General features: G+C 59.5%; 52 protein-coding genes and 2 pseudogenes (1 of these 54 cut by a window edge). 24 read left to right on the top strand and 30 right to left on the bottom strand.

Annotation, left to right across the window (positions count from 1 at the left end):
- The 3 genes and pseudogenes from TU74_RS14860 to hutC form a co-directional block, all read right to left on the bottom strand.
- A pseudogene (locus tag TU74_RS14860) lies at positions 1-265 on the bottom strand (urocanate hydratase); the annotation flags it as partial.
- A 273-nt stretch (positions 266-538) separates the two neighbouring features.
- On the bottom strand, positions 539-1,117 hold the full coding sequence (locus TU74_RS14865) for a HutD/Ves family protein (protein WP_047291226.1): 579 nt from the start codon (positions 1,115-1,117) through the stop codon (positions 539-541).
- The gene (hutC, locus tag TU74_RS14870) at positions 1,114-1,869 is read right to left on the bottom strand and encodes a histidine utilization repressor (RefSeq protein WP_175441907.1); all 756 of its coding nucleotides are present in this window, start codon (positions 1,867-1,869) and stop codon (positions 1,114-1,116) included. The genes TU74_RS14865 and hutC overlap by 4 nt, the downstream gene beginning before the upstream one ends.
- Positions 1,870-1,970: 101 nt before the next feature.
- Between hutC and TU74_RS14875 the strand changes: the two genes are divergently transcribed.
- Complete coding sequence (locus TU74_RS14875; protein WP_048376952.1) at positions 1,971-3,335, top strand: formimidoylglutamate deiminase; 1,365 nt, start codon at positions 1,971-1,973, stop codon at positions 3,333-3,335.
- Between the two features lie 120 nt (positions 3,336-3,455).
- Positions 3,456-4,586: a hypothetical protein gene (locus TU74_RS14880; protein ID WP_048376953.1), complete on the top strand. Its 1,131-nt coding sequence runs from the start codon at positions 3,456-3,458 to the stop codon at positions 4,584-4,586.
- 63 nt (positions 4,587-4,649) lie between these two features.
- Here TU74_RS14880 and TU74_RS14885 read toward each other — a convergent pair whose 3' ends face one another.
- From TU74_RS14885 to TU74_RS14890, 3 genes and pseudogenes are all read right to left on the bottom strand, one after another.
- Entirely contained in the window at positions 4,650-6,587 is a 1,938-nt protein-coding gene (locus tag TU74_RS14885; RefSeq protein WP_048376954.1) for a RecQ family ATP-dependent DNA helicase, read from the bottom strand.
- A 107-nt stretch (positions 6,588-6,694) separates the two neighbouring features.
- The gene (locus TU74_RS24190; protein WP_139145740.1) at positions 6,695-7,069 is read right to left on the bottom strand and encodes a hypothetical protein; all 375 of its coding nucleotides are present in this window, start codon (positions 7,067-7,069) and stop codon (positions 6,695-6,697) included.
- Positions 7,066-7,562 (bottom strand): annotated as a pseudogene (locus tag TU74_RS14890) (Hcp family type VI secretion system effector). The gene TU74_RS24190 and the pseudogene TU74_RS14890 overlap by 4 nt, the downstream one beginning before the upstream one ends.
- Positions 7,563-7,874: 312 nt before the next feature.
- Between TU74_RS14890 and TU74_RS14895 the strand changes: the two are divergent.
- Positions 7,875-8,225, top strand: coding sequence for a DUF1493 family protein (locus tag TU74_RS14895; protein WP_047291218.1), 351 nt, complete (start codon positions 7,875-7,877; stop codon positions 8,223-8,225).
- Positions 8,226-8,290: 65 nt separating this feature from the next.
- Here TU74_RS14895 and TU74_RS14900 read toward each other — a convergent pair whose 3' ends face one another.
- Positions 8,291-9,832 (bottom strand): phosphoenolpyruvate carboxykinase, encoded by a 1,542-nt coding sequence (locus TU74_RS14900; RefSeq protein ID WP_047291216.1) that lies wholly within the window; start codon positions 9,830-9,832, stop codon positions 8,291-8,293.
- A gap of 179 nt (positions 9,833-10,011) precedes the next feature.
- Positions 10,012-10,914: an Hsp33 family molecular chaperone HslO gene (gene hslO, locus TU74_RS14905; protein ID WP_047291215.1), complete on the bottom strand. Its 903-nt coding sequence runs from the start codon at positions 10,912-10,914 to the stop codon at positions 10,012-10,014.
- Positions 10,915-11,015: 101 nt separating this feature from the next.
- Between hslO and TU74_RS14910 the strand changes: the two genes are divergently transcribed.
- Positions 11,016-11,813, top strand: coding sequence for a phosphatase PAP2 family protein (locus TU74_RS14910; protein ID WP_047291213.1), 798 nt, complete (start codon positions 11,016-11,018; stop codon positions 11,811-11,813).
- Between the two features lie 34 nt (positions 11,814-11,847).
- Here the strand turns inward: TU74_RS14910 and TU74_RS14915 are convergent, their stop codons facing one another.
- On the bottom strand, positions 11,848-12,255 hold the full coding sequence (locus TU74_RS14915) for an RNA-binding S4 domain-containing protein (protein WP_047291211.1): 408 nt from the start codon (positions 12,253-12,255) through the stop codon (positions 11,848-11,850).
- A 116-nt stretch (positions 12,256-12,371) separates the two neighbouring features.
- Here TU74_RS14915 and rimA point away from each other — a divergent pair, with 116 nt between their 5' ends.
- From rimA to rimK, 3 genes are read left to right on the top strand one after another with little or no spacing between them, the layout of a single operon-like run.
- Positions 12,372-13,151, top strand: a complete 780-nt coding sequence (gene rimA / locus TU74_RS14920) for a S6 modification regulatory phosphodiesterase RimA (RefSeq protein ID WP_047272931.1) — start codon at positions 12,372-12,374, stop codon at positions 13,149-13,151.
- Positions 13,152-13,166: 15 nt separating this feature from the next.
- Positions 13,167-13,649, top strand: a complete 483-nt coding sequence (gene rimB / locus TU74_RS14925) for a retropepsin-like aspartic endopeptidase RimB (protein WP_047272930.1) — start codon at positions 13,167-13,169, stop codon at positions 13,647-13,649.
- On the top strand, positions 13,646-14,551 hold the full coding sequence (rimK, locus tag TU74_RS14930) for a 30S ribosomal protein S6--L-glutamate ligase (protein ID WP_047272929.1): 906 nt from the start codon (positions 13,646-13,648) through the stop codon (positions 14,549-14,551). The genes rimB and rimK overlap by 4 nt, the downstream gene beginning before the upstream one ends.
- Positions 14,552-14,624: 73 nt before the next feature.
- Here the strand turns inward: rimK and TU74_RS14935 are convergent, their stop codons facing one another.
- Positions 14,625-15,938: an ATP-binding protein gene (locus TU74_RS14935; protein ID WP_047272928.1), complete on the bottom strand. Its 1,314-nt coding sequence runs from the start codon at positions 15,936-15,938 to the stop codon at positions 14,625-14,627.
- Between the two features lie 111 nt (positions 15,939-16,049).
- On the bottom strand, positions 16,050-16,790 hold the full coding sequence (ompR, locus tag TU74_RS14940; RefSeq protein ID WP_047291208.1) for an osmolarity response regulator transcription factor OmpR: 741 nt from the start codon (positions 16,788-16,790) through the stop codon (positions 16,050-16,052).
- A 359-nt stretch (positions 16,791-17,149) separates the two neighbouring features.
- Here ompR and TU74_RS14945 point away from each other — a divergent pair, with 359 nt between their 5' ends.
- From TU74_RS14945 to TU74_RS14960, 4 genes are all read left to right on the top strand, one after another.
- Positions 17,150-19,471, top strand: a complete 2,322-nt coding sequence (locus tag TU74_RS14945) for a Tex family protein (protein WP_048376997.1) — start codon at positions 17,150-17,152, stop codon at positions 19,469-19,471.
- Positions 19,471-19,854 (top strand): PaaI family thioesterase, encoded by a 384-nt coding sequence (locus TU74_RS14950; protein WP_047281748.1) that lies wholly within the window; start codon positions 19,471-19,473, stop codon positions 19,852-19,854. The genes TU74_RS14945 and TU74_RS14950 overlap by 1 nt, the downstream gene beginning before the upstream one ends.
- A 198-nt stretch (positions 19,855-20,052) precedes the next feature.
- Entirely contained in the window at positions 20,053-21,636 is a 1,584-nt protein-coding gene (gene gshA, locus TU74_RS14955; RefSeq protein ID WP_047291204.1) for a glutamate--cysteine ligase, read from the top strand.
- A gap of 391 nt (positions 21,637-22,027) precedes the next feature.
- Positions 22,028-22,291, top strand: a complete 264-nt coding sequence (locus tag TU74_RS14960; RefSeq protein ID WP_048376955.1) for a DUF3077 domain-containing protein — start codon at positions 22,028-22,030, stop codon at positions 22,289-22,291.
- Positions 22,292-22,359: 68 nt separating this feature from the next.
- Here TU74_RS14960 and argA read toward each other — a convergent pair whose 3' ends face one another.
- Positions 22,360-23,658 (bottom strand): amino-acid N-acetyltransferase, encoded by a 1,299-nt coding sequence (gene argA / locus TU74_RS14965; RefSeq protein WP_047291200.1) that lies wholly within the window; start codon positions 23,656-23,658, stop codon positions 22,360-22,362.
- A 136-nt stretch (positions 23,659-23,794) separates the two neighbouring features.
- Positions 23,795-24,946, bottom strand: coding sequence for an acetylornithine deacetylase (argE, locus tag TU74_RS14970; protein ID WP_047291198.1), 1,152 nt, complete (start codon positions 24,944-24,946; stop codon positions 23,795-23,797).
- 157 nt (positions 24,947-25,103) lie between these two features.
- Between argE and TU74_RS14975 the strand changes: the two genes are divergently transcribed.
- On the top strand, positions 25,104-26,492 hold the full coding sequence (locus tag TU74_RS14975; protein ID WP_048376956.1) for a CYTH domain-containing protein: 1,389 nt from the start codon (positions 25,104-25,106) through the stop codon (positions 26,490-26,492).
- Positions 26,493-26,538: 46 nt separating this feature from the next.
- On the opposite strand, the gene TU74_RS14980 is transcribed toward TU74_RS14975, so the two are convergent.
- From TU74_RS14980 to TU74_RS14995, 4 genes are all read right to left on the bottom strand, one after another.
- Positions 26,539-27,108, bottom strand: coding sequence for a lipocalin family protein (locus TU74_RS14980; RefSeq protein ID WP_048376957.1), 570 nt, complete (start codon positions 27,106-27,108; stop codon positions 26,539-26,541).
- 21 nt (positions 27,109-27,129) lie between these two features.
- On the bottom strand, positions 27,130-27,384 hold the full coding sequence (locus TU74_RS14985; protein WP_047272919.1) for a lipoprotein: 255 nt from the start codon (positions 27,382-27,384) through the stop codon (positions 27,130-27,132).
- 214 nt (positions 27,385-27,598) lie between these two features.
- Complete coding sequence (locus tag TU74_RS14990; RefSeq protein ID WP_047272918.1) at positions 27,599-28,609, bottom strand: class 1 fructose-bisphosphatase; 1,011 nt, start codon at positions 28,607-28,609, stop codon at positions 27,599-27,601.
- 200 nt (positions 28,610-28,809) lie between these two features.
- Positions 28,810-31,257 (bottom strand): glycogen/starch/alpha-glucan phosphorylase, encoded by a 2,448-nt coding sequence (locus TU74_RS14995; RefSeq protein ID WP_048376958.1) that lies wholly within the window; start codon positions 31,255-31,257, stop codon positions 28,810-28,812.
- 252 nt (positions 31,258-31,509) lie between these two features.
- On the opposite strand from TU74_RS14995, the gene TU74_RS15000 reads away from it, so the two are divergent.
- Positions 31,510-31,947 (top strand): YkgJ family cysteine cluster protein, encoded by a 438-nt coding sequence (locus TU74_RS15000; protein WP_047281788.1) that lies wholly within the window; start codon positions 31,510-31,512, stop codon positions 31,945-31,947.
- 141 nt (positions 31,948-32,088) lie between these two features.
- Here the strand turns inward: TU74_RS15000 and typA are convergent, their stop codons facing one another.
- Together typA and thiI are read right to left on the bottom strand one after the other, a co-directional pair.
- On the bottom strand, positions 32,089-33,909 hold the full coding sequence (gene typA, locus TU74_RS15005) for a translational GTPase TypA (protein WP_047291195.1): 1,821 nt from the start codon (positions 33,907-33,909) through the stop codon (positions 32,089-32,091).
- A gap of 139 nt (positions 33,910-34,048) precedes the next feature.
- Complete coding sequence (gene thiI / locus TU74_RS15010) at positions 34,049-35,503, bottom strand: tRNA uracil 4-sulfurtransferase ThiI (RefSeq protein WP_047279755.1); 1,455 nt, start codon at positions 35,501-35,503, stop codon at positions 34,049-34,051.
- A gap of 336 nt (positions 35,504-35,839) precedes the next feature.
- Here thiI and glnA point away from each other — a divergent pair, with 336 nt between their 5' ends.
- The 5 genes from glnA (at position 35,840) to ntrC (ending at position 41,168) form a co-directional block, all read left to right on the top strand.
- A complete protein-coding gene (gene glnA / locus TU74_RS15015; protein WP_047272914.1) occupies positions 35,840-37,246 on the top strand; it encodes a glutamate--ammonia ligase in 1,407 nt (468 codons plus the stop codon).
- Between the two features lie 187 nt (positions 37,247-37,433).
- Positions 37,434-37,856 carry a cupin domain-containing protein gene (locus tag TU74_RS15020; protein ID WP_186348182.1) on the top strand — a complete coding sequence of 141 codons (423 nt, stop codon included), beginning with the start codon at positions 37,434-37,436 and terminating at the stop codon, positions 37,854-37,856.
- 7 nt (positions 37,857-37,863) lie between these two features.
- A complete protein-coding gene (locus tag TU74_RS15025; protein WP_048376959.1) occupies positions 37,864-38,385 on the top strand; it encodes a DUF4124 domain-containing protein in 522 nt (173 codons plus the stop codon).
- A 267-nt stretch (positions 38,386-38,652) separates the two neighbouring features.
- Positions 38,653-39,738, top strand: a complete 1,086-nt coding sequence (gene glnL / locus TU74_RS15030; protein WP_047272912.1) for a nitrogen regulation protein NR(II) — start codon at positions 38,653-38,655, stop codon at positions 39,736-39,738.
- Positions 39,735-41,168: a nitrogen regulation protein NR(I) gene (gene ntrC, locus TU74_RS15035; protein ID WP_047272911.1), complete on the top strand. Its 1,434-nt coding sequence runs from the start codon at positions 39,735-39,737 to the stop codon at positions 41,166-41,168. Before glnL ends, ntrC begins: the two co-directional genes overlap by 4 nt.
- Before the next feature lie 338 nt (positions 41,169-41,506).
- Here the strand turns inward: ntrC and TU74_RS15040 are convergent, their stop codons facing one another.
- The gene (locus TU74_RS15040; RefSeq protein ID WP_047272910.1) at positions 41,507-41,947 is read right to left on the bottom strand and encodes a hypothetical protein; all 441 of its coding nucleotides are present in this window, start codon (positions 41,945-41,947) and stop codon (positions 41,507-41,509) included.
- On the opposite strand from TU74_RS15040, the gene trmL reads away from it, so the two are divergent.
- On the top strand, positions 41,946-42,401 hold the full coding sequence (trmL, locus tag TU74_RS15045; protein ID WP_019824836.1) for a tRNA (uridine(34)/cytosine(34)/5-carboxymethylaminomethyluridine(34)-2'-O)-methyltransferase TrmL: 456 nt from the start codon (positions 41,946-41,948) through the stop codon (positions 42,399-42,401). The two genes, TU74_RS15040 and trmL, sit on opposite strands and share 2 nt — an antisense overlap.
- A gap of 60 nt (positions 42,402-42,461) precedes the next feature.
- Here the strand turns inward: trmL and secB are convergent, their stop codons facing one another.
- The 3 genes from secB to TU74_RS15060 are packed head-to-tail and all read right to left on the bottom strand — an operon-like array spanning position 42,462 to position 43,656.
- Positions 42,462-42,944 carry a protein-export chaperone SecB gene (gene secB / locus TU74_RS15050; RefSeq protein ID WP_047272909.1) on the bottom strand — a complete coding sequence of 161 codons (483 nt, stop codon included), beginning with the start codon at positions 42,942-42,944 and terminating at the stop codon, positions 42,462-42,464.
- A gap of 41 nt (positions 42,945-42,985) precedes the next feature.
- Positions 42,986-43,240 (bottom strand): glutaredoxin 3, encoded by a 255-nt coding sequence (grxC, locus tag TU74_RS15055; RefSeq protein WP_047272908.1) that lies wholly within the window; start codon positions 43,238-43,240, stop codon positions 42,986-42,988.
- A 2-nt stretch (positions 43,241-43,242) separates the two neighbouring features.
- On the bottom strand, positions 43,243-43,656 hold the full coding sequence (locus TU74_RS15060) for a rhodanese-like domain-containing protein (protein WP_047272907.1): 414 nt from the start codon (positions 43,654-43,656) through the stop codon (positions 43,243-43,245).
- Positions 43,657-43,804: 148 nt separating this feature from the next.
- On the opposite strand from TU74_RS15060, the gene gpmI reads away from it, so the two are divergent.
- The 4 genes from gpmI to TU74_RS15080 all read left to right on the top strand — a co-directional run bounded on the left by gpmI (position 43,805) and on the right by TU74_RS15080 (position 48,948).
- Positions 43,805-45,337 carry a 2,3-bisphosphoglycerate-independent phosphoglycerate mutase gene (gpmI, locus tag TU74_RS15065; protein WP_048376960.1) on the top strand — a complete coding sequence of 511 codons (1,533 nt, stop codon included), beginning with the start codon at positions 43,805-43,807 and terminating at the stop codon, positions 45,335-45,337.
- Between the two features lie 182 nt (positions 45,338-45,519).
- Positions 45,520-46,806, top strand: coding sequence for a murein hydrolase activator EnvC family protein (locus TU74_RS15070; RefSeq protein ID WP_047272905.1), 1,287 nt, complete (start codon positions 45,520-45,522; stop codon positions 46,804-46,806).
- Between the two features lie 35 nt (positions 46,807-46,841).
- On the top strand, positions 46,842-48,164 hold the full coding sequence (locus TU74_RS15075) for a S41 family peptidase (RefSeq protein ID WP_048376961.1): 1,323 nt from the start codon (positions 46,842-46,844) through the stop codon (positions 48,162-48,164).
- 1 nt (position 48,165) lies between these two features.
- Positions 48,166-48,948, top strand: coding sequence for a divergent polysaccharide deacetylase family protein (locus TU74_RS15080; protein ID WP_047281912.1), 783 nt, complete (start codon positions 48,166-48,168; stop codon positions 48,946-48,948).
- 80 nt (positions 48,949-49,028) lie between these two features.
- Here TU74_RS15080 and TU74_RS15085 read toward each other — a convergent pair whose 3' ends face one another.
- From TU74_RS15085 to TU74_RS15115, 7 genes are all read right to left on the bottom strand, one after another.
- On the bottom strand, positions 49,029-49,784 hold the full coding sequence (locus TU74_RS15085) for a substrate-binding periplasmic protein (protein WP_048376962.1): 756 nt from the start codon (positions 49,782-49,784) through the stop codon (positions 49,029-49,031).
- 72 nt (positions 49,785-49,856) lie between these two features.
- Positions 49,857-50,627 carry an imidazole glycerol phosphate synthase subunit HisF gene (hisF, locus tag TU74_RS15090; protein ID WP_003438568.1) on the bottom strand — a complete coding sequence of 257 codons (771 nt, stop codon included), beginning with the start codon at positions 50,625-50,627 and terminating at the stop codon, positions 49,857-49,859.
- A 10-nt stretch (positions 50,628-50,637) separates the two neighbouring features.
- On the bottom strand, positions 50,638-51,375 hold the full coding sequence (gene hisA / locus TU74_RS15095) for a 1-(5-phosphoribosyl)-5-[(5-phosphoribosylamino)methylideneamino]imidazole-4-carboxamide isomerase (protein WP_047279760.1): 738 nt from the start codon (positions 51,373-51,375) through the stop codon (positions 50,638-50,640).
- Positions 51,376-51,414: 39 nt separating this feature from the next.
- Positions 51,415-51,672 (bottom strand): DUF2164 domain-containing protein, encoded by a 258-nt coding sequence (locus TU74_RS15100; protein ID WP_048376963.1) that lies wholly within the window; start codon positions 51,670-51,672, stop codon positions 51,415-51,417.
- On the bottom strand, positions 51,672-52,310 hold the full coding sequence (hisH, locus tag TU74_RS15105; protein ID WP_047272899.1) for an imidazole glycerol phosphate synthase subunit HisH: 639 nt from the start codon (positions 52,308-52,310) through the stop codon (positions 51,672-51,674). The genes TU74_RS15100 and hisH overlap by 1 nt, the downstream gene beginning before the upstream one ends.
- Positions 52,310-52,903: an imidazoleglycerol-phosphate dehydratase HisB gene (hisB, locus tag TU74_RS15110; RefSeq protein WP_047272898.1), complete on the bottom strand. Its 594-nt coding sequence runs from the start codon at positions 52,901-52,903 to the stop codon at positions 52,310-52,312. The genes hisH and hisB overlap by 1 nt, the downstream gene beginning before the upstream one ends.
- A gap of 171 nt (positions 52,904-53,074) precedes the next feature.
- Complete coding sequence (locus tag TU74_RS15115; protein ID WP_048376964.1) at positions 53,075-54,736, bottom strand: OFA family MFS transporter; 1,662 nt, start codon at positions 54,734-54,736, stop codon at positions 53,075-53,077.
- Positions 54,737-55,103: 367 nt separating this feature from the next.
- Between TU74_RS15115 and TU74_RS15120 the strand changes: the two genes are divergently transcribed.
- A protein-coding gene (locus TU74_RS15120) for an AsmA family protein (RefSeq protein ID WP_048376965.1) crosses the window boundary here: on the top strand, positions 55,104-56,332 show its 5' portion. 991 nt of this gene lie beyond the right edge of the window; 1,229 of the gene's 2,220 nt are visible here — the first part of the coding sequence; the start codon lies at positions 55,104-55,106; its stop codon lies off the right edge, out of view.

Below are 56,332 nucleotides of genomic sequence, written 5' to 3' on the forward strand. Positions count from 1 at the left end.
AGGTCTCGTCGTCATTGAGGTGAGTGAGGCTTTCGACAATTTTGTCGTAGCAGTCCCAGTTGCGTGCTGCCCGGCCAATGCCGCCATACACCACCAGCTCGGTCGGGTTCTCGGCCACTTGCGGGTCGAGGTTGTTCATCAACATCCGCAGCGGGGCTTCGGTCATCCAGCTTTTAGCCGTAAGACGGGTGCCGCGGGCGGCGCGGATTTCACCGTCGCGGTGACGGGTGAACTCGGCTGGCGATTTAGGGGTAGTTGAAGTCACGGGTCACTCCTCAGCGATGGGCAGACGCACACTTATGTACTTGTACATACAAGCATATGCAAGTAAGCGGCCAATCTTTGAATTTTCAACATGAAAATGACGAGAGCCCCGCAAACATGGGCTTTGAACAACGTGAAAGGTGTCTTACAAAAAAAGAGAGAACGCAGGGAGGTGTTACGAGGGGGCGTTTTTGCGCTGTTTTGAGGCATTCGGTAACAAATCGGCCTCAGGGTCAGTGCGTAGCAGCGGCCGAGGGCTGCTACGCGATGTGGGTCAGACAGCACGTAACTCAATCACGCAGCAGCGGCCTGTTACGGTGATTTCCAGCAAACGGTCGGCATTGCTCAGTTGCAGACAATCGTAACGACCCAAATGTTCATGGTGCGTGTGACCGACCCCCACATGCACTTGCTCGCTGGCACTGAACACCAGCACGGTAGTGGCCGAGCTGAAAAAGCGTTGTGGCGTGGTAGCCGCCAGCCATTGCAGCCGGGCGCGGTAACGATCCGGGGCATAAATCAGGTTGAAATCGCGGATCGGTCCATCCAACAGCGTGCAACTCACTGCGCTTTCACCCCTGAAGGCAAACGCATCGAACGGTAACAAGGCACGCGTGTGCGCACCGTCCACCTGCAAATTCATGCCAGCACCTTGCAGCACGCTGATGATGCGCTGGTAGCCCTCAAACTGCGAAAAACCGCCCGACTCGCCAATGTCAGCAATCGACAGGCGCCAGCCAAAGCCTTCAAGCCCCTCGCCTGCATCACGGGTGATTTCTTCGGTGCTGCCGCCGCCGTTTTTCCACGGCATGCGCGGGTAATCAGCGGCGCGTAAAACGGTCAATGGGTTCATTTACTGAAACGTCCTTCAAGGCGATGACGGGAACCGGGATGAATCAGGCGAGCCGCCGTCACCGGCTGACGGCCCGACCAGGTACGACGACGAACCAGCAGGCAGGGCTCGCCGGGTTCGATTTGCAGCAGCTTGCACTCTTTCGGATCAGCCAGAATCGCTTCGACGACGTGTTCGCCCTCGGTCAGGGGGGCGACTTGAGACAGATAGGCGTAGGGCGTTTGCAGCGTGAAGTCCTGCTTGAGGTAATCCGGTGCCACCAGGGCATTCACAAAACGGTCCTCAATTTGCACGGGAATTCCATTCTCGTAATGCACGATCAACGAATGAAACACCTTTTGCCCTTCGCGCATGTCCAGCACCGCCGCGCGCTCGGAACCGGCGGCCTCTTCACCCAGGCTGATGACCTTGCAACTGTGCGCATGGCCACGGGCGGCAATCTCGTCGGCAATGTTGTGGACTTCAAACAGTGCGGACTGGGTTTTGGGTTCGGCCACAAAGGTGCCGACCCCTTGCATGCGCACAAGCAGGCCGTCGGCGGTCATTTCACGCAGGGCGCGGTTAATGGTCATACGGCTGAAGCCCAATTGGCTGACCAGCTCACTTTCGGAGGGAACGCGATAATGCGGCGGCCAGTTACCACTCTTGATTTGCTGAGTGATCATCTGTTTGACACGGGCGTACAGGGGCGCCGGACTTTCGCTCATTTGGGCAGCCAGCGGGTTCACGGCAGGCGGAGTCGGCACGGGCATTCCTTGTTTATGAGTAAAGACGCGTAGCTTGCCGGAGTTTACCGAGCAGGCAAACGTCTGTATATGTATATACAAATAACAAACGATAGGGTACGAAACCGATGTCCGTTTTCTTTGCCGAACGTGCGCTGTTACCCACAGGCTGGGCGACCAATGTCCGAATAGAGGTCGGCGAAGATGGCCGGCTCGCGTCCATCCAGCCCGATGCCCACGCGCAAGGGGCCGAACGCGTGAATGGCCCGTTGTTGCCGGGCATGCCCAACCTGCATTCCCACGCGTTTCAGCGCGCCATGGCCGGTTTGGCGGAAGTGGCTGGCAACCCGAATGACAGTTTCTGGACATGGCGCGATTTGATGTATCGCCTTGTGGGAAAAATCACCCCGGAACAACTGGGGATCATCGCCCGACAGTTGTACATCGAGATGCTCAAGGCCGGTTACACCTCAGTGGCTGAATTTCACTACGTTCACCACGATCTATCCGGCAAGCCCTACGCAAATCCGGCTGAATTGGCATTAAGAATCAGCGAAGCCGCACGCTCTACGGGCATAGGTCTGACCCTTCTGCCGGTGCTTTACACACACGCCGGATTCGGTGGACAAGCCCCGAATGACGGCCAGCGGCGCTTCATCAACAGCACCGAGCATTACCTGAAAATGCAGCAACAGTTGGCGCCGCTATTGGCCAGACAACCGGCCCAAGCCCTGGGCGTGTGCTTTCACTCATTGCGCGCCGTCACCCCGGAACAAATCCATGACGTCATGGGGGCCAGCGACACCACATGCCCGGTACACATTCACATCGCGGAACAGCGCAAGGAAGTGGATGACTGCCTGAGCTGGAGTGGCAAGCGCCCGATTGAGTGGTTGTATGACAACGCTGAAGTCGACGCGCGCTGGTGCCTGGTGCATGCCACCCATGCCAATGCCGACGAAGTGGCACGCATGGCCACTAGCCAGGCCGTGGCAGGGCTGTGCCTGACCACCGAAGCCAATCTGGGCGATGGTATTTTCCCGGCAGTGGAGTATCTGGCACAGGGCGGGCGCTTGGGGATTGGTTCCGACAGTCATGTGTCCCTGAGTGTGGTGGAAGAACTGCGCTGGCTGGAATACGGCCAGCGCTTGCGCGATCAGCGACGCAACCGGTTACACCGCCCCGATCAGCCCATGGTCGGGCGCACGCTGTTTGACGCCGCACTGGCTGGCGGCGCGCAAGCCATGGGACAGCCTGTTGCCGGGCTGGCGGTGGGCCAGCGCGCCGATTGGATCGTGCTGGACGGCAACGACCCGTATCTGGCCACGGCGCACGAAGATGCCATTCTCAACCGCTGGCTGTTTGCGGGCGGTGATCGTCAGGTGCGTGATGTGCTGGTCAATGGCAAGTGGGTGGTGCGCGAAGGGCGCCATGCTGACGAAATCGAAAGCAGCCACGCCTTCACCCGCGTGCTTAAAGCGCTCGTGGGGTAAGCCGCAACACTGACTTCAAACGGCTAAGGAAAGCATTCCCATAGCGGCCAAATCTCCTTCTGATGCAGGAACTGTCCGATAGTTACCTTGCGTTCTCTCCAATGAACGCAAGGATTTATCGTGACTACAGTAACTGTTTACTTCTGCGGCACCGGCTCCACCAAGTTCGACGCCACCCACGAGAACTATTGGAATGGCGAGCTGATTTCGACGCTGGCGGCCCACAGCACAGGCCGTGAGTTTGCTGAATGGATCGTCGTGGATGGGCCCGGCAGCGGCAACTTGCAGGCCGATGAAATGTTCGTGCAGAACAAGGAATACGGCATGACCGGCAGCCTGTTCGGCAAAGGCTGGGAAGAGAACGTGAAGCACGCGCTGAGCATTCTCAAAGGCAAGTGCGAATGGCAACGCGAGAAGCTCACCGAAGCGGAATATAACCGCCTCAAAGCGGCCGGAATTCCGATCGAAGACGTGACCGTGACCGGTTCGTGGATGTGGCGCAAATACGATTACGGCAACCGCAGCGTGACCCAGCAACAACTGCAAGAACAACTGATCAAAACCTTCCGCAAGGACGGTGTGATCCCGACCCGGGTCAACCTGGTGGGCTGGAGTCGCGGCGCCGTCAGCTGCCACATGCTGGCCAACGCCATGCTCAACGACAGTGAGCTGAAACATATTCCGGTCAATATTTTCGCCGTGGACCCGGTGCCGGGCCCGCTGAACTTCCAAAGCGCGCGGGTTGAGCTGGGTAAAAACGTTGTGGAATACGTGGGCTTCTTCGCTCGTGATGAACGCTCTAAAGGGTTTTCTTGCGTCGTTCCGGAAACCGCCTCCAACACGCGCGTCCACATTTACCCAATGGCCGGGCGCCATGCCACGCTAGTGGGCAACGCGGCGCCTGATGGTGACAAAGGCGACAAGGTGCTGGTCGCGCCAGGGATGGTGGTGCGCCATTTCGCAGAAACCTGCCTGACCCGCTGGGGCGTGGCGCTGGATAAACGCTTGAACCTGTCCGCTGCGGATCTGGAAGCACGGCACAAGACCCTCGTCAGTGACGAGGCGAAATACGCGGCCATGCATAAGTACTCCTACACCAAGATCACCGAGTCGGAGAAGAACGAGCGTTACGCGTCACTGGGCAGCAAAGGTGTCGCGTTCAGCGCCATTAAAGGGGCGCCCTACCAGCCAGCCGCAGGGTTATCGCAAAGCCTTGCGTATAGCCCGGCCACCTACAAAGACATCCTGTGATGTGACGCGTTAAAGCCAACCCTCAGGCAGGGGGGTTGGCTTTTTTGTGTGCCGGGGTTCGGCTCAGGCGCCTTGCACATGCAGCGCGGCCCACTCACGAACCTGCGCGTAGGGATAAAGCTCAAGGGCGGCAAACCCCGGAATGGCGCGGGCTTTGATTTTGGTAAACATCGGCACGCTGATGCCGCACAAGAAGCGGGTCAGGCGTTCCGGCGGGGGATAACTGCCTGTGTATTCCTGATGCCTGTGGATAAACGGGCCGCACAGGCCTTCAAAGTTTTTATCCACAAGCGGCGCAAGCGCAGGCGGCTCGGGCAATTGCGCCACCTGTCCGGCGCACACCGAACAATGCCCGCAGCGTTGCGGTGCGTTGTCGTCGCCAAAATACTGCGCCAGGCGATGGCTCAAGCACGTGTCACTGGCAAACAGCGCCAACATGGCGTGAATCCGCACGATTTCGGCATTTTCATGGGCGCTGAAGTAGCGATGCAGCTCCAGGCTTAACGCATCGACGTCCACCTCGTTCACCCGCACGCTGTAGACCTCGGTCATCTGCTTGCTTTCCAGCTCGATCCAGCCTTTCTCCTGAAAATAGTCGAGCGCCTTGACCACGCGATTACGCTCGGCCTGATGCTGTTCATACAGCGCATCGAAATTCACCGTCCACCAGGTCCGGGCGCGGCTGGACGTCTGGATGATGCCCGCGACAAAGTCCCGGCGTTCGCCTTCGAACCTGGCCAATAACGCGTCGGGATCGATCAGGCACTTGAAACGGTACTCGGCGAAGTAGGCATAGCGCGGCGCAATCAGCCCACGCAGCTCCAATTGAACCAGCAGGGTTTTGAGCGGCAACTGACGGATATTGCTCTGATCGGACAAAGGCAACAGCATGAATTCCCACTGACCTTCAGCGATGGCCGCACGCAGGTCTTCCAGCACCGTGCGAATCCCCTGCAACTCGGGCGTGTCGCCATAAACGAAGTTTTCCAGCACGTTGAGGCTGTCTCGGTTGGCCAGCACCAGGCAGTCCGACGCCTGCCCGTCGCGCCCCGCCCGGCCGATCTCCTGGCTGTAATTTTCGATCGACTTGGGCAAATCAAAATGCACCACATTGCGAATGTCGCTTTTGTCGATGCCCATGCCGAAGGCAATGGTGGCGACGATGCAGTTCAACTGCCCGCCCATGAACTCACGCTGGATGCTTTCGCGCTGATCGTGGGGCAAACCGGCGTGATAGGCGCTGGCACTGATCCCGTGCTGATTCAAGTGCTGGGCGATGTGCTCGGCCGTCTTCTGCAAGGTGACGTAGACAATACTCGGTTGGCCCTGACGCTCACCCATCCACTGCACCAACCACTGACGCTTGGCAGCGCCGGTAACAGGTTCGACCCACAGATTGAGATTGGCGCGATAAAAACCGGTGGTGACGACATCGGATTCAGCAATCGCGAACTTGGTTTGCATGTCCACAATGACCGCGGGCGTGGCGGTGGCCGTGAGCAACAACACTTGTGGGATATTGAACTGACGCTGGTAGTCCGGAAGCTTCAAATAGTCCGGACGGAAGTTATGGCCCCACTCCGAAATACAGTGCGCCTCGTCCACCACCAGCAAAGAAATCGGGACTTGCTGCAGAAAATGTCGGAAGCGCTCGTTTTTCAGGCGCTCGACCGAAATCATCAAAATTTTCAACTCCCCCGACTTGGCCCGCGCCATCACCGAACTGGCTTCATCGCGGCCTTGTGCCGAGTCAATACTGGCCGCCGGAATGCCGTGGCGCTGGAGAAAGGCCAGTTGATCCTGCATCAGCGCCAGCAGCGGCGAAACCACCAGCGTCAGGTGTGGCAACAGCAAAGCCGGCAACTGATAGCACAGCGACTTCCCGGAACCCGTAGGGAAAATCGCAGCCGCTGAGCGCCCAGCCAACACCGCGCTGATGGCCGCCTCTTGGCCGGGACGAAATTCTGGATAACCGAAAACCTGTTCCAGGGTGTTGTGCATTACTGTCACTCCATTGACCGTTGCAACGGCCGCCAGGCTAACGCCCGCTGCGCAACGGATCGAGAAAAGGTCAGGGGAAATTGAAAGGGAATGATACAGGGTCGAGTTCAACTGTTCGGTGTTGATCGATGAAGGCAGACCTTCAGCCGGGGATACGCCCTGCCCTGCTGTGCTGACGAATTCAACGCTCGCAACCTTTCGCAACTTCTTGCCTCGACCAGCCCCCTCAAGCGCATAAGCCCGGTCACCGTAGAGCCGCTATTGCTGTACCCATCCTTCAACTCTTGAACACCTTCCCAAGCACTGATAACGCCCTCACTTACGTCCCGGATAACAGCATTCACATAATTGGCAATCACTGCGCTGAATTTGATTTGCAAGACACTGTCAGGCAGATACGTACCGCTTGAAGTACAGCCGAAAAACATCAGATCTGTTGCCGATTTAGTCACATCATGAATGTCATATTGTGGGTCGCTCATAGTTGGACTTCCCAGGTACTGTATGAACGGGCACCGGCTTGTACATGTGTCCACGTAATATCGCGATAACGGATAGCAATAATTTCTTGTGGCTGACCGTCTGCCATATTGATGCTGTGAGGGACATGGGCGTTCATAGAGGCAATCCGAGCGCCGGACAAACGAACCGTAAAATACTTTTCCTGACTGCCTACCGAAGACGTACGGTAAATTCAATGGAGCATTTGATTTCTTCCCCATCATGCAATGCCCCGGCAATCAATGGCGAAGATTTGTCGATGTTCTTGGTAATGACAACTGGCTTGTGTTGCCCGCGTCCGCCAGTGACGCTCCCATCACTACCTGCCACCCCGTCATGGGAATACGCTAACACCATGATTTCATCAAAGTGACCCACTTGGCATTTGTTACCGATTGAATCTTGGCTGGAGCAGCCGGAAGAGATGAGCCCTTGTTTTTTTCCAATGATTGACATGTAACCATGATGAGCCATTTTTACCCTCCCCCGAGTTGGCTAATCACTGTATGGCAGGAAGTAGCAATCGGTTGTAGGAATATCCTTAAGTTCAACCAAAGATACAAAACCGAGGTTTGCATTCCGTTCTGAAGCTTGAGCAGTTAAACGGCAGCCAATGTGAGCACGCGCAAATCGAATGCAGGCCGACGAGTCTGAAGGTAAGCTCGCCCGCAATGACGGTGAGCCGAACACTGCGCGTATGGCGAGCACGGCCATTTTCGATTGCAGGCCGATACAACTGGGTAACGGCGTTGTACTTCATCAACCTTGGGTTTACGGACACACCACATGAAACTCGCCACCGACCTCCCCGACACGCCCGTCTTGCGTGAGCTGATGCAATTGCTACACGAAGAAATCGGTCTGCCGGAGCACAAAACCGTCAGTTTGAAGACGGCGATCAATCTGGACCTGGGCTGCAATGGCCGTGACGCCCAACAGCTGATGGAGGCGCTGGAAGAGCGCTTCGGGTTGACGCTGGATGATTACGACGCCTATCGCTACTTTCAGCCCGCAGGCCATGACCCTCACCTCAAGCGCAGCGCCAAGGGCCGGGAAAGCAAAGTGCCCTTGACGATTGGCATGCTTTACGCAGCCATCGTGGCGCAACACTGGGACACCGACAGCCTTGAAGGCTGATTCGCAGGTATAAAAAAGCCGCCCTCTCAGGCGGCTTTTCGTGAATCAGCGTTCGGTGCGAAGGGTTATGCCTTCGGGCCAGCCGCCTTGATTGCATCGCTCACGTCAAACTTCTTGAAGTTTTCGGTGAACAGGCCAGCCAATGCCTTGGCGGCTTCGTCGTACGCAGCTGGGTCAGCCCAGGTGTTGCGCGGGTTGAGCAGAGCCGTGTCGACGCCCGGTACGGTTTTTGGCACGTCCAGGTTGATGATGTCCAGGTGTTCGGTTTCAGCACCGATCAGCGCGCCGCTCTGGATCGCAGCGATCACGGCACGGGTGGTCGGGATGTTGAAACGCTTGCCCACGCCGTAACCACCGCCGGTCCAGCCGGTGTTGACCAGGTAAACCTTGGAGCCGAAACCGCGGATGCGCTTGATCAGCAGCTCAGCGTATTCACCGGCAGGACGTGGGAAGAATGGCGCGCCGAAGCACGTCGAGAAGGTCGACTTGATGCCGCTGCCCGAACCCATTTCAGTCGAGCCCACCAGTGCGGTGTAGCCAGACAGGAAGTGGTAAGCCGCTTGTTCTTCGCTGAGGATCGACACCGGCGGCAATACGCCAGTCAGGTCGCAGGTCAGGAAGATCACGGCGTTAGGCTCGCCGCCCAGGTTCTTCGGAGCGCGTTTTTCGATCAGTTCACGCGGGTAAGCGGCGCGGCTGTTCTGCGTCAGGCTGTCATCCGAGTAGTCAGGCTTTTTGTTGGCATCCAGTACCACGTTTTCCAGAACGGCGCCGTGCTGGATGGCCTTCCAGATGACCGGCTCATTCTTCTCCGACAGGTCGATGCACTTGGCATAGCAACCGCCTTCGATGTTGAACACCACGCCCACGCCCCAGCCGTGTTCGTCGTCACCGATCAGGTAACGGCTTTCATCAGCCGACAACGTGGTCTTACCGGTGCCGGACAGGCCGAAGAACAGGGTCACGTCGCCGTCTTCACCCATGTTGGCGGCGCAGTGCATCGGCAGGACGTCAACGGCTGGCAACAGGAAGTTTTGAACGGAGAACAGGGCTTTTTTCATTTCGCCGGCGTAACGCATGCCTGCGATCAGGACTTTTTTGGCCGCGAAGTTGATGATTACGCAACCGTCGGAATGGGTGCCATCACGCTCAGGCACGCACTCGAAGTTCGGTGCGTTGATCACTTGCCACTCATCTTTGCCAGCCGGGTTGTACTGTTCAGGGTTGATGAACAGGCAACGGCCAAACAGGTTGTGCCAAGCGGTTTCGGTGGTCATTTTCACGGGCAGGTAGTGCGCCGGGTCAGAACCTACATGAACGTGGGAAACGAAGCGCTCGCGCTCACCGAGGTAGGCCGCAACACGGTCCCACAGTGCGTCGAACTTGTCGGCCGGGAACTTGCGGTTGATCGCGCCCCAGGCAATGGCGTCCTGAGTCGTAGGCTCTTCAACGATAAAGCGGTCAGCTGGCGAACGGCCGGTACGGTGGCCCGTTTTAACAACCAGTGCGCCATTGTCGGCAAGCTCACCTTCACCACGGTTCAGGGCTTCTTTGACCAGATCGTCGATGCTCAGATCGGTGTACACGGCGTTATTAGCTTGCGTCATGAGGTTCCCCGTCGGCCATTGGCCGATTGCGCCAAACGTTTTGTAGTAGAAAATTTTGCACTACTACCGCGAAAAAAGTGGGCCGGATTATGCCAGAAACGCCCAAAAAAAGTAGGGCCCACCTGTCAGAACCGCGTTATACCGGGCTTTGACAGGGGTTTTACCTGCGCTGAAACGTTTTAGTGGTGAGTGCCTGAAGGCGTCTCTACACCTGCGCCCGCGAACAATTGATCGACATCGGCGGCATCGAACAAGTAGCGCTCGTTGCAAAATTGGCAGTCGATTTCAATATGGCCGCCGTGCTCTTTGACCAGCGTAAGCGCATCGTCATGGCCCAGGCTGGACAACGCATTGCCGGAGCGTTCGCGCGAGCAGCTGCATTTGAATTCGATGCCATCCTTATCAAAAAGACGCACTACATCCTCGTGGAACAAGCGATGCAGAATTGTTTCGTTATCCAGCCCCAGCAGTTCTTCGACCTTGAGGGTATCGCCCAACGCATTCAGGCGGTTCCAGCTCTCGGCACGTTCTTCTTCGTCTTTGATCACTTCGGCCGGCAGTTGCTGCAAGAGCATGCCGCGCGCGCGTTTGCCATCCGCCGCGAGCCAGAAACGCGTAGGCACCTGGTGCGACATTACGAAGTAATTGGTGAAACAGGCCGACAGATCATTGCCGTCCAGGTCCACGATGCCCTGGTAGCGCTTACCGACAGTCGGGTCGATGGTCAGGGCCAGGACGCCGTTGGGCATCAGGTCGCTCAGGGTCGCGGCGGGGGTGATCTGGTCCGCGTCAAATCGGGCCAGGCCGCGAATTTCATGTTCGCTGGTGATTTCAATCATCAGCAGCGGAACCGCGCCTTCGGAACGGGCTTGCAGGCTCATCAGGCCGTCGAATTTCAGGGTGCTGACCAGCAACGCCGCGGCGGCCATCAGCTCGCCCAGCAACTGTTGAACCGGCTCAGGGTAAGCGTGCTTGGCCAGTACCTCAGCGTAGCTGTGATCCAGCGACACCAGCTCGCCGCGGGTGTCGCTGTTATCGAAAATGAAGCGCTGCGTAAAGTCGGTTTTGCGTAAATCGGACATAGGAATAGGGTTCTAAATTGGTGACAAAATGTGTAGGAGTCTTTATAAAGGCGCGTTTTTAGCACCTATCGAGTGCAAAGACCCAGCCAAGGGGGCATGTCATGAACAATCCCACTCTGTTCCAAACAAGGTGGAACCTCAGAGCCCTAGCGGGGTGTAATTTACTCGCTCTGGGGCTTTTGTGTTTCTGGTTATGGCCATTCGGCCAAATTCTCTGCCTGACTTTCGACGACTGGTTGTTCCATCTGCTCAATCGTCCATTGGCTGATAACCCTATATGGCTCCACATATGGGCAGTTGCAAGTCTTCGACCTTTCGATGTGGTAGTCGGGGTCATCATGCTGGCCCTGCTGATCAAAGGTAACTGGGTATTTGAGGCCACTCAGGTGCGTCGCGCGCTGTTTGGTTTTCTGGCGATCCTGTTGCTGTTGGTGGTGATCCGCGCGCTGTTTTCCAAACTCACGGCCGCGATGGGTTGGCAGCACAATAGCCCGTCGATGGTGTTTGAAGATGCCATTCACCTGAGCGACTTCTTTCCGGGCCTTGAAAAAACCTGGGAACTGAAAGACCGCTCAAGCCAGAGCTTTCCGGGCGATCACGCGTCGGTGCTGCTGATCTGGGGCATGTTCATGAGCGTGTTCAGCCGCACCATTGGCCAGAAGGTGGTGATCTGGGGCCTGACGCTGCTGTTCATGATGCCGCGACTGGTAGCTGGCGCCCATTGGGGCCAGGACGACTACATCGGCGGCTTGTTGCTGGCATTCCTGGCGTTGGGCTGGGGCTATTACACCCCGTTCGCGGCCAAGGTTTCAGGTGCGCTGATGCGCGTGACGGCACCGATTTTTTCGCTGTTGCAGCGTCTGCCGCTGGTGTCACGCATGAGCGTGGTACGCGGTTAAGCAACGCGCGTCATACACCGTTTAAACCTCCGCTCTACTCGGCGCCACTGGCATCCTGAAACTGATGCAGTTGGCGCCGTTGTTTTTTGGTCGGTTTACCGTCCGTCGTGATGCCCATTGCTCCGGATTTGCGCATGGCGGCAGCGTGTTCACGCTTGGCAATACTGTGCTCAGTTTCGGCGTACAACAATTGCGCCTCGGGCGCGCCACGACGCACGACTGACAGCGCTTTGACTTCGACCGTGCGCTCTTCCAGGCCCACGCGTATTTGCAGCTCATCGCCCAGTCGAGGCTCTTTACTCGGCTTGCAACGCTCACCGCGACAATGCACTTTGCCACTTTCAATAGCGGCCTTGGCCAGCGCCCGGGTTTTGAAAAACCGCGCCGCCCACAACCATTTGTCCAAACGGACCTTTTCGTCTTCTTCTTGCTTCTGAGCCATTGGAATTCCTCTTCTTTGACAGAGTCAGAACTGTACTACCGTTTCTAATGAATAGATGAATCTGGCATCCGGCTAGAATGCCGTTCCTCTCAGCGCCTTTGGCGAGGTTATGTCCCATGACGTTTTTTCCCGATTCCCTGACGGGCGCCAAAAGCCGTTGCGACGCTTGTCGACAAGCCACGCCGCTGGGGTTCGATTTCCAATTTGCGTACCAACCGATCGTGGACTTGCGCGATCAATCGGTGTTTGCCCACGAAGCACTGGTCAGAGGGCCTGCCGGTGAAGGCGCACTGGATGTTTTACGGCAGGTAAATGACACCAATCGTTACCGCTTCGACCAGGAGTGTCGCACGCGTGCAATCAAGGGCGCGGCCGCGCTGGGCATGCAGCAACACCTGTCCATCAACTTCATGCCCAACGCGGTGTATCGGCCGGAACTGTGCATTCGCAGCACCCTGGAAGCCGCCAAAGCCCACGATTTCCCGCTCGACAAGCTGATTTTCGAAACGCTGGAAAGCGAACACATAGATAACTATCGCCATTTGACCCATATTCTGCGTGAATACCGCGAATTCGGTTTCAAGACAGCCATCGATGACTTCGGAGCAGGTTATTCGGGGCTCAATTTATTGGCGGATTTTCAACCTGACCTGATCAAGCTCGACATGGCACTCATCCGCGATGTCGATCAGGATCGTGCGCGTCAGGCTATCGTGCGCGGCGTTGTCATGATGTGTTCTGAATTGAACGTTACAGTCATAGCCGAAGGCATCGAAAGCGCTGGCGAACGGGATTTCCTGGCCGATTGTGGAATATTTCTGATGCAGGGTTACTGGTTCGCCAGACCGGCATTTCAAGCGTTGGCCGAGGTTCGACCTGCGGCCTGGATACGTTAATCGCGGTTACTCATATTGAAGACATTTGATCATCTGACCGTTGTCGGTCTGCGCGAGTGGGTGGCGCTCCCCGATTTGGGCGTCGCAGGCTTGCGCGCCAAAATCGACACCGGCGCCAGTACGTCCAGCTTGCACGCCACTGAAATCGAGCCTTTTGTGCGCGATGGTGCCGAGTGGGTGCGTTTCAACGCTCATTTGGGCACCCTGGTGCAACTGCGTCATCGTCGTTGCGAAGCCCCCCTGGTGGCGATAAAAACCATTAAAAGTTCTAACGGTCATGCGCAGGTTCGCTATGTGATCCGCACCCGCCTCGCACTGGGTGATCGGGTCTGGTCGGTGGAGTTCACCCTCGCCTGCCGCAAGTCCATGCGTTACCGTTTACTGCTCGGTTCAAAAGCCCTGATCGATGGCCAACTGGTGGTCAATCCGGGGCTCAAATACGTTCAAGACAAGCCGGTTTTCCCGGTCTCTACCCTTTCTGCCACAGGTGCTGCATGAAGATCGCTGTGCTGTCGCGTAACCCGCGTCTGTATTCCACTCGTCGCCTGGTCGAAGCCGGGACGGAACGAGGCCACGAAATGGTAGTGATCGATACCCTGCGTGCCTATATGAACATCGCCAGCCACAAGCCGCAGATCCACTACCGGGGCAAGCCGCTGGAAGGCTTCGATGCCGTGATTCCGCGCATTGGTGCCTCGGTCACGTTTTACGGCTGTGCGGTGTTGCGCCAGTTCGAAATGATGGGGGTTTTCCCGCTGAACGAATCGGTGGCCATCGCACGTTCGCGGGACAAACTGCGCTCCCTGCAATTGCTGTCGCGGCGTGGGCTGGGGTTGCCGGTGACGGGCTTTGCGCACTCGCCGGATGACATCCCCGACCTGATCGAAATGGTCAATGGCGCACCGTTGGTGATCAAGGTGCTGGAAGGCACTCAGGGCATCGGCGTTGTGCTGTGCGAAACCGCGACGGCGGCAGAATCCGTGATCGAAGCCTTCATGGGCCTCAAGCAAAACATCATGGTGCAGGAATACATCAAGGAAGCCGGCGGCGCCGATATTCGCTGCTTCGTGGTGGGTGACAAGGTGATTGCGGCGATGAAACGCCAGGCCAAGCCGGGTGAGTTCCGTTCCAACCTGCACCGTGGCGGCAGCGCCAGCCTGATCAAGATCACCCCGGAAGAACGCATGACCGCCATTCGGGCCGCCAAGGTGATGGGGTTGAGCGTGGCAGGCGTGGACATCCTGCGCTCCAATCACGGCCCGTTGGTGCTGGAGGTCAACTCCTCACCGGGTCTGGAAGGGATCGAAACCACCACGGGTAAAAACGTGGCCGGAATCATCATTGAACATCTGGAGAAAAACAGCGGGCCGAACCTGACAAGAACCAAAGGCAAAGGCTGACGCCCGCCGCCACGACCAAAAAAAACGCGAGGCTGCCTCCATCGGCAACCTCGCGTGTGGTTAGCTCAGGTCATTACACCGCGCCACGGGGCAACATCAGCCCCAATGGCAACCTGACCCGCGCTTCAAGCCCACCGCCGGAACGGTTGCGTAACTCGACATTGCCGCCATGCATCGACGCGATGCGCTTGACGATGGCCAACCCGAGCCCGGTACCCTTTCCGCCGCGGGCACGATCGCCGCGAATGAACGGGTTGAAGATGTCTTCAAGCTCGGAAGGGTCGATGCCTGCACCACGGTCCATCACGCTGAGCACCACATACGGCGCGCTCACATCGCCTGACACATAGGCGGCCACTTCCACATCCTCACCCGCATGATGCAACGCGTTGCCGATCAGGTTGTTGAGCAAGCGCTTCATCGATACCCGGCGCAGCGGAAACGGCTGAATCGGTTGCAGGCGCAAACGCACCCGCTCTTCGTTCTGGTTGTAAGGTGCCACGACCTCACGCACCAGCTCGCACAAGTCCACCTCTTCGACCAACTCGTCACGGCCATCGCGAATAAAGGCCAGGAACTGATCGAGGATCGCGTCCATGTCTTCGATATCGCGCACCATGTCGTCCGTCAGGTCGTTATGGTTGCCCATCAATTCCAGCGACAACCGCAGACGCGTCAATGGCGTACGCAAATCGTGGGAAACCCCCGCCAGCATCAACTCTCGCTCGCGACCCGCTTGCTCCACGTCTTCGGCCATTTGGTTGAACGCGCTGTAAACCTCCGTCATCTCACTCGGCGTATCACTGATCGGCAACCGCACGCTGCGGCCCTGACCCAGTTGACGCGCGGCATACACCAGGCGCTTGAGCGGCTGGTTAAGTTGACTGACGAAAATCCACGCCGACGCCGTTGAGAGCAAGCCAATGGCCAAGAACCAGCCCAGCACGCTCCATATTTTTTGCCCGCGCAGCGGGTGCGGGTACAGCGGCACTTTCAGCCAGCCATCCCCCAGACTCGGCGCCCGAACCCACAAGGCGGGTGGCGAATGCACGCGCAAGCGAACCTCGGTATCAGCGCCCAGCTCGGCCTGCATCTGACGTTGGTAAGCACCGCTGTAAGGCCAATGTTGCTCACCCTCGGGCACGCCGCCACCCACCACCCGGATCAACCCGGCGGCATCGGCAATTTTTTCGCGGTTTTCCTCATCGGCCGCCCAGTAGGCACGCAGCGTAAGCGCAACGCCGTGGCTGTACTGACGATCAACCAGGACATCTTCATTCATCAGCAAGTACACCAACGTCAGTGCCTTGGAGAACAGAACGACGATCAATACCAGCCAGAGGGTGCGCGAGAAGAAACTTTGGGGGAACCAGAGAGGGGTTTTCATAGATTGATGCTTTTGCAGTTTGCAGGAGCGCGTAGGGATACCCGCAGAAATGAAATTGCGGGCCACTCAGGTGTTGAACACCCTGCGTGGCCCGCTCCTACAAATGATCCATCACTTGGTGGCGTTGCCGTCCGGCACAAATACATAACCCACGCCCCAGACTGTCTGGATGTAACGCGGTTTGGACGGATCCGGCTCAATCATGCGGCGCAGGCGGGAGATCTGAACGTCAATTGAACGCTCCAGCGCATCCCATTCACGGCCACGGGCCAGATTCATCAGCTTGTCACGCGTCAACGGCTCGCGGGCATGCATGACCAGCGCTTTAAGCACCGCAAACTCACCAGTAGTCAGCATGTGAACTTCATCACCGCGTTTGAGTTCGCGGGTGGCCAGTGACAACTCGTAATCACCGAACGTGACGCTTTCGTCTTCGCTGCCCGGCGCACCCGGTACGGGCGCGGACTGGCGGCGCAACACGGCTTTGACTCGCGCCATCAGCTCATCGGGGTTGAAGGGTTTGGCCAGATAGTCGTCGGCCCCCAGTTCAAGGCCCTTGATCCGGCTCAGCTCATCGCCTTTGGCAGTGAGCATGATGATCGGCACGCTATTGTTCGCAGCGCGCAAACGGCGGCAGGCGGACAGACCGTCTTCGCCCGGCAGCATCAAGTCCAATACCACAAGGTTAAACACCTCGCGGGCCAGCAAACGGTCCATTTGCTCGACGTTGGGGACCGCGCGCGCGCGATAGCCCTTGCTGGTGAAAAAACGTTCCAACAGGCTGCTCAGGCCCGGGTCGTCGTCCACGATAAGAATTTTTTCGCCTTCAGCAGTGTGTGCAGTGCTGCTCATTAGATGCTCCTGTGATCTCGGCGCGCATTATGGCGTAGCTGCTGTTATACGCATCGTGTGCATTGTTAGCAGATTTTTCCTTCACAGCCAGTACACAGATCATGGCGCGCGCTGCACGCAGTGCCCTGAAGACAGGAACGCTGGTTATAATGCGCCGCCTTTTGTGTCAGGCAACCTCGGATTTTCAATACGTGCGGCGCGATTATTTTTTTCAGCACGTGCCGTATTTTGCAGACTTCACGGGTCAACAGGCTGCCCTTTTGGCCCCGGTAGCGGCTTTTTTTCAAGCCGCTCAACCCGCCTCGCAAGCCTTCAAGCCCGGGCCTGCGAGCCTGCATCACAATTTGTCAGGTGGTTTTATGGACAGCATCAACAGCCGCATCGCCGAAGAACTTGGCGTGCGCCCGCAGCAGGTCGAAGCGGCCGTCGCACTTCTGGATGAAGGCTCCACCGTACCCTTCATCTCCCGTTACCGTAAGGAAGTGACAGGCAGCCTGGATGACACCCAACTTCGTCATCTGGAAGAACGCCTGCGCTACCTGCGAGAACTCGACGAACGGCGCATCAGCATCCTCGCCAGCATCGAAGAACAAGGCAAGTTGACGCCAGAACTGGCGCGCGACATCAAACTGGCCGACACCAAAACCCGCCTTGAAGACTTGTACCTGCCCTACAAGCAAAAGCGCCGCACCAAGGGCCAGATCGCCCTTGAAGCCGGCCTCGGCGAACTGGCTGACGGCCTGTTCAATGATCCGAACCTGAACCCCGAAACTGAAGCCGCCCGTTTCGTCGACGCCGAAAAAGGCGTGGCCGACGTCAAGGCAGCCCTCGACGGTGCCAAATACATCCTCATGGAGCGCTTCGCCGAAGACGCCACCCTGCTGGACAAACTGCGCAGTTTTCTCAAGCAGGAAGCCACCCTCAGCGCTCGCGTCATCGCCGGCAAAGAAGAGGAAGGCGCCAAATTCCGCGATTACTTCGAACACGACGAGCCGCTCAAAAGCATGCCGTCGCACCGGGCGCTGGCGATTTTCCGCGGGCGCAATGAAGGCATTCTCAGCTCGTCGCTCAAAGTGGGCGAAGAATTGCCCGGCACGATGCACCCCGGCGAACTGATGATTGCCGAGCGTTTCGGCCTGCAAAACCAGAACCGTGCGGCCGACAAATGGCTGGGCGAAGTGGTGCGCTGGACGTGGAAGGTCAAGCTGTACACCCACCTTGAAACCGATCTGCTGGGTGAGCTGCGCGACGCCGCAGAAACCGAAGCCATCAACGTGTTTGCGCACAACCTGCATGACTTGCTGCTGGCCGCGCCAGCGGGCCCGCGCGCGACACTCGGCCTGGACCCGGGCCTGCGCACCGGTTGCAAAATTGCCGTGGTCGATGCCACCGGCAAACTGCTCGAACACGCCACCGTGTACCCGCACGTACCGCACAACAAGTGGGACCAAACCATCTCGATCATGGCGGCCCTGTGCGCCAAACATTCGGTTGAATTGATCGCTATCGGCAACGGCACGGCGAGCCGCGAGAGCGACAAGCTGGTCATCGACCTGATCAAAAAATACCCGGCACTGAAAGTCACCAAAGTCATGGTGTCCGAAGCCGGGGCCTCGGTGTACTCGGCGTCGGAACTGGCTGCCAAGGAATTCCCCGACCTGGACGTGTCGATCCGTGGCGCGGTCTCGATTGCCCGCCGCCTGCAAGACCCGCTCGCCGAACTGGTCAAAATCGACCCCAAATCCATCGGTGTCGGCCAATACCAGCACGACGTGTCGCAGCTCAAGCTGGCACGGGGCCTGGACGCGGTGGTGGAAGACTGCGTAAACGCCGTGGGGGTGGACGTAAACACCGCCTCGGTGGCGCTGCTAGCCCGGATCTCCGGCCTCAACGCCACACTGGCGCAAAACATCGTGAACCATCGCGATGAAAACGGTGCGTTCAAAACCCGCGCCGCGCTGAAAAAAGTCAGCCGTCTGGGTGAAAAAACCTTCGAACAGGCCGCCGGTTTCTTGCGCGTCATGAACGGCGACAACCCGCTGGACGGCTCGGCGGTTCACCCCGAAGCCTACCCGCTGGTCAAGCGCATCGCCTCCGACACCGAGCGCGACATCCGCTCGCTGATTGGCGATGCCAGTTTCCTCAAGCGTCTGGACCCTAAGCAGTTCACCGATGAAACGTTCGGCCTGCCCACCGTCACCGACATCCTGCAAGAGCTGGAAAAACCCGGCCGCGATCCGCGTCCGGAGTTCAAGACCGCCGAGTTCCAGGAAGGCGTCGAAGACCTCAAAGACTTGCAGCTGGGGATGATTCTGGAAGGCGTCGTCACCAACGTGACCAACTTTGGTGCGTTCGTCGATATCGGTGTCCATCAGGACGGTCTGGTGCACATTTCGGCGCTGTCCGAGAAATTTATCAAAGACCCGCGTGAAGCCGTCAAAGCCGGTGACGTGGTCAAGGTCAAGGTGATGGAAGTCGACATCCCCCGCAAACGTGTGGGCCTGTCGATGCGCATGAGCGACACCCCCGGCGAGAAAATCGACGGGGCCCGCGGCGCACGTCCCGGCGCTTCGGGGCGCCAGCAAAATACCGCGCCGCGCAAAGAAACCGTGGCCGCGGCCCCTGCCAACAACGCCATGGCCTCGCTGTTCGCCAATGCCAAACAGTTGAAGAAGCGCTGATGGAAATCCCGGCCGGGCTGACCCAAAGCGCGTTCAGTGAGCTGATCGGCTGTCGCGTGGTGCAACTGGATGAAGGCGCGGCCCATGTCGCCCTGAGCCTGGAGCCACACCTGCGCAACCGTGGCGGCAAACTGCATGGCGGGGTGTTGTTCAGCCTGGTCGACATCAGCATGGGGCTGGCCTGTTCCAGCACCCATGGCTTCGATCAGCAAAGCGTCACGCTGGAATGCAAGATCAACTACATCCGGGCAGTGTCCGAAGGCGATGTGCTGTGCATCGCCAGGGTCATCCACCCCGGTCGCCGCACGCTGGTCGTCGAAGCTGACGTCTGGCAGGGCGACAAGCTGGTCGCAAAAGCGCAAGGCACCTTCGCTGTCCTGTAGCGGTTACCCGTCGATTTAGGTTAATTTCGGCACTGCATACGCGGTGCCGAAATGCGCCCGGAGCGCCCGGGGCCGATACAGGGACGGGGCTGAGCACTCCTTTTAAAAGTCAGGCGACCACGCCGGCTTCAACTTCACCCTTGTAGACCGTCCTGACCACCCCCATATTGGGGCGACTGACGCGTGAAGGAATCCAACTTGAGCCAACTTCTCAACCGCCGCCTGGCTCTGCTCAGCGAGCGCGCTAACCTCACTCTGCTGGAGCAGTGCCTGCACGGGATCGAGCGCGAATGCTTGCGCGTCACCGGCGAGGCCCGCCTGGCCCAGACGCCGCACCCCGAAGCACTGGGGTCGGCCCTGACCAACGATCAAATCACCACCGACTATTCCGAGTCGCTGCTGGAGTTCATCACCCCGGCCCTGCCCGACCCGGCAGAGACGCTGGCCAGCCTCGACAAGATCCACCGTTTTGCCTACAGCAAGCTCGGCAACGAGTACCTGTGGAGCCCTTCGATGCCGTGCCCGTTGCCGGCCGAAGCGGACATTCCAATTGCCTACTACGGCACGTCCAACATCGGACAGCTCAAGTACGTTTATCGCAAGGGCCTGGCCCTGCGTTACGGCAAAACCATGCAGTGCATTGCCGGCATTCACTACAACTTCTCGTTGCCTGAGGCCCTTTGGCCTGTGCTCAAAGCGGCAGACGGCTTTGTGGGCACCGACCGCGATTACCAGTCGAGCGCCTACATCGCGCTGATCCGTAACTTTCGCCGTTACAGCTGGCTGCTGATGTACCTGTTTGGTGCTTCGCCTGCACTTGACGCGGGTTTTCTGCGTGGCCGGGCTCACCAGCTCGAACAACTGGACCCCGACACGCTCTACCTGCCGTATGCCACCAGCCTGCGCATGAGCGACCTCGGCTACCAGAGCAACGCCCAGGCGGGCCTGACGCCGTGCTACAACGACCTCAACAGTTACACCGACAGCCTGCGCAAAGCCGTGGCAACGCCCTACGCGCCGTATGTCGAAATCGGCACGCACCAGGACGGCGAGTGGGTGCAACTGAACACCAACATCCTGCAAATCGAAAACGAGTACTACTCCAACATTCGCCCCAAGCGTGTGACCTACAGCGGCGAGCGCCCGATTCAGGCGCTCATGTCCCGTGGCGTGCAATACGTTGAAGTGCGTTTGCTGGACATCAACCCGTTCCTGCCGGTGGGCATTGACCTGCCCGAAGCCCGCTTTCTGGATGCTTTCCTGCTGTACTGCGCGCTGCAGGAAAGCCCGCAGTTCGACAGTTCGGAATGCGGCAGCTGCACCTCCAACTTCCTCAGCGTCGTCAAGGAAGGTCGCCGTCCGGGCCTGCAATTGCAGCGTGACGGTCAGCCGGTCGACATGAAGGCATGGGCAGCCGAACTGCTGGAACAGATCGCACCGTTGGCCGCGCTGCTGGACCAAAGCCACGGCGGCGATGCCCACAGCAAGGCGGTGGACGAGCAACTGGCGAAAATCAGGGACGTGTCCCTGACCCCGTCGGCCAAAGTGCTGGCCAGCATGGCCGAGCACAAAGAAAGCTTCGCCCAATTCTCCCTGCGCCAAAGCATGGCCCACGCCGAATACTTCCGCGGCCAGCCACTCAGCCCTGAAGATCAGGCGGCTTTCGAAGAAAAAGCCCGCAAATCGATCAACGACCAACTAGACATTGAAGACACCGAAGAAGGTGATTTCGACCTGTTTGTGGCGTCGTATCAGGCGAGCATTTTGGCGATCAGTAACTGAGTGATGGCGGGCGGGCAGCCCGCCAGCCAACCCCTGAAGACGTTCAGGTCTCGCCGTGTCAGGGGGCGCGCACGCAAAGGTGCCGCCTCCTACACGAACTGCGGCAACGGATGGCTTCGGGGAGTTGAGTGCAGGCGTACCGTACACCGCCGCTGAAATAAACAGTGGCCGGGCCTGGAAACCCGAGTAACAATTACGCGCCTTAGCGCCATGTACCCTTCGGGGAGTTGGCGTTTTTTGTGCGTCAGTCTTCATCTTATGACGGCTGTGCGCGGGAGGTCTTCGGACCTGCCGGGTTTGCCTAATTGTCCCGGTTTCCAGCCTGCGTACAGCTGTCACCTTCGCCTGGACACGAACCTGACAGCTCTTAAACATATTAGGAGCACACTCAATGACCACCCCTTCCCCGATCAACACCCTCGGCGTCGTAACCTTCGGCCCGTGCGGCGAAAATGACCAACCTCTGTTTTGCGTTAACCCCGGTATACCTTTGCGTCAGGCGCTGGAGCACGTCTCGGCGTTGTTGTTTTGCGCCAAAAAGCTGGCCCTGGATGCCGCCCTGGAGAAAGACGGGGAACGCCATGCCTGGGCGTCGCACTACTTGTGCGACATGGGCAAGGCCGTTATTGATGATGTGTGTTTGCAGGCGTTTTAACGACGCACCGAAGCCGCCGCTCGACGCAGGTGTGCGTTGAACGGCGGCTTCAGTCGGCCGTGCAGGCGTTACAGGGCTTTTTCGAAGATTTTCGAATTGCGTTGAAAGTTGTACAACGAGGCGCGGGCTACCGGCAGGCGTTCCACACTGCTGGGCTCGAAGCCGCGCTCGCGGAACCAGTGAGCAGTGCGGGTGGTTAAGACGAACAGGGTTTTGAGCCCCAGCGCCCGCGCACGGTTTTCGATGCGTTCGAGCAGTTCGTCGCCGCGGCGGCCATGGCGGTATTCCGGGTTCACGGCCAGGCAGGCCAGTTCGCCCGCCTCGGAATCGGCAATCGGGTACAACGCCGCGCAGGCGATGATCATGCCTTCGCGCTCGACCACGCTGAATTGCTCGATTTCGCGCTCCAGCACTTCGCGGGAACGACGCACCAGAATGCCCTGCTCTTCCAGCGGGCTGATGAGGTCCAGCAAACCGCCGACGTCTTCAATCGCGGCTTCGCGGATTTTTTCGAACTGCTCCTGCGCCACCAGCGTGCCGCCGCCGTTACGGGTGAACAGCTCGGTCAGCAACGCGCCGTCTTCGGCGTAGCTGACGATATGGCTGCGGGCCACGCCGCCCCGGCAGGCCTCGGCGGCCGCTTCCAGCAGTTCAGCCTGATAATCGCTGCCCAGGCGCTTCATGTGGGCGGGCACTTGTTGCGGCCGCAGCTCGCGCACCAGACGCCCGTCTTCATCGAGCAAGCCCGGCTCGGCGCCAAACAGCAGCAATTTGTCGGCCTCCAGATCGATGGCGGCACGGGTGGCGACGTCTTCGCAGGCCAGGTTGAAGATTTCGCCAGTCGGCGAATACCCCAGCGGCGACAACAGCACGATGGAGCGCTCGTCGAGCAAGCGGTTAATGCCCTTGCGGTCCACCCGCCGCACTTCGCCGGTGTGGTGGTAGTCCACGCCATCGAGCACGCCAATCGGGCGCGCCGTCACCAGATTGCCGCTCGCCACGCGCAAGCGCGAACCCTGCATCGGTGAGGACGCCATGTCCATCGACAGCCGCGCTTCAATCGCAATGCGCAGCTGGCCCACGGCGTCGATCACGCATTCCAGCGTCGGGGCATCGGTGATGCGCATGCCTTCGTGGTAATGCGGCGTCAGCCCGCGAGCTTGCAGGCGGCTTTCGATTTGCGGACGCGAGCCATGCACCAGCACCAGCCGAACGCCCAAACTGTGCAGCAGCACCAGGTCGTGAACGATGTTGCCGAAATTGGGGTGCGCCACGCCATCGCCGGGGAGCATGACGACGAAGGTGCAATCGCGGTGGGCATTGATGTAAGGGGACGCGTGACGTAGCCAGTTAACGTAATCGGGCATAACCGGAGCCTGTAAAAAAGTGAGTCGCCTAAAAAGGGCACAAACAGCAAACGCACAACGGGCTGGTAGTTATCGTCGAAACTGACTTGGCGACACGCGTGCTCTCCTTGTGTGGACGGGTTGGACCTGCGGCGATTTACGGCGCCGGGGTCAGGCAATAGTGTTCGATCAACTGACTGAGTAGACGCACGGTCGGCTGCAAACGTGACATTTCGAGGTGTTCGCCCGGCTGATGTGCGCAGCTGATGTCACCGGGGCCGAGCACCAGCGTCTCACAGCCAAGGCGCTGAAGATAAGGCGCTTCGGTGCCAAACGCTACTGCTTCGGCACGATGCCCGGTCAGGCGCTCGGCCACGCGCACCAGTTCGCTGTCGGCCGCCTGCTCAAAGGGGGCAACGCCTGCCGCGAGCGGGGCGAAGTCAATCTGCACCTGATGGTGCTCAGCCAGTGGCTCGAGCTTGCTGCGGATGATGGCACGCAGCGCATGGGGGTCCATGCCCGGCAAGGGGCGCAGGTCGAATTCCAGCGAACACTGGCCGCAGATGCGGTTCGGGTTATCGCCCCCGTGGATGCAGCCAAAGTTGAGGGTCGGCTGCGGCACGCTGAATTGCGGGTTGCGGTATTCGTGCAGCCATTGTTGGCGCAAGTCCTTGAGCGCGCTGATGACGTCGTGCATGGCCTCCAGTGCGCTGTGGCCCAGGCGTGGGTCCGAGGAATGGCCACTGCGCCCCAGAATGTCGATGCGCTCCATCATCACGCCCTTGTGCAGGCGGATCGGCTTGAGCCCCGTCGGCTCACCGATCACCGCCGCACGGCCCAGCGGGCGCCCGGCTTCAGCAAGCGCACGGGCGCCCGCCATGGAGGTTTCTTCGTCGCAAGTGGCCAGAATCAGCAAGGGTTGCCGGAACGGCTGATCCAGCAGAGGCCGGACGGCTTCGATGATTAAGGCGAAAAAGCCTTTCATGTCACAGCTGCCCAATCCGACCCAGCGGTTATCCACTTCTGTCAGTTTGAGCGGATCGGTCTGCCACAGCGCTTCGTCGTACGGCACCGTGTCGCTGTGGCCTGCCAGTACCAGTCCGCCGGGGCCGCTGCCATAACTGGCGAGCAGGTTGAATTTGCCGGGGCTGACAGGCTGGATCTCGCAGGCGAAGCCCAGATCACCCAGCCACGTGGCCAGCAGGTCGATAACCGGGCGATTGGTTTGATCCAGATGCGGTTGGGTGCAACTGACGGACGGTGCGCTGATCAAGGCAGCGAATTGCTCTTTGAGCGTGGGTAAAGGCATGCGCTGACTTCCTGTTGGCGGGGCGAGGCCCATCATAGGGCCATCTGAGCGGCAGAATAAACCCATGCGGGGCGCCGGGGCGGCGAGTCCTGTACACTGCACGGCCTTGGCAGCCACACCTTTCCCCGGCTGCGCACCGTTCCTGGATTTTCCGGCCATGCAGAAAGAAACCGAAATCAAACTCCGCGTCAGCCGCGAAACCCTCGCCGCCTTGCGCGAGCACCCTTTGCTGAAAAAGCGCAACAAAAGTGGCTGGGAAAGCCGTGAGTTGCTCAATCAATATTTCGACACCCCGGAGCGCGACCTGGCCAAGGCCAAGGTTGCCCTGCGCTTGCGCCGTGATGGCGAAGACGTGATCCAGACCCTCAAGACCCGTGGCGAAAGCGTTGCTGGCCTGTCTGTGCGCAATGAATACGACTGGCACCTGCCCAAAGCCAAACTGGACGTCAAAAAACTCGACGGCGAGTGCTGGCCCGAGGCGTTGGCCGAACTGGACAAAAAAACCCTCAAGCCCATTTTCACCACCGATTTCGTGCGCGAACGCGCCGAGATCTCGTGGGGCCGTGGCAAAGCCAAAGTGGTGATCGAAGCCGCGCTGGACGTGGGGCACGTGATTGCCGGCAAGCAGAAAGAAGAAATCTGCGAGCTGGAGCTTGAACTGCGCGAAGGCGAACCGGCTGCCTTGCTGGAACTGGCCGCCGAGCTGGCTGAAAAACTGGCCTTGATGCCGTGCGACATCAGCAAGGCTGAGCGCGGTTATCGCCTGTTCGACGCCAATAGTTATTCGGTGAGCCTGCCAGCCCCTGAGCTGACGCCAGAAACCCCGCTCGATGACGCGTTTGCCGCGCTGGCGTGGCATTTGCTGGCCAGCAGCCAGCGGTTGGCCGAGCAATACCGTTTCAATGGCCACTGGCGCCTGTTGCAAGACTGGGTGCAGCAACTGATTGACCTGCGCGCGCTGGTCAGCAGCCTGGGTCAGGCCGCGCCACGCCAATCCACCAGCACCTTGCGCGCCTCGCTCGACGCACTGCTGGAAGACTGGCGCCCGCTGGTGCAGATCGGTCAGGACGACGAAGACGTGCGCAAAGCCGCGCCCGAGCAGTTCCTTGAAGAGCTGGAAGACCCACGCTGGGGCCAGTTCTCGCTGAACACCTCGCGCTGGTTGATGGACCGCAGCTGGACCGTGGATCGCGGCACCACCCGTGGCAATCGTCAGGGCGCTGCACAACTGAGCAGCTGGCTGCAGCGTTTGCTGTCGGATGAAGCCATCGCGCTGCGTCTGAACCGTTACCAGCAGCAACCGGAAGACTTGGCAGAGCAACTGCCGCGCATCGAGCGCATTCAAGCGTGGCTGCGTTTGGCCCGTGGCGTGCTGGAGATTGCGGAAGTGGATCGCTTGTTTGGCGAGATGAACAAGCTGCAAGAGCTGGCGAATCAGCCGCTCACCGACGATGTTGAACACAACGAAGCATTGCTCGATGCCCGCAAGCATCAGGCGATCGCGGTGTATCAGAACCGCGCCTGGAAGACCTTGCTGCGCGCCTGAGCGTGAAGCAAAAGGCCCTCAGCGCTCGCTGAGGGCCTTCGGCCCTTTATTTCGTGGTCTTGGGCATGTCCGCGTCGGGCGTGCGCCAGATCAGGCGTGTGGTGTCGTAGCCTTGCTGTTGAGCCTTGCTCAGCAACTCGTCACGGGTTTGCTGGTCGATGGTCGGTTTGCGCGACAGCAACCACAGGTAGCGACGGTCCGGGTTGCCTACCAGCGCCGTGCTGTAGTTGTCCCCCAGGTACAGCACCCAGTAATCGCCTTTGATTACACCCGGCAACAGGGTCGAGACCCAGTTATCAAACTCAACCCACAATTTGTCGGTCTTGCCCGGGACTTGCGGGGTGGCGGTGCCTTTGGCTTCCTGCCACTCACCGTCCTCGGTCAGGCAGCGGTTGAGCACGGCCACGTTCCCGTCGGGCTTGAGGGTGTATTGCGCCTGGGACTGGGCGCAATTGCGCTGGAAGAACATCGGCAATCGCGCCTGTTCATACCAGGTGCCCTGGTAGCGCTTGAGATCGACGTTATCGACGGTTTTGGGGGCCAGTGCATCGCTGCCGGAGCTGGAACACCCGGCCAATACCAATGCAGTGCCCAGACACGCTAAAAGTCGCTTCATGGTTAACGCTCCTGTTCAGTCTTATTTCAAGCCCTGACCCGAGAACATCAGCACTTTGTCGCCTGCATATTGCACGCTGATAAAGCTGTTTTTATCGCCCCAGGTGCAGCTCGACATACCGAGTGCGCCCGAGCAGTCGGTCGGGCTGCCCAGCAGTTTCTCCACCTCGGCCTTGGGCATGCCGGCCGACAGCTTGGAGTAGTTTTCCTGATTGACCTTGCTGCAGGCCGCCAGTAATACACAGAACGACAACAACGCCAAAGAACGCAACTTCATGGAAAAGCTCCTGAATGGGAAGGTTGGCATTGCTGCCTCGGTGAGAGCTTAGAAGAGAAAAGCGCAGGGTGGTTCCCGCAGGGCACGGGTTTAGTTGCAGGCAGGACACGTTGAGGGGAGGCAATGAGGGGGTGTCGCCGCCGGGGAATGGCTAAACGTCAGAAGAACGGGGGGCGTGAGCCCCCCTTCGCAGCCTGCGGCGGCGAGTGCGCGCTTAGGCTTTGTGGTAAGCGGTGATGCGCGCGACTTCTTCTTTGGAGCCCAGGAATACCGCAACACGCTGGTGCAGGCCTTCAGGCTGGATGTCGAGGATGCGCTGGTGGCCGTCAGTGGACGCGCCGCCTGCCTGCTCCACCAGGAACGACATCGGGTTTGCTTCGTACATCAAACGCAGCTTGCCTGGCTTGGACGGCTCACGGCTGTCACGCGGGTACATGAACACGCCACCACGGGTCAGGATGCGGTGCACGTCAGCCACCATCGCCGCCACCCAACGCATGTTGTAGTTTTTGTTCAACGGCCCTTCTTCGCCCGCCAGCAGCTCGTCGACGTAGCGCTGTACCGGGGCTTCCCAGTGGCGCTGGTTGGACATGTTGATGGCGAACTCCTGAGTGGACTCAGGAATGCTGATGTCTTCGTGGGTGAGCACGAAGCTGCCCATTTCGCGGTCCAGGGTGAACCCTTTCACGCCGTCACCCAGGGTCAGCACCAGCATGGTTTGCGGGCCGTAAATCGCATAACCGGCCGCCACTTGGGTGGAGCCCGGTTGCAGGAATGCTTTTTCGCCCAGGTCGCCGTTCTCGGCCAGGTGGCCTTCAGGGCAACGCAGCACGGAGAAAATCGTACCGACAGGCGCGTTGATGTCGATGTTGGACGAACCGTCCAGCGGGTCGAATACCAACAAGTAGGCGCCTTTCGGGTATTTGCCCGGGATCTGGTAGGCGTTGTCCATTTCTTCGGATGCCATACCGGCCAGGTGACCGCCCCATTCGTTGGCTTCGAGCAGGATTTCGTTGGAAATCACGTCGAGCTTCTTCTGGACTTCGCCTTGCACGTTTTCGGTGCCCATGCTGCCCAGAACACCACCCAGGGCGCCTTTGGACACGGCGTGGCTGATCTCTTTGCAAGCACGCGCCACCACTTCGATGAGGAAACGCAAATCAGCAGGCGTGTTGTTGCTGCGGGTCTGCTCGATCAAATAGCGACTCAGGGTAACGCGGGACATGTAAGGCTCCGAACTAGGGGGAGGGGGCAAAAAACCCGCGCAGTTTAACGCGTGTTGCCGTGCAAATCTTCTAATCAGACTCAGATCCGGCCGAGCGGGTTCAGTTGACGGCCAAAAACAGCCAAAACCCGTGGCCACCGCCCCGTGACGAGGCTGCGTGCGCTCGCAGCCTCGGGGGTTGGACAGCCGCTATAAGGCGGTTACAGCGCCTTCCAGATCTCGGTCGCGTATTCACGAATGGTGCGGTCGGAGGAGAACCACCCCATGCGTGCCGTATTGAGCACCGCCGCGCGCCACCACGCGTCCGTGTCGTGCCACAGATGTTCGACGCGCATTTGCGCATCCCAATACGCGTCGAAGTCGACGCAGACGTGAAAGCGGTCGTACTCAGTCAACGCGTCAATCAGACCGGTGTAACGCGCCGGGTCATCGTGGGAGAACACCCCGCCGCGAATCGCCTGCAAGACGTCGTTGAGCCGGTGGGACGCGGCGATCTCCGGCCCTGCGTTGAACTCGCCATTGCGCTTGCGCGCTTCGACCTGTTGCGCGGTCAGACCGAAGATAAACATGTTTTCTGCGCCCACCCGCTCGCACATTTCGACGTTGGCGCCGTCCAGCGTGCCAATGGTCAACGCCCCGTTGAGCCCGAATTTCATGTTGCTGGTGCCGGACGCCTCATACCCGGCAGTGGAGATTTGCTCGGACAAATCGGCCGCCGGGATGATGTTCTCCGCCAGGCTGACGTTGTAGTTGGGCAGGAACACCACTTTGAGCAGACCGCGCACAGTGGGGTCGTGGTTGATGGTGCGCGCAATGTCGTTGGTCAGCTTGATGATGAGTTTGGCCTGTTGATAACTGGCCGCCGCTTTGCCGGCAAAGATCTTCACCCGCGGCACCCAGCGGTTGCCCGGCTCGGCGCGTATGGCCTGATACAGCGCCACGGTGTGCAGCAGGTTCAGCAACTGGCGTTTGTACTCGTGGATGCGTTTGACCTGCACATCGAACATGGCTTCGGGGTTGACCACGATGCCCAGGCGCTCATAAATCAACGCCGCCAGGGTGCATTTGCTTTGCAGGCGCTGTTCAGCGAACTGCTTGCGGAAGTCCGCGCGCCCGGCGAACGGTTCCAGTTGAATCAGGTTGTGCTCGGGATCGTCCTGAAACTGCGGGCCCAGCGCATCGACCAACAGCGCCGTCAGCGGCGGGTTGGACTGGTAAAGCCAGCGTCGGAAGGTCACGCCGTTGGTTTTGTTGTTGATACGGTCCGGGTACAGCTTGTGCATGTGCGAGAACACGGTGCTGCGCATCAATTGCGTGTGCAGCCCTGACACGCCGTTGACGCTGTGGCACCCCAAAAACGCCAGATTGCCCATGCGCACGCGGCGGCCGTTGTCTTCCTCGATCAAGGACACGGCGCGCAGCACGTCAAAGTCATGCACGCCCTGTTCGCGCAGCGAATCGATGTGCAGCCCGTTAATCAGGTAAATGATCTGCATATGCCGGGGCAGCAAGCGCTCCATCAGCCCCACCGGCCAGGTTTCGAGCGCTTCGGGGAGCAAGGTGTGGTTGGTGTAGGCCAGGGTTTGGACCGTGACCTTCCAGGCGGCGCCCCACTCCACCTCGTGCTCATCGACCAGCAGGCGCATCAGCTCCGCGACAGCGATGGACGGATGGGTGTCATTGAGCTGAATGGCCACGTGGTCGCCGAGGTCAAGCAAGGCGAAGCCCTGATCGAGATGGCGCCGGATCAAGTCCCTCAACGACGCCGCCACGAAGAAGTATTCCTGACGCAGGCGCAGTTCCTGCCCGGCTTCATTGCTGTCCGCCGGGTACAGCACCCGCGAAATGCTTTCAGCACGCACCACTTCCGCGACCGCGCCCAAGTGGTCACCGGCATTGAAGCGTTCGAGGTGCATCTCATGCACGGCCCTGGACCGCCATAAGCGCAACGTGTTGACGCTGGCACCGCGCCAGCCCACGACCGGGGTGTCGTAAGCAATCGCACGCACGGTTTCGCCCGGCCACCAGACCTGCCGCGGATGCCCCTGTTCGTCGATTTTGGTTTCAACCGCCCCGCCGAAGCCAATGAGGTACACCACCTCCGGCCGCTCAAACTCCCATGGGTTGCCGAAGTCCAGCCAGTTTTCGGTCTGCTCCTGTTGCCAGCCGTCGACGATGCTCTGGCGGAACAACCCGTGCTCATAGCGAATGCCGTAGCCGTGCGCTGCGACGCCCAGGGTGGCCATGCTTTCCATGAAGCACGCCGCCAGACGGCCCAGCCCGCCATTGCCCAGCGCGGCATCGGGTTCGAGCAGGCGGATCTGCTCCAGGTCGACCCCCAGCTCGGTCAGCGCTTGGCGAGCGATATCCAGCAAGCCCAGGTTGCTGAGGCTGTCGTACAGCAAACGGCCGATCAAAAATTCCAGCGACAGGTAATACACCCGCTTTTGGCCTTTGCGGTAAATCTGCCGCGTGTTGTCCATCCAGTGCTCGACCATATGGTCGCGGGCGGCCAGCGCAATGGCCTCGAACCAGTCATGGTCGAACGCGTGTTCCGGGTCCTTGCCCACCGCGTAGGTCAGTTTGGCCAGTACGGCGGCGCGGAAGGCCGCCACTTGTGCATCACAAACAAGCGGTTCCTGGGACATCGATGCAACCTCAAGCGAGATGAAGCGATTTTAAGAACGAATGGTGTCAGCCTAGACGCTCTGACAGAAGGTGGCGGGTTGTGTTCGAGATTTTTGCGCGCGCCTGCGGCTAAAACGGGCGGGGAAATGGCGCACCGGATTGGGGCGACAAGCGGCGCTGCCGGGGATTGAGCAAAAAACCGGCAAATGGTTGTTCAATTCTTGTTCAACCCCGGTATGATCGCGCGCCCTGTTACACGCTGGAATATAAGCCTGATGAAGTCCAACCTGATCGCCGCCGCGGAAATCGACCGTCTCGATACGTGGGCCAAATACACCGCGCCCATGTGCGGCTCCTGCATTTCCAGCTGCTGCACCCTGCCGGTCGAGGTCAAGGTCAAAGACTTGATCCGCATCGGGCTGGTGGATGAATTCGAACTGGGCGACCCGCCGAAGAACATCGCCAAGCGCCTGCAAAAAGAAGGGATTGTGGAACGCTTCAACCAGAAGTCGGGCATCTTCACGTTGCAGCGCATGAGCAACAACGACTGCCTGTACCTGGACCGCAAATCGCGCATGTGCACCATCTATGACAAGCGCCCCGACACGTGCCGCAACCACCCGCGCATCGGGCCGCGTCCAGGCTACTGCGCCTATATTCCCAAAGCGGTTGAGCGCAAGAACAGCAGCGTTAAATTGATGGATTTTTAAGCCGCACAGCCCCCTCACCCCGGCCCTCTCCCAATGTGAGAAGACGGGGGGATGAGGCAACAATGCCCCCAAACGACGAACATAAAAAAACGCCCCCGACCGCAAGGTCGGGGGCGTTTTTGTAACCGCTAACTAATTAACTTAGTTTTTGGCTTTTTTGGCAGCGCGGGTACGCTCGCCTTCGTCCAGGATCTTCTTACGAAGACGGATGGACTTAGGCGTCACTTCGCACAGCTCGTCGTCCTGGATGAATTCCAGAGCCTGTTCCAGGGTGAAGCGAACAGGTGGAACCAGAGCGATGGTTTCGTCTTTACCCGAAGCACGCATGTTGTCGAGCTTCTTGCCCTTGGTAGGGTTAACGCCCATGTCGGTGTCACGGCTGTTCAGGCCCACGATCTGACCGTTGTAGATCTCTTGACCGTGCTCAACGAACAGCTTGCCACGCGCCTGCAGGGTTTCCAGGGAGTAGGTCAGCGCCTTGCCTGTTTCAACCGATACCAGAACGCCGTTCTGACGGCCGGACATGTGGCCGGACTTCATCACGTCGTAACGATCGAAGATCGAGGTCAGGATGCCAGCACCGTTGGTCAGGGTCAGGAACTGGTTACGGAAACCGATCAGACCGCGAGCAGGGATGTTGTATTCCAGACGTACACGGCCCTTGCCATCCGGCACCATGTTGGTCAGGTCGCCCTTACGCAGGCCCATCTCTTCCATCACCTTGCCCTGAGATTCTTCTGGCAGGTCGATGGTGACGTTTTCGAACGGTTCGTGCTTAACGCCGTCAACCATGCGGATGATCACTTCTGGACGACCAACGCCCATTTCGAAGCCTTCGCGACGCATGGTTTCGATCAGAACCGACAGGTGCAATTCACCACGGCCCGATACTTTGAACTTGTCAGCCGAGTCGCCTTCTTCAACGCGCAGAGCAACGTTGTACAGCAGCTCTTTGTCCAGACGTTCCTTGATGTTACGGGACGTCACGAACTTGCCTTCTTTACCGCAGAATGGCGAGTCGTTTACCTGGAAGGTCATGGAAACGGTTGGCTCGTCAACGGTCAACGGCTTCATCGCTTCAACGTTCATCGGGTCGCACAGGGTGTCGGAGATGAACAGCGAGTCCATACCGCTGATGCAAACGATGTCGCCGGCAGCCGCTTCTTCAACGTCTACACGGTGCAGACCGTGGTGACCCATCAGCTTCAGGATACGACCGTTGCGGCGCTTGCCGTCAGCGTCGATGGCCACAACCGGGGTGTTCGGCTTGACGCGACCACGTGCAATACGGCCAACGCCGATAATGCCCAGGAAGCTGTTGTAGTCCAGTGCCGAGATTTGCATCTGGAACGGACCGTCACGGTCAACAGACGGCGCAGGTACGTTGTCGACGATCGACTGGTACAGCGGGGTCATGTCTTCAGCCATGTCGGTGTGGTCAAGACCAGCAATACCGTTCAGGGCAGAGGCGTAAACCACTTTGAAGTCCAGCTGTTCTTCAGTAGCGCCCAGGTTGTCGAACAGATCGAAGATCTGGTCCAGAACCCAATCAGGACGCGCGCCCGGACGGTCAACCTTGTTGATAACCACGATTGGACGCAGGCCGGCTTCGAACGCCTTCTTGGTCACGAAACGGGTTTGCGGCATAGGGCCGTCTTGAGCGTCAACCAGCAGCAGAACGGAGTCAACCATCGACATTACGCGTTCTACTTCACCGCCGAAGTCGGCGTGGCCCGGGGTGTCCACGATGTTGATGTGGTAGCCGTTCCAGTTGATGGCGGTGTTTTTCGCCAGAATGGTAATACCGCGCTCTTTCTCCTGGTCGTTGGAGTCCATCACGCGCTCGTCGTTGAGCTCGCCGCGCTCCAGAGTGCCGGATTGACGCAAGAGTTTGTCTACCAGGGTGGTTTTACCGTGGTCAACGTGAGCAATGATGGCGATGTTGCGTAGATTTTCGATCACTTGTGTATCTCGATCAGAGGATTCGGTGTGCTGACAGGTCGTGGCAGCGATTAACAATAGAGTCAGGCCTTGCCGTTACAACTTGACGGCGGCGTCGGGGGGCCGGTGACGCAGGCCACAGGCATACAGCCCCGGGCTCTTAGCTCGGTCGATAAACGCGCACATTGGCATGTCCCTCACTGAGCAAATGGTGAGCATGCAGGCGACTCATCACGCCTTTGTCGCAATACAACAGGTACTGACGGGTGTCATCCAGTTCCTTGAAGCGGCTGTTCAGAGCATAGAACGGCAACGCTTGTACTTCGATGCCAGCCAGTTCCAGCGGCTGATCTTCCTGGGCATCCGGGTGACGGATGTCGAGGACGATCTGTCCCGCCAGCACTTCGCTGACCTCTTCGACTTGCAAGTCCTGGCCCAATTCATCGATGACCCGATCAATCGGCACCAGTTTGGCCCGCTCAAGCGCACGCTCAAGCACGGCCATATCAAACTGTTGTTCTTCGTACTCCACGCGCGGACGTTTGGCGTGGGTCTTGGGGTTGACCGAAATCACCCCGCAATATTCAGGCATGTGTTTGGCGAAGTCGGCCGTGCCGATCTCGGTCGCCAGATCGATGATGTCCTGTTTGTGGCTGGCGATCAGCGGGCGCAAGACCAGTTTGTCGGTCACGCAGTCGATCACGGACAGGTTGGGCAGCGTCTGGCTGGACACCTGCGAGATCGCTTCGCCCGTCACCAGTGCGTCGATATCGAGCCGGTCCGCAATACGGGACGCAGCGCGCAACATCATACGCTTCAAAATGACGCCCATATGACTGTTATCGACTTTGCCGAGAATTTCGCCCAGCACTTCTTCGAACGGCACGCTGACAAACAGCACCCGCTGCGAGCTGCCGTACTTCTTCCATATATAGTGCGCGACTTCCATCACGCCCAGTTCATGGGCACGGCCGCCGAGGTTGAAGAAGCAAAAATGGCTCATCAGGCCGCGGCGCATGATCTGGTAGGCCGCGACGGTGGAGTCGAAACCACCGGACATCAGCACCAGCGTCTGTTCCAGCGCGCCCAGCGGGTAGCCGCCAATGCTGTCGTGCTGGTTGTGAATCACAAACAACCGTTGGTCGCGAATTTCGATCCGGACTTCGATTTCCGGGTTTTTCAGCGAGATTCCGGCCGCACCGCACTCACGACGCAGCTTGCTGCCCACATATTTCTCGACGTCCATCGAGGAAAAAGGGTGCTTGCCCGCGCGCTTGCAGCGCACCGAAAAGACCTTGCCGGCCAGCGAATCGCCGAAGTGCAGTTTGCACTTCTCGACGATGTCGTCGAAGTCGCCCAACGGGTACTCATCCACCTGCAGAAAATGCGCGATGCCCGGCATGCAGCTCAGGCGTTCGGTCATCTCTTTCAGGGCTTTGGGGTCGCTCACACGCGTTTGCAGCTCGATGTTGTCCCACACACCGCTCACTACCACAGCCGGGTCCAGATCGCGGAGCACGGTACGGATGTTTTTGGCCAATTGACGGACAAAACGCATCCGAACCGGGCGGCTCTTGATAGTGATCTCGGGGAAGACTTTAACGATTAGTTTCATGAAAACAGCGCGCGAGCAGCCTGCCAAAAAAGGGGGGCGCGGATTATAGCGGAAATTGCTCAAGGTTTAACCAGTTATCGTACAAACGGTTTTGGCCGCACCAAAATAGAGCAAAAGGACAGGTTTTCGCTTCATTTGAGTGCGATAACAGGCACGAATCGGTAGGCTGCACCGCTTACCTGCCTGAGTTTGGCGCATTACACCCAAGTCAGGGCACTGGCATGCAATTTGCTCCCTTGTGAGGCAGGTTGCCTTGGCAGAGTATTCGCGCCGGCATCAAGCACATTACTAAGGGCGCACCACTACTTACCCGCCCGAAGCCACCCCGGAGGACATATGTCGAAGTCGGTTCAACTCATCAAAGATCATGACGTCAAGTGGATTGATCTGCGCTTCACGGACACCAAAGGTACTCAGCACCACGTGACCATGCCGGCCCGTGATGCGCTCGATGAAAACTTCTTCACCGACGGCAAGATGTTCGACGGCTCCTCCATCGCTGGCTGGAAAGGCATCGAAGCTTCCGACATGATCCTGCTGCCAGACGACAGCACAGCGGTCCTGGACCCGTTCACCGAGCAGCCAACGCTGATCCTGGTGTGCGACATCATCGAACCTTCGACCATGCAAGGCTATGACCGCGACCCGCGTGCGATCGCCAACCGTGCCGAGGAATACCTGAAGTCCACCGGTATCGGCGACACCGTATTCGTTGGCCCGGAGCCTGAGTTCTTCATCTTCGACGAAGTGAAATTCAAGTCCGACATCTCCGGCTCCATGTTCAAGATCTACTCCGAACAAGGTTCGTGGATGTCCGACCAGGACGTTGAAGGCGGCAACCGTGGCCACCGTCCAGGCATCAAGGGCGGCTACTTCCCGGTTCCACCGTTCGACCACGACCACGAAATCCGTACCTCCATGTGCAACGCCATGGAAGAAATGGGCCTGGTCATCGAAGTTCATCACCACGAAGTGGCAACGGCTGGCCAGAACGAAATCGGCGTGCAGTTCAACACCCTGGTGAAAAAGGCTGACGAAGTTCAGACCCTGAAGTACTGCGTACACAACGTGGCTGACGCTTACGGCCGCACCGCGACCTTCATGCCCAAGCCGCTGTACGGCGACAACGGTTCAGGCATGCACGTGCACATGTCCATCTCCAAAGAAGGCAAGAACACCTTCGCTGGCGAAGGCTATGCCGGCCTGTCCGACACCGCTCTGTACTTCATCGGCGGCATCATCAAGCACGGTAAGGCCCTGAACGGCTTCACCAACCCGTCGACCAACTCCTACAAGCGTCTGGTGCCAGGCTTCGAAGCGCCGGTGATGCTGGCCTACTCGGCACGCAACCGTTCTGCCTCGATCCGTATTCCTTACGTGTCCAGCCCCAAGGCTCGCCGTATCGAAGCCCGTTTCCCGGACCCGGCAGCCAACCCATACCTGTGCTTCGCAGCACTGATGATGGCGGGTCTGGACGGTATCCAGAACAAGATCCACCCGGGCGACGCCGCCGACAAAAACCTGTACGACCTGCCGCCTGAAGAGGCGAAAGAAATCCCGCAGGTGTGCGGCAGCTTGAAAGAAGCGCTGGAAGAACTGGACAAGGGCCGTGCGTTCCTGACCAAAGGCGGCGTGTTCAGCGACGACTTCATCGACGCTTACATCGCCCTGAAAAGCGAAGAAGAAATCAAAGTACGCACCTTCGTACACCCACTGGAATACGAGCTGTACTACAGCTGCTAATCCCGTGACACCGGCGCTGGCCGCGTGAATAAAAAACCTCCTTCGGGAGGTTTTTTTTGCTCGTTCTTACACCGATTCCAGCCCCGGCTTGCACGGCAGATCTCTCCTGACCGACAGCCAGTCCCCGCCGTTCTGCGTAGCGTGAGTCCACTCAATCACGGCTTCAAAACCACGCAAGGATTCGCTGATGGTGCGCTCACGTCTTATCCCCTCCTCCCTGTTCATCACAGCATGCCTGAGCTTGACGGGCTGTGCGCAGACCTCAACCGCCGTACAGACCGAACAGCTCCTTAAAACCGCACACGCCTGGGAAGGGACGCGCTACGAGGCGTACCCCGAGGGGCGGCCAGAATTAAGCGTGTTGAAAATTACCATTCCCGCCAAAACCACCCTCAACTGGCACACCCACCCAATGCCCAATGCGGCGTATCTGATTTCCGGCGAACTGCTCGTAGAAACCCGCGACGGCAAACACACCCGGCTCAAGCCCGGTCAGGTGCTGCCTGAAGTGGTGAACGTGCCTCACCGCGGAACCAGCGGCAACACGCCTGTGGAACTGATCGTTTTTTACGCGGGCGCCACAGGCCTGCCGCTCTCCAAACCCGACTGAGCCAGCCATGCATAGCCTGCTGCTGACCCTTGGGCTGATCGCCGTGCCCGGTGCTGCGCAACCTTACACCTACATCGACGAGGGCGGCACACCCCACTACACCGACACGCCCAGCCGCCATGTGCTCAGCGCGCCGGTGGTGCTGACACCCCTCAATCGGCTCCCGGCACGGGCAATAGCCCCGCAGACCAATCCGCAGGCGTTATTACCCGAGCGTGAAAGCCCGCCGGTGCTGTTCAGGTACACCATGCTGGAAGTCAGCGGCCTGCCCGAAGGTCAAGCCCTGAGGGCCAACAACGGGACGTTCAGCGTTCAGGTGCGGGTCGAGCCGCCGCTTCGAGCGGGGCACCGCCTCCAGTTAGTACTGGACGGCACGCCCTACGGTGTTCCCGGCCGCTCACGCGAGATAAAGCTGGATAACGTTGACCGGGGAGAACACCGCCTCGCCGCGCGCATTCTGCACGGCAACACCGAGGTGCAACGCAGTGCTGACGCGACATTTCACCTGCAACGCGCGCGCTTGCGTTAGCGCTCTTCACGCGCTGACCCGACCCCGTGCAGGCGAACTGAATGCTTTCACCAAAAATTGCACTATATTGGTGCATAGATAACCATTTCTTGAAGCCCTGCGGTCCACTTTGGTTCGACTCGCAGCGTGAAGCCTTCGTTTTCGCCCTATAAACCACCTGTAACGCCTTATTTCTGGCGAATCGCGCTTCTTTTCGGAGCCTTGGTTTGGTTTTTGCATTTTCCTCGTCTCAGCGTGTAACCCGCGCACGTAATCCGGGATCGGCCCATGACCATCAGTGATGCCTTGCACCGACTGCTACTCGACAACCTGACCACAGCGACCCTGCTGCTCAATGCCGACTTGCGCCTTGAGTACATGAACCCCGCAGCCGAGATGCTACTGGCCATCAGCGGTCAACGCAGTCATGGGCAATTCATCAGCGAACTGTTCACCGAATCCACCGAAGCCCTGCATTCATTGCGTCAGGCCGTTGAACAGGCACACCCGTTTACCAAGCGTGAAGCCATGCTGACCTCGCTCACCGGTCAAACCCTGACCGTGGACTACGCCGTTACGCCGATCCTGAGCGCAGGCACCACGCTGCTACTGCTCGAAGTGCATCCGCGTGACCGCTTGCTGCGCATCACCAAAGAAGAAGCCCAGCTGTCCAAGCAAGAGACCAGCAAAATGCTGGTGCGCGGGCTGGCACACGAAATCAAGAATCCCTTGGGCGGTATCCGCGGGGCCGCCCAGCTACTGGCTCGCCAGTTACCGGACGAAGGCTTGCGTGACTACACCAACGTCATCATTGAAGAAGCAGACCGCCTGCGTAACCTCGTGGACCGCATGCTGGGCTCCAACAAGCTGCCGCTGCTGGCCATGACCAATGTGCACGAAGTCCTGGAACGGGTCTGCAACCTGGTCGAGGCCGAGACCCAGGGCAGCATCACCCTGGTGCGCGACTACGACCCCAGCCTGCCCGACCTGCTGATCGACCGTGAGCAAATGATTCAGGCCGTGCTCAATATCGTGCGCAATGCGATGCAGGCCATCGGCGGCCAAAACGAACTGCGGCTGGGGCGTATCACCCTGCGCACCCGCGCCATGCGCCAGTTCACCATTGGCCATATTCGCCATCGACTGGTCACCAAAATCGAAATTATCGACAACGGGCCGGGCATCCCGGCCGAGTTGCAAGACACCCTCTTCTTCCCGATGGTCAGCGGCCGCCCGGACGGTACCGGACTCGGGCTGGCCATCACCCAGAACATCATCAGTCAGCATCAGGGGTTGATCGAGTGTGAAAGCCACCCCGGCCACACGCTCTTCTCGATCTTTCTGCCACTGGAACAAGGAGCCGCATCGACATGAGCCGAAGTGAAACCGTGTGGATCGTCGACGACGACCGTTCAATCCGCTGGGTCCTGGAAAAAGCCTTGCAACAGGAAGGCATGACCACACAAAGCTTCGACAGCGCCGATGGTGTCATGAGTCGCCTGGCTCGCCAGCAACCGGACGTGATCATTTCCGATATCCGCATGCCGGGTGCCAGCGGCCTGGATTTGCTGGCCAGGATCCGCGAGCAACACCCGCGCCTGCCCGTGATCATCATGACCGCGCACTCGGACCTGGACAGCGCAGTGGCGTCCTATCAGGGCGGCGCCTTTGAGTACCTGCCCAAGCCATTTGACGTCGATGAAGCCGTGTCGCTGGTCAAGCGCGCCAATCAGCACGCTCAGGAGCAGCAAGGCTTGTCTGTGGCGCCTGCGCTGGCTCCAACGCCTGAAATCATCGGCGAAGCGCCAGCGATGCAAGAAGTGTTTCGCGCCATCGGGCGCTTGAGCCATTCCAACATCACCGTACTGATCAATGGCGAGTCGGGCACCGGCAAAGAGCTGGTCGCCCACGCCCTGCACCGCCACAGCCCGCGTGCTGCCTCGCCCTTTATTGCGCTGAACATGGCCGCCATCCCCAAAGACCTGATGGAGTCCGAGCTGTTCGGCCACGAAAAAGGCGCGTTTACCGGCGCAGCCAACTTGCGCCGCGGGCGCTTTGAGCAAGCCGACGGCGGCACCCTGTTTCTGGATGAAATCGGTGACATGCCGGCCGATACGCAAACCCGCCTGCTGCGGGTGCTGGCCGACGGCGAGTTCTACCGTGTCGGCGGGCACACACCGGTCAAGGTCGACGTGCGCATCATCGCCGCCACCCACCAGAACCTCGAAACCCTGGTGCAGGCGGGCAAGTTCCGCGAAGACTTGTTCCACCGCCTGAACGTCATCCGCATCCACATCCCGCGCCTGTCGGACCGCCGCGAAGACATCCCGACCCTGGCCCGCCACTTCCTCAGCAGCGCGGCGCAAGAGTTGTCCGTCGAGCCCAAGCTGCTCAAGGCCGAAACCGAGCAATACCTGAAAAACCTGCCATGGCCCGGCAACGTGCGCCAGTTGGAGAACACTTGCCGCTGGATCACCGTGATGGCGTCAGGCCGCGAAGTCCACATCAGCGACCTGCCCCCCGAACTGCTCAACCTGCAGCACGACGCATCGCCCGTCACCAACTGGGAGCAGGCCTTGCGCCAGTGGGCCGATCAGGCGCTGGCCCGGGGTCAGTCCAACTTGCTGGACAGCGCTGTGCCGACGTTTGAACGCATCATGATCGAGACCGCCCTCAAGCACACCGCCGGGCGCCGTCGCGACGCCGCCGTGCTGCTGGGTTGGGGACGCAACACCCTGACCCGCAAGATCAAAGAACTCGGAATGAAGATTGACGGCGACGAGGACGACGGTGAAGACACCTGATTCACCGCGCCAAAAGACCGGCCTCGCACCCTTGGCTGGCAGCATGCACCATTTGCGTGCACCGCTCTGGCTCAAGGGTTTGAGGCTCACTGCGTGCCATAAACCGCGACCTGACAAAAAAGCCCCGGAATCCGGGACTTTTGCGTCTGTGGTCATTTTTTTGTGAGCCCGTTGCAAAAACTGGCACGCACTCTGCAATAACCCTGATAACGCTTTAGGGGACCCTGGTACAGGCAGGCCAGGACTCCCCACTTTTACACCCGCGACCTTGATGCCCTGTGCATCAACTCGCACCCCGGTTTGGGGAACCCGGTACAGGCAGGCCGGACTTCCCTCTTTTATTGCTCACGCAGATTGACCTGCAAACGCCAGCGCCCGTCCTGCGGCGCACCGACCCAGTCGCCCTGCAGCGCACGGGCCGCCACCACCGTCAGCAACAACCCACCGTCGGTGCGTCGCACCCGCCAGTTCACCTCTTTACCGTTGAGCGTGAACTGACCGTTCTGCGCCTTGCCCTGGGCATCGAACAACAGACCCACCGTGCCGTCGACCATCTCCCCATGCAGCTTGGGCTCATCGCTGAACCACACCGCCAGGGCGCCCGGCAACACCTCTACGTGCTGCAATTGAACCGGCTCGGGCGTGGTCAACCGACCAATCATCATGCCCACCATTAACCCGACAATCGCCAAAGAACCCAAAACGCGCGGCCAGAGTTTAGGTCGCGGGTCCTCTTCGGGAGTAGAATCGTGCCCATCTTTACGTTCGGAGCCGTGCATGTTTCACGTCATCCTTTTTCAACCAGAAATTCCGCCGAATACCGGCAACATTATCAGGCTGTGCGCCAACAGCGGCTGCCACCTGCATTTGATTGAGCCCATCGGCTTTGAGCTCGACGACAAGCGCCTGCGCCGCGCCGGGCTCGATTACCACGAGTATGCGCCGCTCAAGCGCCATGCCGATCTGGCCAGTTGCCTTGAAAGCCTGGGGCATCCGCGCCTGTTCGCCTTCACCACCAAAGGCTCAAAGCCGTTTCACGACGTTCAGTTTGCCGAGGGCGATGCCTTTATCTTCGGTCCTGAAAGCCGTGGTCTGCCGCCTGAAGTGCTCGACGCACTGGACGGCGAGCACCGCTTGCGCCTGCCGATGCGCGAAGGCTGCCGCAGCCTGAACCTGTCCAACACCGTGGCCGTCGCGGTGTATGAAGCCTGGCGTCAGTTGGGCTTCAAGTAATACAGGGCCAGCCCCATAAAAAAAGCGCCGTTACGGCGCTTTTTTTGTCACATCGGCTATTTATTGAACAGTCGGCGTGCCTTCTTCCTGCATGCGCTGCAGCTCTTGCGCGTACAGGGCATCGAAGTTCACCGGCGACAGCATCAGGGCCGGGAACGAACCACGGGTCACCAGGCTGTCCAGGGTTTCACGGGCATAAGGGAACAAGATGTTCGGGCAGAACGCGCCCAACGTGTGGTTCATCGAGCCCGCATCAAGGTTTTTGATCAGGAAGATGCCAGCCTGTTGCACTTCAGCAATGAACGCCACTTCTTCAGCGTTTTTGACCGTGACCGACAAGGTCAGCACGACTTCGTAGAAATCACCTTCCAGCGGCTTCTGACGAGTGTTCAGATCCAGCGCAACGGTCGGTTCCCACTGCTGACGGAAGATGGCCGGGCTTTTCGGCGCTTCGAACGACAGGTCACGCACGTAGATACGCTGCAGCGAGAATTGTGGGGAAGTATCGTCTTCAGTCGCAGCGGTGTTCTGTTGGTCAGTCATCACAGATCCTTGTTGATCTTGGGGCTTATAGAGAATGAGAGTCAGACGTGCAGCAGCGCGTCCAATTTACCGGCACGCTCAAGCGCAAACAGGTCATCGCAGCCGCCAACGTGCGTGTCACCGATCCAGATTTGCGGCACGGATGTACGGCCTGCTTTCTGGGCCATGTCGGCGCGCACCTGTGGCTTGCCATCGACCTTGATTTCCTCAAAGGCGACGCCTTTCTTTTCTAGCAGGGCCTTGGCCCGCATGCAGTAGGGGCAATAGTCGCTGGAATACACGGTGACCTTGGACATGGTTACTTCACCACAGGCAGGTTATCGGCGCGCCAGCTAGCGATGCCACCGGACAACTTGGCTGCGTTGTAACCGGCTTTCAACAGTTCACGCGCATGGGAACCGGAGTGCTGGCCTTGAGCGTCAACCAGGATCAGGGTCTTGCCCTTGTGCTTGTCCAGCTCGGCAATGCGCGCCATCAGCTTGTCTTGCGGAATGTTCAACGCCCCCACGATGTGGCCGGCAGCGAAGTCCTTGGCCGGGCGAATATCAATCACCACACCCTCGTCGCGGTTGACCAGGCCGGTCAGTTCGCCGGTGCTGATGCTACGTCCGCCACGGCTCATTTCGTGGGCAATCAACAACGCCAGCAGGATGACAAACGCGCCCACCAACAGGTAGTGAGAAGTGGCAAATGCAATCAGGTGATCAACCATCAGAAGGTTCCAGGGTCGTAAAATGTGGGCCAGTATACACAGCCGCCTTGGTCGGCCAAACCCCGCCCGGCGGTGACGCCACATGAACTTCGCTTTAAACTGCCCGTCCTCTGCAACCCTTCTTCTAAACCAGCCACGAGTGGGATCTATGACTACCACGCCTAAACCTTTGGTCCTGATCATCCTGGATGGCTTCGGTCACAGTGAAAGCCACGAATACAACGCCGTTTATTCGGCCAAGAAACCGGTGCTCGATCGTCTCTGCGCAAGCATGCCAAACGGCCTGATCTCAGGTTCAGGCATGGATGTCGGCTTGCCGGACGGGCAAATGGGCAACTCCGAGGTTGGCCACATGAACCTGGGCGCTGGCCGCGTGGTGTATCAAGACTTCACCCGTGTCACCAAATCGATCCGCGATGGCGAGTTCTTCGAAAACCCGACCCTTTGCGCGGCGGTCGACAAGGCTGTTGCCCAGGGCAAGGCCGTGCACATCATGGGCCTGCTGTCCGACGGTGGCGTGCATAGCCATCAGGACCACCTGGTGGCCATGGCCGAACTGGCGTTCAAGCGCGGCGCCGAAAAGATCTACCTGCACGCGTTCCTGGATGGCCGCGACACCCCGCCCAAAAGCGCGTCCTCTTCGATTGAGTTGCTGGACGAGGCCTTCAAAGACCTCGGCAAAGGCCGCATTGCGAGCTTGATCGGTCGCTACTTCGCCATGGACCGCGATAACCGCTGGGACCGCGTCGAGCAAGCGTACAACCTGATTGTCGATGGCAAAGGCCAGTTCAACGCCGCCACCGCCCAAGAAGGCCTGGAAGCGGCGTACGCCCGTGGCGAAAGCGACGAATTCGTCAAAGCCACCACCCTCGGCGAGCCGGTCACCGTCGAAGACGGCGATGCCGTGGTGTTCATGAACTTCCGCGCCGACCGCGCCCGCGAGCTGAGCCGCGCGTTCGTCGAAGACGACTTCACGGCGTTTGCGCGTGCCCGTCAGCCAAAACTGGCCGACTTTGTGATGCTGACCCAATACGCGGCCAGCATTCCGGCTCCGAGCGCATTCGCGCCGGGCAGCCTGGAAAACGTGCTGGGCGATTACCTGGCGAAGAACGGCAAAACCCAGCTGCGCATTGCCGAAACCGAAAAATACGCCCACGTGACCTTCTTCTTCTCCGGCGGCCGCGAAGAACCATTCCCGGGCGAAGAACGCATCCTGGTGCCCTCACCGAAAGTCGCGACCTACGACCTGCAGCCTGAAATGAGCGCGCCCGAAGTCACCGACAAAATCGTCGATGCCATTGAGCACCAGCGTTACGACGTGATCGTGGTCAACTACGCCAACGGCGACATGGTGGGCCACAGCGGCGTATTCGATGCCGCAGTCAAAGCCGTGGAATGCCTGGACACCTGCGTGGGCCGGATTGTCGAAGCGCTGGGAAAAGTCGGCGGCGAAGCCCTGATTACGGCCGACCACGGCAACGTCGAGCAGATGTCCGACGCGTGCACCGGCCAGGCGCACACGGCTCACACCTGCGAGCCGGTGCCGTTCATTTATGTCGGCAAACGCAACTTCAAGGTGCGTGAGGGCGGCGTCCTGGCCGACGTGGCACCGACCATGCTTAAGTTGCTGGGCTTGCCACAGCCAGCAGAAATGACCGGCAAATCGATCCTGGTCGACTAATGTAAACCTGTGACGCTGGCACAGGCTGCCCATAAGGACGGTGCAACGCTCAAGCAAACCGGCGTATGCACCGCCCTTCACAGCCTGCGGCAGCGACTACGGGTATTTCATCTCACGGATTTCTCATACTTAACGAGGGCGGGCATACTAGGCCGTCCCATTCCCCAGGTGTCGCCCGCCCCATGCTCCGCGCCCTTATAGCCCTGACTCTCACGTGCATGCTGCAACCGGCTTTTGCCGATGAGCGTGCGCAAACCCAACAACAGCTTGAAGCCACCCGCCAGGACATCGGCGAGCTGAAAAAACTGCTCGGCAAACTCCAGGAAGAAAAATCCGGCGTGCAGAAAGACCTGCGCAGCACCGAGACCGACATCGGCAAGCTGGAAAAACAGGTAGAGGAGCTCCAAAAAGAACTAAAAAAGAGTGAAGGCGAGCTGCTGCGCCTTGATAGTGAGAAAAAAAAACTCAACAGCGCAAAAGTTGAACAGCAACGCCTGATCGCCATTCAGGCCCGTGCCGCGTATCAGGGCGGCCGTCAGGAATACCTGAAAATGCTGCTCAACCAACAACACCCCGAAAAATTCGCCCGCACCCTCACCTATTACGACTACCTGAGCCAGGCCCGCCTGGAGCAGCTCAAAGGGTTCAATGAGACCCTGCGCCAACTGGCCAACGTCGAAGCCGACATCAACCAGCAACAGGCGCAACTGTTGACGCAAAAAAGCGACCTCGACAGCCAGCGTGCTGAACTCGACAAGGTCAAAGCCGAGCGCCAGCAAGTCCTGGCCAAGCTCAACAAAGACGTCAAAGACCGCGACCAGAAGTTGCAGGCCCGCGAGCAGGATCAGGCAGATCTGGCTAAAGTCCTCAAGACCATCGAAGAAACCCTGGCGCGTCAGGCACGCGAAGCCGAGGCTGCACGCCAGAAAGCCTTGCTGGCCCAGCAAGAAGCCGAACGTAAACGCCAGCGCGAGGCTGAATCGGTTGTGACCGACGCCCCGCGTAAACCCGTCAAATCAACACCCGGCGCACTGGTCTCCAGCGCCGGGGTTTCGTATGGCGGACCTTTTTCTCAGGCACGCGGCAAACTTCCGTGGCCCGTTGATGGTCGATTGCTTGCGCGCTTCGGTGAAAGCCGTGGCGATGATGCCCGTACCAAGTGGGATGGCGTGATGATCAGCGCAGGCGCGGGCACTCAGGTGCACGCCGTGCATGGCGGACGCGTGGTGTTTGCCGACTGGCTGCGCGGTGCGGGCCAGTTGGTCATCCTGGACCACGGTAATGGCTACTTGAGCTTGTATGGCCACAACCAGACGCTGCTCAAGTCGGCTGGAGACATCGTAAAAGCCGGGGAAGTGATTTCCACCGTGGGTAACAGCGGTGGCCAGGCCACGCCAGCGCTGTATTTTGCTATTCGTCAGCAGGGCCGCCCGAGCGACCCCGCACAATGGTGCCGCGCTCAAGGATGAGCCCATCACCTTTAATACGTAGGAGTTCGCTCAACATGCCGCACTTGTCCCGCCTCAACTCGCTGGCCCTGACAATCGCCCTGGTGATTGCTTCGCCTCTGGCCCTGGCGGCCGGGCAGACCGCCCAGCCCGCCGCCGCTGCCGCCAGTGCCAGCGCCAAGGCCCCGCTGCCGCTGGATGAGCTGCGCACCTTTGCCGAGGTCATGGACCGCATCAAAGCGGCGTACGTTGAGCCGGTGGACGACAAGACCCTGCTCGAAAACGCCATCAAAGGCATGCTCAGCAACCTGGATCCGCACTCTGCGTACCTGGGCCCTGAGGATTTCGCGGAGCTGCAAGAAAGCACCAGCGGCGAATTCGGCGGGCTGGGGATCGAAGTCGGCACTGAAGACGGCAATATCAAAATCGTGTCGCCCATCGACGACACCCCTGCCAGCAAGGCCGGGATTCAAGCGGGCGACTTTATCGTCAAGATCAATGGCCAGCCGACCCGCGGCCTGACCATGACCGAAGCCGTGGACAAGATGCGCGGCAAGGTCGGGCAAAAAATCACCCTGACCCTGGTACGCGATGGCGGCACGCCGTTTGACGTGAACCTCACCCGCGCCAACATCCAGGTCAAAAGCGTGAAAGCGCAATTGCTCGAAGACGGCTACGGCTACATCCGCATTACCCAGTTCCAGGTCAAGACCGGCGAAGAAGTCGCCGAGGCCCTCGCCAAGTTGCGCCGTGACAATGGCAACAAAAAGCTCAAGGGCATCATTCTCGACCTGCGCAACAACCCCGGCGGCGTGCTGCAATCGGCAGTCGAAGTGGTGGATCACTTCATCACCAAGGGCCTGATCGTCTACACCAAAGGGCGGATCGCCAACTCCGAACTGCGTTTCTCGGCCACCGGCAAGGACCTCAGCGAAAACGTACCGCTGGTGGTGTTGATCAACGGCGGCAGCGCCTCGGCCTCGGAAATCGTGGCGGGTGCCCTGCAAGACCAAAAACGCGGCGTGGTCATGGGCACCACCAGCTTCGGCAAAGGCTCGGTGCAAACCGTGCTGCCACTGAACAATGACCGTGCGCTGAAAATCACCACCGCGCTGTATTTCACGCCCAACGGCCGCTCGATTCAGGCCCAGGGCATCGTGCCGGACATCGAAGTCAACCGCGCCAAAATCACCCGCGAGCAAGACACCGAGTACTTCAAGGAAGCCGACCTGCAAGGTCACCTCGGCAATGGCAACGGCGGTGCGGACAAGCCGACCGGCTCTGGCGTGAAAGCCAAACCGATGCCACAGGATGACGACTTCCAGTTGAGCCAGGCGCTGAGCCTGCTCAAGGGGCTGAGCATTACGCGCGGCAATTGAGATGCGTTTTTCGCTCGTCCTCAGTCTGCTCTGCTGCCTGACCGGTGCCGCCCACGCGGCGCCGGCCAGTCATCCCGCCACCGCGCACAAGGCTTACCTGAGCCTGATCATCGATGACCTGGGGCAAAACCTGCCACGCGACCGCCGCGTGCTGGGCCTGCCCGGCCCGGTCACCACGGCGATCATGCCCGACACGCCCCACGCCGCCGAATTTGCCCGCGAAGCCTACAAGGCGGGCAAGATCGTCATCCTGCACATGCCCATGGACCCGGCCACCGGCCCGTTTGCATGGCACCCCGACTTGCCGCTCGACGAACTCGAAAAACGCCTGAACGCTGCGTTCAAGGCCGTGCCCTACACCAGTGGCATCAACAACCACATGGGCAGCCGCATGACCTCCCAACCCCAGGCCATGGCGTGGTTGATGGGCGACTTGCAGCGTCGGCACAAGTTCTTTGTCGACAGCCGCACCAGCGCGCAAACAGTCGCCGCCGCCGAGGCGCAAAAAATTGGCCTGGCGAGCGTGTCGCGGGACGTCTTTCTGGACGACGTGCGCACCGAGCAAGCCATCACCACGCAGCTTGAAACCGCGATCAAACTCGCCCGCAAGCAAGGCTCGGCGGTGATGATCGGCCACCCGTACCCGCAAACACTGGCGGTACTGGAGCGCGAACTGCCCAAGCTCAAAGCCCAGGGCATCGACTGGATTGATATTCGGCAAATGATCGGCGTGCGCAGCAACAAGGCCATGGCCGGGCACGGCAAGGACGGGGTTTACCGCTAAAAGCGCGTGTCGCTGCGGGCTGAGGTGGTGGCGGGTTAAGCCGCCGCATGCCCAGAGAGCGACGACAGGCAGGGCGTGAGTTACAAATACTTCGCGCGGATTTTCTCAACCACGCCTTCGGCCCGCAGTTCATCGAGCGCGTTCTGCAATTTGGCCACCACGGCGTCAGGCACTTCTTTATTCAGCGCCAGATACAGTTCGGCCTGATGGAATCGCAACACCGTCTTGAACCCTGAAATGCCCACTTGTCGCGCCAGAAAACGCCCGGCCGGATCGCCCGTGGCCCACAGGTCGATCTTGCCCGCTTGCAGCCTTCTCGCGTTGTCCTGATCGCGCAACACAATCACGGGGTTCAGGCCTTTTTTCTGAAGGTCGAGCGCAATCACGTCTTCTTTGTAGGCGCCGATCCGGTATGGCCGGGCCTGCTCCAGCGAAGTCAGGCTGATCGGACTTTCGGCGCGGGCCAGTAACACCCAGTCATCCGGGCCGATGGGCCCGACCCATTTGAACAACGCCTCGCGCTCCGGCACACGGGCGGTGACGAACACGCCAAAGCCGGGTTTTTCCAGGGCAAGGTTGTAGATACGCTCCCAAGGGAACCGCAGGGTCATGCTGTAGGGAATGCCCGCACGGGCAAAGGTAGCGCGCAGTACATCGACGGCGATGCCTTCGAGGTTCTGGTCTTGAGCGAAGTTCTTGCCGTTTTTCGCCATGTTGTAAGGCGGAAAATTCTCAGTCAGCAACACCAGCGACGTTCGTGGAACATCCGCAGCAAACACGGCGCTGGCCAGCAACAGAGTGGCGCTGGCAACAACGGGCACTATTCGTTTCAACATACGGGCGACCTGAATCCATGGCGTGCCCAAGAGTGCCGCGGGCTCGCCATGCTTGTCCAGTAGCCTTTCGGGTTAGCGCACCACGATCCCGCGCTCAGCCATGTAGGCCTTGGCCTCGGGCACGGTGTATTCGCCAAAGTGGAAAATACTCGCCGCCAACACAGCACTGGCGTGGCCTTCAAGGATGCCATCGGCCAAATGCTGAAGGTTGCCGACGCCGCCCGAGGCGATCACCGGAATCCCCAGTGCATCACTGATGGCGCGGGTCACGCCCAGATCGAAACCGCTTTTCATGCCGTCCTGATCCATGCTGGTGAGCAGAATTTCACCCGCGCCCAGCCCTTCCATCTTCATCGCCCACTCAACGGCATCCAGCCCGGTTGGCTTGCGCCCGCCGTGGGTGAAGATTTCCCAGCGCGGGGTTTCGCCCGGCAAAGAGACCTTCTTGGCGTCAATCGCCACCACGATGCACTGCGAACCGAAATGCTGCGCGGCCTCGCCCACAAACTCAGGGTTGAACACGGCGGCCGTATTGATCGAGACCTTGTCTGCGCCCGCATTCAGCAGGTTGCGGATGTCCTGAATGCAGCGCACGCCACCGCCCACGGTCAGCGGGATGAACACCTGGCTGGCCATGCGCTCAACGGTGTGCAGCGTGGTGTCGCGACCATCGACGCTGGCGGTGATGTCGAGGAACGTAATTTCGTCGGCACCCTGCTCATCGTAGCGACGGGCGATTTCGACCGGATCGCCCGCATCGCGGATGTTCTCGAACTTGACGCCCTTGACGACCCGGCCGTTATCCACGTCCAGGCAAGGGATGATGCGTTTGGCTAACGCCATGACGTTCTCCTCAGGCCTTGTAGCTGTCGCAGAAGGCTTGGGCCTCGGCCACATCCAGCGTGCCTTCATAGATAGCACGACCGGTGATGGCACCCACGATGCCCGGCGCCTTGGCGTCCATCAGGGCCTTGATATCGCCCAGGTTGTGGATGCCGCCCGAAGCGATCACAGGGATGGTGGTCGCGGCCGCCAGCGCAGCGGTGTAGCTCACGTTGCAGCCCTGCATCATGCCGTCTTTGGCGATGTCGGTATAAACGATGGCCGACACGCCGTCTGCTTCAAAACGCTTGGCCAGATCGATCACTTGCACGCTGCTGACTTCTGCCCAGCCATCAGTGGCCACAAAGCCGTCTTTAGCGTCCATGCCCACGATGATCTTGCCGGGGAAGGCACGGCAGGCCTCAGCCACGAACTCAGGGTTCTTCACCGCTTTGGTGCCCAGAATCACGTAGCTCACGCCTGCCTTGACGTAGTGCTCGATGGTTTCCAGCGAGCGGATTCCGCCGCCGATCTGGATCGGCAAATGCGGATAACGCTTGGCAATGGCCGTGACCACGTCGCCATTGACCGGCTGGCCTTCAAACGCGCCGTTCAAGTCGACCAGGTGCAAGCGGCGGCAACCACCGTCTACCCATTTGGCGGCCATGCTCACCGGGTCATCGGAGAACACCGTGGAATCTTCCATGCGGCCCTGGCGCAGACGTACACAGGCACCGTCTTTAAGATCGATAGCGGGGATAATCAGCATCTGGCAAACCTTTAAATTCGGGAGTCAACGACTCGGAAATCAGTTCTTTTCAAGCGCCCACAGGTCGATTTCGATGCTCTCGAACCTCTCTTTGAGGTGCGCCTGCACATCGAAAATCGCGCGATTGTAGTAATGCGGCGCGATTTCGCGGGTGAACAGCTCAAGGATTTCAGCCGCCTCGAACGAACCGAGGTCCAGTTCGAAACGGTCTTCCATAAAGCGTTTGATCTTGCTGTTGGCTTCGTTCTCTTGCTCGGGGGTGAGCGTGAGAATCGGCGGCTTTGGCTTGCGCGCCATTACCAGCGCCCGTCCCAGGCCACGAAGTTTTCCAGCAACTGCAAGCCGTGGGTATGGCTTTTTTCGGGGTGGAATTGCACCGCGAAGCGCGAGCCTTCAGCCAGCGCGGCGGCAAAATCGACGCCGTAATGCCCGCCACCCACTACCTGCCGGGGGTTGCCCGCTGCGATGTAGTAGCTGTGAACAAAGTAGAAGCGCGCCAGGTCCGGGATGCTGTGCCACAGAGGGTGATCGACCTTCTGTTGCACTTCGTTCCAGCCCATGTGCGGCACTTTGAGGTGCTCGCCGTTTTCGTGCAGGTCTTTGCCAAAAAACTTCACCTGACCGGGGAACAGGCCAATGCAGTCGACCCCGCCGTTCTCTTCACTGCTGTCGAGCAAGGCTTGCATGCCGACGCAAATGCCGAGGAACGGACGGTCCTGACTGACTTCGCGCACCAGCGCGTCGAAACCCAGGCGACGGATTTCCGCCATGCAGTCGCGAATCGCGCCCACACCGGGAAACACCACACGGTCGGCTTCACGGATCACGTCCGCATCGCTGGTAATCAGCACGCGACCGGCGCCGACGTGTTCCAGCGCCTTGGCGACCGAGTGCAGGTTACCCATGCCGTAATCGATGACCGCCACTGTCTGCATCAGAGCACGCCCTTGGTAGAAGGCATTTGCCCGGCCATGCGCTCATCGAGCGTAATCGCCATGCGCAGCGCGCGGCCGAACGCCTTGAATACGGTTTCGATCTGGTGGTGCGTGTTGGTGCCGCGCAGGTTGTCGATGTGCAGCGTCACGTTGGCGTGGTTCACGAAGCCCTGAAAGAACTCCTGAAACAGGTCAACGTCAAAGCCGCCAACGGTGGCGCGGGTATAGGGAATATGCATTTGCAGGCCCGGACGGCCGGAAAAGTCGATGACCACACGCGACAGCGCTTCATCCAGCGGGACATAGGCGTGGCCGTAGCGGGTCATGCCTTTTTTGTCGCCAACCGCCTGGCTGAAGGCTTTACCGAGGGTAATGCCGACGTCTTCGACGGTATGGTGATCGTCGATATGCAGGTCGCCTTTGCACTCGATGTCCAGGTCGATCAGCCCATGTCGGGCGATCTGGTCGAGCATGTGCTCAAGAAAAGGCACACCGATATCGAATCGGGCCTTACCGGTACCATCCAAGTTGATCGAGGCTTTGATCTGGGTTTCCAGAGTATCGCGCTCGACTGACGCCTTACGTTCGGCCATCACCAGCTCCGCAAAATCATTGGGCGAAAAAGGTGGCCATTATAGGCACGGGTCCGGCAAACAGAAACACGCAAGGGGATAAGTCTGACAGAGAGGGGGTTCGCGCCTCAGGCACAGCGGTTGCCCGAGGCCGCGAGAGGGGCGCCACCCTTGCGGCGGCGCCCGACGGTGTTATTGAAACAGCACCGCCGTCTTCTGCACGGTGACCCACACGCCCCACAGCAGCGGAATCCCCACCACCAGCCAGGCGGCCACGGTCAACGGCAAGCTGCCCGGCGCGGCTTTCCACTCCAGCGACGTCGTGGCGTCAGCGCCTTTGTCGTGCCCCAGCGCCTGCTCGGCCGCCAGTTGTGCATCGGTCATGAAGTACTTGTCGTCCACCGGGCGCACCAGCAAGTTGCAGATAAAGCCCAGCACCAGCAAGCCCGCCAGAATGTACAGCGTGATGTCATACGCCGCGGCGCGTTCCACGCCGATGCTCAACTGGTATTCACGCAAGTAGTTGACCAGCACCGGCCCCAGCACGCCCGCGGCTGCCCAGGCTGTCAGCAGACGACCATGGATCGCCCCCACCATCTGCGTGCCGAACAGGTCCGCCAGGTAAGCCGGAACCGTGGCAAAACCACCGCCGTACATCGACAGGATGATGCAAAACGCCGCCACGAACAGCGACACATTGCCCAGATGCCCCAGGTTGGGCACCAGCGCGTACAGCGCAAAACCCAAGGCAAAGAACACGAAATAGGTGTTTTTGCGCCCCAGGTAATCGGAGAACGAGGCCCAGAAAAAGCGCCCGCCGATGTTGAACAGACTCAACAGCCCGGTGAAGCCCGCCGCAATTGCCGCGATCTGCGCCAGTTGCGCCGCATCCAGTTGGCTGAACGACAGCTCATTGCCCAACAACTTGCCGGCAAAGACTTCCTGCAACAACGGCGAGGCCATGCCCAGAATGCCGATACCCGCCGAAACGTTCAGGCACAGCACCAGCCACACCAGCGCAAACTGCGGGGTTTTCCAGGCCACGCTGACGTGAACGTGACGCTGGGTAATCATCGCGTTCGCGGCTTTTTTCGCCGGTGGCGTCCAGCCTTCAGGCTTCCAGCCGGTAGGCGGCACCCGGTAGGCCAGCGCGCCACCGATCATGAACACGAAATAAATCGCCGCCATGACCACAAAGCTCTGCCACACGCCCACGCTGTCCGGGGTCGCAAAGTGGCCCATCAATGCCGCCGCCAGAGGCGCGCCCACCATGGCACCGCCGCCAAAACCCATAATGGCCATGCCCGTGGCCATGCCGCGCTTGTCCGGGAACCACTTGATCAGGGTCGAGACCGGCGAGATGTACCCCAGCCCCAGCCCGATACCGCCAATCACCCCCGAGCCCAGCCACATCAACCAGATCTGATGGGTATAAATACCCAGCGCCGAAATCAGCAAACCGCCACACCAGCACAGCGCCGACACTACGCCGGCCTTGCGCGGCCCGGCATGCTCAAGCCAGCCACCCCAGACCGCGGCCGAACACCCCAGAAAGATAAAGAACAAGGTGTAGATCCAGCCGAGCATCGAGATCGGCCAGTCGCATTGCGACGAAAACACCTGTGCGATGAAACTCATGTCGGGCGCACACGCCACCGGCGCGGTAACCCCCAGCGCCTTGGACAACGGCAACCAGAACACAGAAAAACCATAAGCCATGCCAATGCACAAATGGATGGCCAGCGCGGCAGGTGGAACCAGCCAACGATTAAAACCGGGTGTTGCGATGATGCGTTCCTTGGACAGGAACGCCGGCTGTGAGGCAAGGCTGCCCGCAGCAATGCTGGTGCTCATTGATGTTTCCCCCATGAAATAGAAGGTTCTCCAGACACGCTCATGCCCTGACTTTGGCGCCCTTGAGCGCACAGTCTTGTTATTGGCGTAAGTTCGAGGCGCGACAATGCGCCGCAGAAGGCCCGAAAAACAGGCGGAGATTACCATTTGGTCGTAGGAGAAAGATCAAACTGATGCGGTCTTTTGCGTCAAAACTGATCTTATTTTTCAGACTCAAAACTGATCAGCAGTCTAAACCGCACTTCACCGCTTTTACCCCAACGGCTTCGACTCAAGTCGCATCGGGTCACAGGCGGCTGACGCGTGGCGCTATACTCTGCGGCTAAATTTAAAACTGACCTTCACACAGACTTACAAGGATCCGCCCATGAAAGCGTTCGGCAAAATCCTGGGTCTGGTGCTTCTCGGATTGTTGCTGATCATCGTGGCCCTGGGCTTTGCCTTGAGCCATTTGTTTGATCCCAACGACTACAAAGACGAGATCCGCCAGATAGCCCGTGACAAAGCCCACATTGAGCTGACTCTCAATGGCGACATTGGCTGGAGCCTCTTCCCCTGGCTCGGCCTTGAATTGCACGACGCCAGCGTGGCCACCCTCGCCGCACCGAACAAACCATTCGCTGACCTGCAAATGATTGGCCTGTCCGTTCGCGTGCTGCCGCTGCTGCGCAAAGAAGTGCAAATGAGCGACGTGCGCGTTGAAGGCCTGAACCTGCGCCTGACCCGCGACAAAGCCGGCCATGGCAACTGGCAAGACATCGGCCAGCCCGCACCGGCCACCGCCAGCACTGAAACACCGGCTCAACCGGCAGCGCCCGCGTCGAGCGCCAAACCCGACACCGCCAGCCAGCCGATCAAACTCGACATCGACAGCCTGACCGTGAACAACGCGCGGGTTGAGTACAACGACGAACAAAACGGCAAGCAGTTCAGCGCAGAAAGCATCCAGCTGAGCACCGGCCCGATTCACGAGGCCACCAGCACCCCGGTCAAATTGACCGCGTTTCTGGGCACCAACCAGCCTGTTATGCGCGTCAAGACCGAAGTCGACGGCAAACTGCGCTTTGACCGCGTCCTCAAGCGCTACCAGTTCGAAGACATGAGAATCACTGGCGAAGCGTCGGGCGAACCGCTGCAAGGCAAAACCGTCACCTACGCCGCGCAAGGGCAAATACTGGTCGATCTGGCTGCGAACGTCGCTGAATGGAGCAGTTTGAAGATTTCCGCCAACCAGCTGCGCGCGCTGGGTGAGCTAAAAGCCCACAGCCTGGACACCACTGCGCAGATCAGCGGCGGCCTGTCGATTGCCCAGCTTGACCTGGCCAAGTTCCTCGACAGCATCGGCCACCCGTTGCCGCCCATGGCGCCGGGCAGCCTGAGCAAAGTCGAAATGGTCAGCCGCCTGTCGGGCACGCCCACCAGCGTGACCTTCGATGAGCTGAACCTGAAAGTGGACGACAGCACCTTTACCGGCCGCATCGCCGTCGAAGACTTCGCCAAGCAGGCCCTGCGCATCCAGCTCAAAGGCGACACGTTTGACGCTGATCGCTACCTGCCACCCAAAACCGCAGAAGCCACCAGCGCCACCGCCGCACG

Origin of the sequence: Pseudomonas lundensis (genome assembly GCF_001042985.1) — a bacterium.
GTDB lineage: Bacteria > Pseudomonadota > Gammaproteobacteria > Pseudomonadales > Pseudomonadaceae > Aquipseudomonas > Aquipseudomonas lundensis.

Excerpts from the sequence above, each read along its gene's own strand:
- TU74_RS14865 (WP_047291226.1), bottom strand. The coding sequence starts at position 1,117 with ATGAACCCATTGACCGTTTTACGCGCCGCTGATTACCCGCGCATGCCG.
- hutC (WP_175441907.1), bottom strand. The coding sequence starts at position 1,869 with ATGCCCGTGCCGACTCCGCCTGCCGTGAACCCGCTGGCTGCCCAAATG.
- TU74_RS14875 (WP_048376952.1), top strand. The coding sequence starts at position 1,971 with ATGTCCGTTTTCTTTGCCGAACGTGCGCTGTTACCCACAGGCTGGGCG.
- TU74_RS14885 (WP_048376954.1), bottom strand. The coding sequence starts at position 6,587 with ATGCACAACACCCTGGAACAGGTTTTCGGTTATCCAGAATTTCGTCCC.
- TU74_RS24190 (WP_139145740.1), bottom strand. The coding sequence starts at position 7,069 with ATGAGCGACCCACAATATGACATTCATGATGTGACTAAATCGGCAACA.
- TU74_RS14895 (WP_047291218.1), top strand. The coding sequence starts at position 7,875 with ATGAAACTCGCCACCGACCTCCCCGACACGCCCGTCTTGCGTGAGCTG.
- TU74_RS14900 (WP_047291216.1), bottom strand. The coding sequence starts at position 9,832 with ATGACGCAAGCTAATAACGCCGTGTACACCGATCTGAGCATCGACGAT.
- hslO (WP_047291215.1), bottom strand. The coding sequence starts at position 10,914 with ATGTCCGATTTACGCAAAACCGACTTTACGCAGCGCTTCATTTTCGAT.
- TU74_RS14910 (WP_047291213.1), top strand. The coding sequence starts at position 11,016 with ATGAACAATCCCACTCTGTTCCAAACAAGGTGGAACCTCAGAGCCCTA.
- TU74_RS14915 (WP_047291211.1), bottom strand. The coding sequence starts at position 12,255 with ATGGCTCAGAAGCAAGAAGAAGACGAAAAGGTCCGTTTGGACAAATGG.
- rimA (WP_047272931.1), top strand. The coding sequence starts at position 12,372 with ATGACGTTTTTTCCCGATTCCCTGACGGGCGCCAAAAGCCGTTGCGAC.
- rimK (WP_047272929.1), top strand. The coding sequence starts at position 13,646 with ATGAAGATCGCTGTGCTGTCGCGTAACCCGCGTCTGTATTCCACTCGT.
- TU74_RS14935 (WP_047272928.1), bottom strand. The coding sequence starts at position 15,938 with ATGAAAACCCCTCTCTGGTTCCCCCAAAGTTTCTTCTCGCGCACCCTC.
- ompR (WP_047291208.1), bottom strand. The coding sequence starts at position 16,790 with ATGAGCAGCACTGCACACACTGCTGAAGGCGAAAAAATTCTTATCGTG.
- TU74_RS14945 (WP_048376997.1), top strand. The coding sequence starts at position 17,150 with ATGGACAGCATCAACAGCCGCATCGCCGAAGAACTTGGCGTGCGCCCG.
- TU74_RS14950 (WP_047281748.1), top strand. The coding sequence starts at position 19,471 with ATGGAAATCCCGGCCGGGCTGACCCAAAGCGCGTTCAGTGAGCTGATC.
- TU74_RS14960 (WP_048376955.1), top strand. The coding sequence starts at position 22,028 with ATGACCACCCCTTCCCCGATCAACACCCTCGGCGTCGTAACCTTCGGC.
- argA (WP_047291200.1), bottom strand. The coding sequence starts at position 23,658 with ATGCCCGATTACGTTAACTGGCTACGTCACGCGTCCCCTTACATCAAT.
- argE (WP_047291198.1), bottom strand. The coding sequence starts at position 24,946 with ATGCCTTTACCCACGCTCAAAGAGCAATTCGCTGCCTTGATCAGCGCA.
- TU74_RS14975 (WP_048376956.1), top strand. The coding sequence starts at position 25,104 with ATGCAGAAAGAAACCGAAATCAAACTCCGCGTCAGCCGCGAAACCCTC.
- TU74_RS14980 (WP_048376957.1), bottom strand. The coding sequence starts at position 27,108 with ATGAAGCGACTTTTAGCGTGTCTGGGCACTGCATTGGTATTGGCCGGG.
- TU74_RS14985 (WP_047272919.1), bottom strand. The coding sequence starts at position 27,384 with ATGAAGTTGCGTTCTTTGGCGTTGTTGTCGTTCTGTGTATTACTGGCG.
- TU74_RS14990 (WP_047272918.1), bottom strand. The coding sequence starts at position 28,609 with ATGTCCCGCGTTACCCTGAGTCGCTATTTGATCGAGCAGACCCGCAGC.
- TU74_RS14995 (WP_048376958.1), bottom strand. The coding sequence starts at position 31,257 with ATGTCCCAGGAACCGCTTGTTTGTGATGCACAAGTGGCGGCCTTCCGC.
- thiI (WP_047279755.1), bottom strand. The coding sequence starts at position 35,503 with ATGAAACTAATCGTTAAAGTCTTCCCCGAGATCACTATCAAGAGCCGC.
- glnA (WP_047272914.1), top strand. The coding sequence starts at position 35,840 with ATGTCGAAGTCGGTTCAACTCATCAAAGATCATGACGTCAAGTGGATT.
- TU74_RS15020 (WP_186348182.1), top strand. The coding sequence starts at position 37,434 with ATGGTGCGCTCACGTCTTATCCCCTCCTCCCTGTTCATCACAGCATGC.
- TU74_RS15025 (WP_048376959.1), top strand. The coding sequence starts at position 37,864 with ATGCATAGCCTGCTGCTGACCCTTGGGCTGATCGCCGTGCCCGGTGCT.
- glnL (WP_047272912.1), top strand. The coding sequence starts at position 38,653 with ATGACCATCAGTGATGCCTTGCACCGACTGCTACTCGACAACCTGACC.
- ntrC (WP_047272911.1), top strand. The coding sequence starts at position 39,735 with ATGAGCCGAAGTGAAACCGTGTGGATCGTCGACGACGACCGTTCAATC.
- trmL (WP_019824836.1), top strand. The coding sequence starts at position 41,946 with ATGTTTCACGTCATCCTTTTTCAACCAGAAATTCCGCCGAATACCGGC.
- TU74_RS15040 (WP_047272910.1), bottom strand. The coding sequence starts at position 41,947 with ATGCACGGCTCCGAACGTAAAGATGGGCACGATTCTACTCCCGAAGAG.
- secB (WP_047272909.1), bottom strand. The coding sequence starts at position 42,944 with ATGACTGACCAACAGAACACCGCTGCGACTGAAGACGATACTTCCCCA.
- grxC (WP_047272908.1), bottom strand. The coding sequence starts at position 43,240 with ATGTCCAAGGTCACCGTGTATTCCAGCGACTATTGCCCCTACTGCATG.
- TU74_RS15060 (WP_047272907.1), bottom strand. The coding sequence starts at position 43,656 with ATGGTTGATCACCTGATTGCATTTGCCACTTCTCACTACCTGTTGGTG.
- gpmI (WP_048376960.1), top strand. The coding sequence starts at position 43,805 with ATGACTACCACGCCTAAACCTTTGGTCCTGATCATCCTGGATGGCTTC.
- TU74_RS15070 (WP_047272905.1), top strand. The coding sequence starts at position 45,520 with ATGCTCCGCGCCCTTATAGCCCTGACTCTCACGTGCATGCTGCAACCG.
- TU74_RS15075 (WP_048376961.1), top strand. The coding sequence starts at position 46,842 with ATGCCGCACTTGTCCCGCCTCAACTCGCTGGCCCTGACAATCGCCCTG.
- TU74_RS15080 (WP_047281912.1), top strand. The coding sequence starts at position 48,166 with ATGCGTTTTTCGCTCGTCCTCAGTCTGCTCTGCTGCCTGACCGGTGCC.
- TU74_RS15085 (WP_048376962.1), bottom strand. The coding sequence starts at position 49,784 with ATGTTGAAACGAATAGTGCCCGTTGTTGCCAGCGCCACTCTGTTGCTG.
- hisF (WP_003438568.1), bottom strand. The coding sequence starts at position 50,627 with ATGGCGTTAGCCAAACGCATCATCCCTTGCCTGGACGTGGATAACGGC.
- hisA (WP_047279760.1), bottom strand. The coding sequence starts at position 51,375 with ATGCTGATTATCCCCGCTATCGATCTTAAAGACGGTGCCTGTGTACGT.
- TU74_RS15100 (WP_048376963.1), bottom strand. The coding sequence starts at position 51,672 with ATGGCGCGCAAGCCAAAGCCGCCGATTCTCACGCTCACCCCCGAGCAA.
- hisH (WP_047272899.1), bottom strand. The coding sequence starts at position 52,310 with ATGCAGACAGTGGCGGTCATCGATTACGGCATGGGTAACCTGCACTCG.
- hisB (WP_047272898.1), bottom strand. The coding sequence starts at position 52,903 with ATGGCCGAACGTAAGGCGTCAGTCGAGCGCGATACTCTGGAAACCCAG.
- TU74_RS15115 (WP_048376964.1), bottom strand. The coding sequence starts at position 54,736 with ATGAGCACCAGCATTGCTGCGGGCAGCCTTGCCTCACAGCCGGCGTTC.